Origin of the sequence: Shewanella donghaensis, from assembly GCF_007567505.1 — a bacterium.
In the GTDB taxonomy this organism is placed as follows: domain Bacteria; phylum Pseudomonadota; class Gammaproteobacteria; order Enterobacterales; family Shewanellaceae; genus Shewanella; species Shewanella donghaensis.
This window is the reverse complement of the sequence record NZ_CP041783.1, coordinates 4,671,385-4,729,055: the sequence shown is the minus strand read 5'-3', so window position 1 is coordinate 4,729,055 and position 57,671 is coordinate 4,671,385. Positions and strand designations below refer to the sequence as shown.

40 protein-coding genes (2 of these 40 only partly in view) are annotated in these 57,671 nt (G+C 40.4%); 14 read left to right on the top strand and 26 right to left on the bottom strand.

The annotated features are described in order from the left end of the window. Window positions 1–387, bottom strand: the 5' portion of a protein-coding gene (fusA, locus tag FPK91_RS20105) for an elongation factor G (RefSeq protein ID WP_144213765.1). It extends 1,644 nt beyond the left edge of the window; only the first 387 of its 2,031 coding nucleotides appear in the window; it begins with the start codon at window positions 385–387; its stop codon lies beyond the left edge, outside the window. Between the two features lie 360 nt (window positions 388–747). Here fusA and FPK91_RS20100 point away from each other — a divergent pair, with 360 nt between their 5' ends. Genes FPK91_RS20100 through FPK91_RS20075 form a run of 6 tightly spaced genes read left to right on the top strand, consistent with a single transcriptional unit; the run spans window position 748 to window position 20,312 of the window. After that, entirely contained in the window at window positions 748–1,605 is an 858-nt protein-coding gene (locus FPK91_RS20100; protein WP_227006636.1) for a transcriptional regulator, read from the top strand. Then, a complete protein-coding gene (locus FPK91_RS20095; protein ID WP_144213763.1) occupies window positions 1,602–9,899 on the top strand; it encodes a type I polyketide synthase in 8,298 nt (2,765 codons plus the stop codon). The genes FPK91_RS20100 and FPK91_RS20095 overlap by 4 nt, the downstream gene beginning before the upstream one ends. Then, the gene (locus tag FPK91_RS20090; protein WP_144213761.1) at window positions 9,896–12,259 is read left to right on the top strand and encodes a PfaB family protein; all 2,364 of its coding nucleotides are present in this window, start codon (window positions 9,896–9,898) and stop codon (window positions 12,257–12,259) included. Before FPK91_RS20095 ends, FPK91_RS20090 begins: the two co-directional genes overlap by 4 nt. Further along, the gene (locus FPK91_RS20085) at window positions 12,256–18,369 is read left to right on the top strand and encodes a hotdog fold thioesterase (protein WP_319593226.1); all 6,114 of its coding nucleotides are present in this window, start codon (window positions 12,256–12,258) and stop codon (window positions 18,367–18,369) included. Before FPK91_RS20090 ends, FPK91_RS20085 begins: the two co-directional genes overlap by 4 nt. A gap of 9 nt (window positions 18,370–18,378) precedes the next feature. Beyond that, window positions 18,379–20,007: an eicosapentaenoate synthase subunit PfaD gene (pfaD, locus tag FPK91_RS20080; RefSeq protein WP_144213757.1), complete on the top strand. Its 1,629-nt coding sequence runs from the start codon at window positions 18,379–18,381 to the stop codon at window positions 20,005–20,007. Window positions 20,008–20,054: 47 nt separating this feature from the next. Beyond that, a complete protein-coding gene (locus tag FPK91_RS20075) occupies window positions 20,055–20,312 on the top strand; it encodes a hypothetical protein (RefSeq protein WP_076537243.1) in 258 nt (85 codons plus the stop codon). 354 nt (window positions 20,313–20,666) lie between these two features. Here the strand turns inward: FPK91_RS20075 and FPK91_RS20070 are convergent, their stop codons facing one another. Continuing rightward, entirely contained in the window at window positions 20,667–22,370 is a 1,704-nt protein-coding gene (locus FPK91_RS20070; protein WP_144213755.1) for an FAD-dependent oxidoreductase, read from the bottom strand. A 331-nt stretch (window positions 22,371–22,701) separates the two neighbouring features. On the opposite strand from FPK91_RS20070, the gene FPK91_RS20065 reads away from it, so the two are divergent. The 4 genes from FPK91_RS20065 (at window position 22,702) to FPK91_RS20050 (ending at window position 27,245) form a co-directional block, all read left to right on the top strand. Continuing rightward, complete coding sequence (locus FPK91_RS20065) at window positions 22,702–23,121, top strand: YeeE/YedE family protein (RefSeq protein ID WP_144213753.1); 420 nt, start codon at window positions 22,702–22,704, stop codon at window positions 23,119–23,121. Then, window positions 23,114–23,536 carry a DUF6691 family protein gene (locus tag FPK91_RS20060; protein ID WP_227006635.1) on the top strand — a complete coding sequence of 141 codons (423 nt, stop codon included), beginning with the start codon at window positions 23,114–23,116 and terminating at the stop codon, window positions 23,534–23,536. Before FPK91_RS20065 ends, FPK91_RS20060 begins: the two co-directional genes overlap by 8 nt. A gap of 388 nt (window positions 23,537–23,924) precedes the next feature. Next, window positions 23,925–25,457 carry an ATP-binding response regulator gene (locus FPK91_RS20055; RefSeq protein ID WP_144213749.1) on the top strand — a complete coding sequence of 511 codons (1,533 nt, stop codon included), beginning with the start codon at window positions 23,925–23,927 and terminating at the stop codon, window positions 25,455–25,457. A gap of 297 nt (window positions 25,458–25,754) precedes the next feature. Continuing rightward, window positions 25,755–27,245: a CotH kinase family protein gene (locus FPK91_RS20050; protein ID WP_144213747.1), complete on the top strand. Its 1,491-nt coding sequence runs from the start codon at window positions 25,755–25,757 to the stop codon at window positions 27,243–27,245. Window positions 27,246–27,357: 112 nt separating this feature from the next. On the opposite strand, the gene FPK91_RS20045 is transcribed toward FPK91_RS20050, so the two are convergent. Next, on the bottom strand, window positions 27,358–28,044 hold the full coding sequence (locus FPK91_RS20045; RefSeq protein WP_144213745.1) for a flagellar brake protein: 687 nt from the start codon (window positions 28,042–28,044) through the stop codon (window positions 27,358–27,360). 270 nt (window positions 28,045–28,314) lie between these two features. Here FPK91_RS20045 and FPK91_RS20040 point away from each other — a divergent pair, with 270 nt between their 5' ends. Further along, complete coding sequence (locus FPK91_RS20040; protein WP_144213743.1) at window positions 28,315–28,875, top strand: CBS domain-containing protein; 561 nt, start codon at window positions 28,315–28,317, stop codon at window positions 28,873–28,875. A 116-nt stretch (window positions 28,876–28,991) separates the two neighbouring features. On the opposite strand, the gene FPK91_RS20035 is transcribed toward FPK91_RS20040, so the two are convergent. Together FPK91_RS20035 and FPK91_RS20030 are read right to left on the bottom strand one after the other, a co-directional pair. Then, window positions 28,992–29,951: a diguanylate cyclase gene (locus FPK91_RS20035; protein ID WP_144213741.1), complete on the bottom strand. Its 960-nt coding sequence runs from the start codon at window positions 29,949–29,951 to the stop codon at window positions 28,992–28,994. 171 nt (window positions 29,952–30,122) lie between these two features. Beyond that, window positions 30,123–30,794 (bottom strand): fumarylacetoacetate hydrolase family protein, encoded by a 672-nt coding sequence (locus FPK91_RS20030; RefSeq protein ID WP_144214622.1) that lies wholly within the window; start codon window positions 30,792–30,794, stop codon window positions 30,123–30,125. A 330-nt stretch (window positions 30,795–31,124) separates the two neighbouring features. On the opposite strand from FPK91_RS20030, the gene FPK91_RS20025 reads away from it, so the two are divergent. The 3 genes from FPK91_RS20025 (at window position 31,125) to FPK91_RS20015 (ending at window position 35,154) form a co-directional block, all read left to right on the top strand. Then, entirely contained in the window at window positions 31,125–31,796 is a 672-nt protein-coding gene (locus tag FPK91_RS20025; protein ID WP_144213739.1) for a DUF2461 domain-containing protein, read from the top strand. A 409-nt stretch (window positions 31,797–32,205) separates the two neighbouring features. Continuing rightward, a complete protein-coding gene (locus FPK91_RS20020) occupies window positions 32,206–33,549 on the top strand; it encodes a BamA/TamA family outer membrane protein (RefSeq protein ID WP_227006634.1) in 1,344 nt (447 codons plus the stop codon). A 225-nt stretch (window positions 33,550–33,774) separates the two neighbouring features. Next, the gene (locus FPK91_RS20015; protein ID WP_144213737.1) at window positions 33,775–35,154 is read left to right on the top strand and encodes an RsmB/NOP family class I SAM-dependent RNA methyltransferase; all 1,380 of its coding nucleotides are present in this window, start codon (window positions 33,775–33,777) and stop codon (window positions 35,152–35,154) included. A 104-nt stretch (window positions 35,155–35,258) separates the two neighbouring features. Here FPK91_RS20015 and glmM read toward each other — a convergent pair whose 3' ends face one another. The 21 genes from glmM to FPK91_RS19910 form a co-directional block, all read right to left on the bottom strand. Further along, on the bottom strand, window positions 35,259–36,614 hold the full coding sequence (gene glmM, locus FPK91_RS20010) for a phosphoglucosamine mutase (protein WP_144213736.1): 1,356 nt from the start codon (window positions 36,612–36,614) through the stop codon (window positions 35,259–35,261). A 188-nt stretch (window positions 36,615–36,802) separates the two neighbouring features. Next, window positions 36,803–37,681: a UTP--glucose-1-phosphate uridylyltransferase GalU gene (galU, locus tag FPK91_RS20005; protein WP_144213734.1), complete on the bottom strand. Its 879-nt coding sequence runs from the start codon at window positions 37,679–37,681 to the stop codon at window positions 36,803–36,805. A 64-nt stretch (window positions 37,682–37,745) separates the two neighbouring features. Beyond that, window positions 37,746–39,677: a nucleoside-diphosphate sugar epimerase/dehydratase gene (locus tag FPK91_RS20000; RefSeq protein WP_144213732.1), complete on the bottom strand. Its 1,932-nt coding sequence runs from the start codon at window positions 39,675–39,677 to the stop codon at window positions 37,746–37,748. Between the two features lie 93 nt (window positions 39,678–39,770). Next, entirely contained in the window at window positions 39,771–40,937 is a 1,167-nt protein-coding gene (locus tag FPK91_RS19995) for a nucleotide sugar dehydrogenase (protein ID WP_144213730.1), read from the bottom strand. Between the two features lie 57 nt (window positions 40,938–40,994). Next, the gene (locus tag FPK91_RS19990) at window positions 40,995–42,170 is read right to left on the bottom strand and encodes a DegT/DnrJ/EryC1/StrS family aminotransferase (protein ID WP_144213728.1); all 1,176 of its coding nucleotides are present in this window, start codon (window positions 42,168–42,170) and stop codon (window positions 40,995–40,997) included. A gap of 8 nt (window positions 42,171–42,178) precedes the next feature. Continuing rightward, a complete protein-coding gene (locus tag FPK91_RS19985) occupies window positions 42,179–42,805 on the bottom strand; it encodes an acetyltransferase (RefSeq protein ID WP_144213726.1) in 627 nt (208 codons plus the stop codon). Next, entirely contained in the window at window positions 42,802–43,401 is a 600-nt protein-coding gene (locus FPK91_RS19980) for a sugar transferase (RefSeq protein WP_144213724.1), read from the bottom strand. The genes FPK91_RS19985 and FPK91_RS19980 overlap by 4 nt, the downstream gene beginning before the upstream one ends. After that, window positions 43,388–44,620, bottom strand: a complete 1,233-nt coding sequence (locus FPK91_RS19975; RefSeq protein WP_144213722.1) for a glycosyltransferase family 4 protein — start codon at window positions 44,618–44,620, stop codon at window positions 43,388–43,390. Before FPK91_RS19975 ends, FPK91_RS19980 begins: the two co-directional genes overlap by 14 nt. 51 nt (window positions 44,621–44,671) lie before the next feature. Then, window positions 44,672–45,763, bottom strand: coding sequence for a glycosyltransferase (locus FPK91_RS19970; RefSeq protein ID WP_144213720.1), 1,092 nt, complete (start codon window positions 45,761–45,763; stop codon window positions 44,672–44,674). A gap of 51 nt (window positions 45,764–45,814) precedes the next feature. Beyond that, window positions 45,815–46,681, bottom strand: coding sequence for a glycosyltransferase (locus FPK91_RS19965; protein WP_144213718.1), 867 nt, complete (start codon window positions 46,679–46,681; stop codon window positions 45,815–45,817). Window positions 46,682–46,718: 37 nt separating this feature from the next. Next, window positions 46,719–48,038, bottom strand: a complete 1,320-nt coding sequence (locus tag FPK91_RS19960; RefSeq protein WP_144213716.1) for a hypothetical protein — start codon at window positions 48,036–48,038, stop codon at window positions 46,719–46,721. Between the two features lie 17 nt (window positions 48,039–48,055). Next, window positions 48,056–49,195 carry a polysaccharide pyruvyl transferase family protein gene (locus FPK91_RS19955; RefSeq protein WP_144213714.1) on the bottom strand — a complete coding sequence of 380 codons (1,140 nt, stop codon included), beginning with the start codon at window positions 49,193–49,195 and terminating at the stop codon, window positions 48,056–48,058. Beyond that, complete coding sequence (locus FPK91_RS19950; RefSeq protein ID WP_144213712.1) at window positions 49,196–50,254, bottom strand: nitroreductase family protein; 1,059 nt, start codon at window positions 50,252–50,254, stop codon at window positions 49,196–49,198. Then, window positions 50,251–51,576 carry a flippase gene (locus FPK91_RS19945; RefSeq protein WP_144213710.1) on the bottom strand — a complete coding sequence of 442 codons (1,326 nt, stop codon included), beginning with the start codon at window positions 51,574–51,576 and terminating at the stop codon, window positions 50,251–50,253. Before FPK91_RS19945 ends, FPK91_RS19950 begins: the two co-directional genes overlap by 4 nt. Beyond that, window positions 51,576–52,544, bottom strand: coding sequence for a Wzz/FepE/Etk N-terminal domain-containing protein (locus FPK91_RS19940; RefSeq protein WP_144213708.1), 969 nt, complete (start codon window positions 52,542–52,544; stop codon window positions 51,576–51,578). Before FPK91_RS19940 ends, FPK91_RS19945 begins: the two co-directional genes overlap by 1 nt. Before the next feature lie 162 nt (window positions 52,545–52,706). Further along, window positions 52,707–53,597 carry a glycosyltransferase family 2 protein gene (locus FPK91_RS19935; RefSeq protein ID WP_144213706.1) on the bottom strand — a complete coding sequence of 297 codons (891 nt, stop codon included), beginning with the start codon at window positions 53,595–53,597 and terminating at the stop codon, window positions 52,707–52,709. 5 nt (window positions 53,598–53,602) lie between these two features. Beyond that, window positions 53,603–54,586 (bottom strand): glycosyltransferase family 2 protein, encoded by a 984-nt coding sequence (locus tag FPK91_RS19930; protein ID WP_144213704.1) that lies wholly within the window; start codon window positions 54,584–54,586, stop codon window positions 53,603–53,605. Continuing rightward, window positions 54,583–54,915 carry a hypothetical protein gene (locus FPK91_RS19925; RefSeq protein WP_144213702.1) on the bottom strand — a complete coding sequence of 111 codons (333 nt, stop codon included), beginning with the start codon at window positions 54,913–54,915 and terminating at the stop codon, window positions 54,583–54,585. Before FPK91_RS19925 ends, FPK91_RS19930 begins: the two co-directional genes overlap by 4 nt. 26 nt (window positions 54,916–54,941) lie before the next feature. Beyond that, entirely contained in the window at window positions 54,942–55,904 is a 963-nt protein-coding gene (locus tag FPK91_RS19920) for a DHH family phosphoesterase (protein WP_144213700.1), read from the bottom strand. Window positions 55,905–55,912: 8 nt separating this feature from the next. Next, window positions 55,913–56,557, bottom strand: a complete 645-nt coding sequence (cysC, locus tag FPK91_RS19915) for an adenylyl-sulfate kinase (RefSeq protein WP_144213699.1) — start codon at window positions 56,555–56,557, stop codon at window positions 55,913–55,915. An 18-nt stretch (window positions 56,558–56,575) separates the two neighbouring features. Next, on the bottom strand, window positions 56,576–57,671 hold the 3' portion of the coding sequence (locus tag FPK91_RS19910) for an SLC13 family permease (protein WP_144213697.1). It continues 632 nt past the right edge of the window; 1,096 of the gene's 1,728 nt are visible here — the last part of the coding sequence; its start codon lies beyond the right edge, outside the window; the stop codon is at window positions 56,576–56,578.

Here is a 57,671-nt window from a genome sequence, read left to right as displayed (position 1 = left end):
GACTGCTTTACCTTGCGCCCGAGCGGCTTTGAAAGCTCTTTTAGTCACCGATTCAATACCTGTTGCAGCATTCACCACCAATAATACTGACTCGACTCCTGGCAGCGGTAATAGCGCTCGTCCAATAAAGTCAGGTAAACCAGGGGTATCGATGAGATTGATATGGTGATGTTGGAAATCAAGATTAAGAAATGAAGGCTCTAGACTATGGCGGTGGGATTTTTCTTGGGCAGTGAAATCAGCATGATTTGTGCCCTTATCGACCCTCCCTTTTAAGGTTATTGCATTAGCACTAAATAACAATGCTTCAATTAATGACGATTTACCTGCGTTGGTATGACCCAATACAGCCAAATTGCGGATTTTCTCAGTCGTGAATTCAGCCATAGTGGCCTCCCTTTATCACTTATATCATTCAATCCATACCAGCTCTTAGAGCTATTACATTCAGTATAAAGCTGCAACAAAGTGCAATAATTGACCTAGATCATTCTTTAACTCACCAATTATTTTTTATAACAAATAGCGAACTCAGCTTACAAGTGTTAGCTAAATATGGTCGGAGCTGTGATTATTCAGTCTCGGGTGATTGTATCGACCCGAAACCTCATGTACTCTGCTTGCTCAATTGGGTTTAAACAACGTTTAACAAGATTAACGATTGTTAATCTTTGTAAGTCCCATCAGGTTATACGGCATTAAAAAATCAGATAAAGGTTACACCTTAATGACAGCAGTATTTTCTAAATGACAGTAGAACAAATATCAAAAACGGTGACTAAAAAGTCAGTGACTGCGAACACCAGTACGTCAGTAGTCCGCCACCGTAATGCTACTACCACACCAGAAATGCGTCAGTTCATTCAAACGTCGGATTTCACGGTCAGTCAGTTAGCTAAAATTCTTAATATTTCCGAAGCAACTGTAAGGAAATGGCGTAAGCGCGACTCTATCAGTGACACACCTAATACGCCCCACCACTTAAAAACCACATTATCGCCAATGGAAGAATATGTTGTTGTTGGCCTGCGCTATCAACTCAAAATGCCGTTGGACAGATTGCTAAAAATAACCCAGCAATTTATTAATAAAGATGTTTCTCGCTCGGGACTTGCCCGCTGCTTAAAACGCTATGGCGTATCAAAGCTCGATGAATTTGAAAGTCCTTACGTACCAGAGCGCTATTTTAATCAGCTGCCTATTGTTCAAGGTACAGATGTAGCGACTTACACTTTAAATCCAGAAACATTAGCAAAAACCTTATCACTGCCTGAGGCCACGCAAGAAAATGTGGTGCAAGTGGTATCCCTTACCATTCCGCCTCAGCTCACCAAAGAACACAGCTACTCAATATTACTCGGGGTTGATTTTGCAACCGACTGGGTTTATTTAGATATCTATCAAGACAGCCATACACAAGCGACCAATCGCTATATCGCTTATGTGTTAAAGCACGGCCCGTTTCACTTAAGAAAGTTACTTGTAAAAAATTACCACACCTTTTTAGCTCGCTTCCCTGGCGCAAAAACCATGCACGCATCGGGAGCGGCACACTCTACAAATAATTCAGCTATGGATGAGCTGAACAATGGAGACTCAAAATGAGCCAAGAACCAACCCCACAAGAGTTAGTTGAAGATAAACGACTCAATAAACGTCTTAAAGATATGCCAATCGCTATTGTCGGCATGGCCAGTATCTTTGCTAATTCGCGTTACCTGAATAAGTTTTGGGACTTAATCAGTGAGAAAATCGATGCGATTACCGAAGTACCTGATACACATTGGCGTCCAGAAGATTATTTCGATGCAGATAAATCAACTCCAGATAAAAGCTACTGTAAACGCGGTGGCTTTATCCCAGAAGTTGACTTCAACCCTATGGAATTTGGCTTACCACCAAATATCCTTGAGCTTACTGATACGTCGCAACTACTTTCATTGGTTATCGCTAAAGAAGTGATGGCAGATGCAGGCATCACTGAAGACTACGATACTGACAAAATCGGTATTACGCTGGGTGTGGGTGGCGGTCAAAAAATCAACGCTAGCCTTACTGGTCGCTTACAATACCCTGTACTTAAAAAAGTATTCCAAAGCAGTGGTTTAAGCGATGCTGACACTGATATGTTGATCAAAAAATTCCAAGACCAATATATCCACTGGGAAGAAAATTCATTCCCAGGTTCTTTAGGTAATGTTATCGCAGGTCGTATTGCTAACCGTTTTGACTTAGGTGGAATGAACTGTGTTGTTGATGCAGCATGTGCAGGTTCACTTGCCGCGATGCGTATGGCACTAACAGAACTTGTTGAAGGCCGCAGTGAAATGATGATCACGGGTGGTGTGTGTACTGATAACTCACCATCTATGTATATGAGTTTCTCTAAAACGCCTGCGTTTACCACTAACGAAACCATTCAACCATTTGATATTGATTCAAAAGGTATGATGATCGGTGAAGGTATCGGCATGGTTGCGCTGAAGCGTCTTGAAGATGCTGAGCGTGATGGTGATAGAATCTATTCTGTTATTAAAGGTGTGGGCGCGTCATCAGATGGTAAATTCAAATCTATTTATGCACCTCGCCCAGAAGGCCAAGCAAAAGCATTAAAGCGTGCTTATGATGATGCTGGTTTTGAGCCTCACACTGTTGGCTTAATTGAAGCACATGGTACAGGTACTGCTGCAGGTGATGCTGCTGAATTTAAGGGCTTAAGCTCAGTATTCAGTGAAGGCTCTGACACTAAGCAGCACATTGCATTAGGTTCTGTTAAATCTCAAGTGGGTCACACAAAATCTACTGCAGGTACTGCGGGTGTGATTAAAGCTGCACTGGCATTGCACCATAAAGTGCTGCCACCCAGTATTAATATCTCTAAGCCTAATCCAAAACTGAACGTTGAAGACTCGCCGTTTTTCTTAAATACAGAAACCCGCCCTTGGATGCCTCGTACAGACGGTACACCGCGCCGCGCTGGTATTAGCTCATTTGGTTTTGGTGGAACTAACTTCCATATGGTGCTTGAAGAATACAGCGCTGAACATGCTCGTGATGCTAAATACCGTCAACGCCAAGTTGCCCAAAGTGTGTTAATTAGCGCAGACAGTAAAGCGGCACTTCAAACTGAAGTTAGCGCGTTAATCACAAGCATTGCTAAGCTGACTGATACTGACAACACCAGCATTGCTCAAGCTGAACTAACCCGTATTGCTAAGCAATATGCCGTTAGAACTTTAGATGCAAGTGCGCCACGTTTAGGCCTAGTTGCAGCTAATTTAGTTGAGCTAACGGCTCAATTACAATTAGCATTAAAACAGCTTGAAAGCCAAAACAGTGATGCTTGGCAATTGCCTTCAGGCACTAGCTACCGCTCAGCCGCTTTAATTAATACTGCAGCTAAAGGTAACAAGTCAGCTAAAGTTGCAGCCTTATTTGCAGGCCAAGGTTCTCAATACTTAAACATGGGTATTGAAGTCGCTTGTCATTTCCCTGAAATGCGTCAGCAGCTTAACAAGGCTGATAAAGTCTTCGCTAGCTTTAACAAAACGCCGCTTTCACAAGTATTATTCCCAATCCCTGCATTTGAAAAAGCAGATAAAGAGGCGCAAGCAGCGTTACTGACGAGCACTGACAACGCCCAAAGCGCGATTGGTGTCGTCAGCATGAGTCAATATCAGCTATTCACTCAATCTGGATTTGCTGCCGACATGTTTGCAGGTCACAGCTTTGGTGAGCTTTCTGCATTATGTGCAGCGGGTGTTATCTCTAATGATGACTACTACCAACTATCATTTGCACGCGGTGAATCAATGGCAGCATCTGCGGTTGATAAAGACGGTAATGCACTTGATAAAGGCACCATGTACGCCATTATCTTGCCAGCAAATGATGCTGACGCGGCCAATGCTGACAATATCGCAAAATTAGAAAGCTGTATCAGTGATTTTGATGGCGTAAAAGTGGCTAACTTCAACTCAGCGACTCAGCTTGTTATTGCGGGGCCTACTGAAAGTTGCGCAGCTGCGGCTAAAGCCATTAGCGCATTAGGCTTTAAAGCGATTGCGCTGCCAGTGTCTGGCGCCTTCCATACTCCGCTTGTGGGTCATGCACAAAAGCCCTTTGCTAAAGCGATTGATAAAGCCAAATTTAGTGCAAGTAAAGTGGCCTTGTTCTCAAATGCCACCGGTGAGCAACACCCAACAGATGCTAAATCAATTAAAGCGGCATTCAAGCAACATATGCTGCAATCAGTTCGCTTTACTGATCAGCTAAATAATATGTATGACGCGGGTGCACGTGTATTTGTTGAATTCGGTCCTAAGAACATTCTTCAAAAACTGGTACAAGCCACATTGGGAGATAAAGCTGAGTCAGTATCTGTTGTCAGCATAAACCCGAATCCTAAAGGTAATAGTGATACACAGCTTCGTATTGCAGCAATACAGTTAAGTGTATTGGGCGCACCGTTGACTGAGATTGATCCATACCAAGCTGACATTGCCGCTCCTGCTAAGCCAAAAGGCATGAATGTTAAATTGACTGCCTCTAACCATATTAGTGCCAGTACTCGCGCCAAAATGGAAAAATCATTAGCGACAGGTCAAGTAACATCAAAAGTGGTTGAAACCATCGTTGAGAAGATTGTTGAAAAACCCGTTGAGAAAATAGTAGAAAAGATTGTGGAAAAAGAAGTGATCAAAACAGAATATATTGAAGTTGCTGGAACTCAAGTCGTGCCAGCGCAAGCGGCAACGAATACCCAAGTTCAATCTCAAGCTCAGACATCGACGATGAACAGCCAACCCGTTCAGCAAGTTGCCAGTACTAGTAGCGTAGAAGCATTTTTCAATGCTCAGCAGCAAGCGGCAAACTTACATCAGCAATTCTTAGCCATTCCTCAGCAATATGGTGATACCTTTACTCACCTTATGGCAGAGCAAAGCAAAATGGCTGCTGCAGGACTCGCTATTCCTGAGAGCTTACAACGCTCAATGGAGCTATTCCACCAGCATCAAGCACAAACACTACAAAGCCATACATTGTTCTTAGAGCAGCAAGCACATTCTAGCCAGTCTGCACTTTCAATGTTAACAGGCTCTGCATTACCTGTTCAGAAGCAGGCTGTTCAACAGATAGTCGCAACTCAAGCGCCTACTCAAGTACAAGCTCCTGCAGTGACTCCGGCACCGGTAGCGCCTATTGCTCAAGCAGCTATTCCTCAAGCGCCAGTAACTCAAGTTCCTGTAATTCGAGCTGCTGTAGAAAGCAAAACGGTAACTGCTGCATTAGCGCCAGCAAGAACTGTTACTGCAGAACCTATCTCTGTACCGACGCCTGTTGCGCCTGTTGCCACGCTTCAAGCTGCTCCAGCAGGTTTGTCTGCTGAAAAAGTATTGCAAACCATGCTAGAAGTCGTTGCTGAAAAAACCGGTTACCCAACTGAAATGCTAGAACTTAGCATGGATATGGAAGCGGATTTAGGTATCGATTCAATCAAGCGCGTTGAGATTTTAGGTACAGTACAAGATGAGCTACCAGGTTTACCTGAGCTTAGCCCAGAAGATTTAGCTGAGTGTCGTACCCTTGGCGAAATCGTTGACTATATGAACTCTAAGCTACCAACAGCAGGAGCCGTTACAGCTTCAGCTGCGCCAGTTGCTTCTTCTGTAGCTACAGGTTTATCCGCTGAAACAGTATTGAATACCATGCTAGAAGTGGTTGCTGAAAAAACCGGTTACCCAACTGAAATGCTAGAACTTAGCATGGATATGGAAGCCGATTTAGGTATTGATTCAATCAAGCGTGTTGAGATTTTAGGTACAGTACAAGACGAGCTACCAGGCTTGCCTGAACTTAACCCAGAAGATTTAGCAGAGTGTCGTACCCTTGGCGAAATCGTTGACTACATGAACTCTAAGCTACCCGCTGAAGGCTCTAAACTGCCAGCCGCAGGCGCTATGAACTCTGCACCAGCAGTTTCTGCCGCACCAGTAGCTTCAGGTTTAAGTGCTGAAGAAGTTCAAAATACAATGATGAAGGTTGTTGCTGAAAAAACCGGTTACCCAACAGAAATGCTAGAACTTAGCATGGATATGGAAGCAGACTTAGGCATCGACTCAATCAAACGTGTTGAGATTTTAGGCACAGTACAAGATGAGCTACCAGGCTTACCTGAACTTAACCCTGAAGATTTAGCTGAATGTCGTACCCTTGGCGAAATCGTAGCTTATATGAACTCTAAGCTACCCGCTGAAGGCTCTAAACTGCCAGCTGCAGGCGCTATGAACTCTGCACCAGCAGTTTCTGCCGCACCAGTAGCTTCAGGTTTAAGTGCTGAAGAAGTTCAAAATACAATGATGAAGGTTGTTGCTGAAAAAACCGGTTACCCAACTGAAATGCTAGAACTTAGCATGGATATGGAAGCGGATTTAGGTATTGATTCGATCAAACGTGTTGAGATTTTAGGCACAGTACAAGATGAGCTACCAGGCTTACCTGAACTTAACCCAGAAGATCTAGCTGAGTGTCGTACCCTTGGCGAAATCGTTGATTATATGAACAGCAAGCTACCAGCGGTTAGTGCTGCGCCTACTGTTGTGTCAGCGCCTGCAGCTCAAGTTGCACCAGTAGCTTCAGGTTTAAGTGCTGAGCAAGTTCAAAGCACGATGATGTCAGTTGTTGCAGAGAAGACAGGTTACCCAACAGAAATGCTAGAACTTAGCATGGATATGGAAGCAGACTTAGGCATCGACTCTATAAAACGTGTTGAGATTTTAGGGACTGTTCAAGATGAGCTACCAGGCTTACCTGAGCTTAACCCAGAAGATTTAGCTGAGTGCCGTACCCTTGGTGAAATCGTTTCTTATATGAACTCTAAGTTACCAGTTGGTTCTGCTACTGCGTCAGCAACTGCAACTCAAGTGGCACCTGTCGCTTCAGGTCTAACAGCCGAACAAGTTCAAAGCACCATGATGTCAGTGGTTGCTGAAAAAACCGGTTACCCAACTGAAATGCTAGAACTTAGCATGGACATGGAAGCAGACCTTGGTATCGATTCAATCAAACGTGTAGAAATATTAGGTACAGTTCAAGATGAGCTACCAGGCTTGCCGGAGCTTAACCCAGAAGATTTAGCTGAGTGTCGTACTCTTGGTGAAATCGTCGACTATATGAACAGCAAGCTGTCAGCCGCAGGCGCTATGAACTCTGCTGCAGCTACAAACTCTGCCCCACAAGTAGCGACAACTTCATCTGATTTAGCAACAGACTTACCTCCACATCAGGAAGTCGCGCTAAAAAAGCTACCAGCGGCGGATAAGTTAGTTGATTGTTTTTCTAAAGAAGCGTGTATCGTCATCAATGATGATGGTCATAACGCAGGTGTTCTAGCAGAAAAACTCACCGCAACAGGCCTAACCGTCGCCGTTATTCGTAGTCCAGAATCAGTCACTAGCGCACAATCACCGCTAAGCAGTGATATCAAAAGTTACAACCTAACGGCTGTAAATGATGAAGCGATTAGTGATGTCATTGCCCAAATCAGTAAAGCGCATAAAGTTGCTGGTTTTGTTCACCTACAACCACAACTTGCCACTACGAACAATGTCATGCCGCTAAGTGATGCCGGTTTTGTTGCTGTTGAACAAGCTTTCTTAATGGCTAAACACCTACAGAAAAGCTTTACCGAATTAGCAAAAACTGAACGTGTAAGCTTTATGACAGTAAGTCGTATTGATGGTGGTTTTGGTTACTTAAACACGAATGAACTTGCCACTGCTGAGTTAAATCAAGCAGCGCTTTCAGGTCTAAGTAAAACCCTTAGCCATGAATGGCCAACGGTGTTTTGCCGTGCATTAGATATCGCCCCAAGCTTTGAAGCTGTGGACCTTGCTGATGCCGTTATTGCTGAGTTATTTGATGTTAATGCTGTCAATGAGATTGTTGAGGTAGGTATAAGCAGCGAAGGTCGTCATACATTAACAGCGACCACAACTGCGAAAACGCGCTATCAAACCACGACCCTTGATAGCAATGATACTGTGTTAGTCACAGGCGGTGCTAAGGGCGTCACATTTGAATGTGCTCTTACACTTGCTAAACAGACAAAGTCTCACTTTATCCTTGCAGGTCGTAGTCAACACCTTGCAACTGACCTGCCGACATGGGCTCAAGGCAAGCAAGCTAAAGAGTTAAAAGCAGCTGCAATTGGCTTTATTCAATCTCAAGGTAACAAGCCAACGCCAAAACAAATTGACGCGTTAGTATGGCCAATTACCAGTAGCTTAGAGATTGACCGCGCCTTAGCAGCATTCACTGAAGTGGGCGCAAGTGCTGAATATATCAGTATGGATGTCAGCTCAGATGATGCCATTAAGCAATCGCTTTCAGCTTTCAAATCAATTACCGGCATCATTCATGGCGCAGGTGTATTGGCTGATAAGCATATCCAAGACAAAACCTTAGCTGAATTAGGTCGTGTATACGGCACTAAAGTCACCGGCTTTGCAGGTATCATTAATGCCATTGATGCGAGTAAATTAAAGCTGGTTGCTATGTTCTCATCTGCTGCAGGTTTCTACGGCAACACGGGACAAAGTGACTATTCAATGTCAAATGAGATCCTCAATAAAACCGCATTACAACTTGCCAATAATTATCCGCAAGCCAAAGTAATGAGCTTTAACTGGGGCCCTTGGGATGGCGGAATGGTCAGCTCAGCATTAAAGAAGATGTTTGTTGAACGTGGCGTTTATGTTATTCCGTTAGATAAAGGCGCAAATTTATTTGCCCACAGCCTGTTATCTGAAACCGGTGTTCAAATGCTGATTGGTTCGAGCATGCAAGGTTCAGATTCTTCAGAACAAGCAACAGGTTCAGCTGTAAAAAAGCTTAATGCGGACTCTGCGCTAAATGCTGAGAGTTCGCTGACATTATCTTTTTTAAATACTGTATCTAACAGTGCAACTGCAGCAGATAAGCCTCGCAGCTTATCTATTGTAAGAGTACTTAATCCGGTTGCAATGCCCTTCATTGAAGATCATTGCATCGCGGGTAATCCAGTACTGCCAACAGTGTGCGCCATACAATGGATGCGTGAAACAGCGCAAAAACTGTGTGGTTTACCTGTAAGCACCAAAGATTATAAGTTACTTAAAGGCATTATTTTTGAGTCGGCCCAGCCACAAGAATTAACTCTACAGTTAACTGAAACCGCTGAAGGCTTAAAAGCATTAATTTCTAGCCGAGTACTTGACGGTAACAGTGATGCTAACGCGTTATTAAGACCGCAATACCAAGCGAACTTAATCGTCAACAGTGCATTGCTTAATGAAGTTGCCATTACAGCAACCGATAAAATAGCTCACTTGGCGTCAATCATTGATAACGTTAAAAATAATCAAGCCATTAGTACTGACAGTGAACTTTATTCAAACGGCAGCTTATTTCATGGCCCACGTTTACAAGGGATCAAGCAAGTATTGGTTGCTAATGATAGCCAGCTTATTTGCAAAGTGACCTTACCAAAAGTTGAACAAACTGATTGTTTAGGTTTTGAAGCGCAACTTGAATTCGGTGGTAGTCAGGCATTTGCAGAAGATCTACTGCTACAAGCAATGCTAGTGTGGGCGCGAATAAAGCATGACGCAGCAAGTTTGCCATCAACCATTGGTGAGCTAACCACTTACGCACCATTTACATCGAATGACCAAGGTTATTTAGTGCTTAATGTCGTAAAAAGTACCAGTCGCTCTTTGACTGCAAATATTGCGCTTTACCATGAAGATGGTCGCTTAAGTTGCACCATGACAGCAGCAAAAACAACCATTAGTAAAAGCTTGAATGAGGCTTTTTTAGCCCCAGCTAAAGCAATTGCTGATTTGCAGGAGTCGGTGTGAGCAATCAATCAACTTCTGCGATGTCAAAGTCTGAGCCAACAAACGTTGCATCAGTAAAAGGCATGCGCATCGCCTTAAAACTGATTGCCAATGATGCAGCATCATTGACGCAGGCTGCTAATGGGATTTATGGAACTAATGCTTGCTTGCATGCAAATAACAATGCATTTGCCGCTATCAAACCTTGTTCATTGGCTGAAACATTAGGCGCTACAGCTATCCCGCTTGAAATTGATGTGTCGTCATTAGATGGCACATCAAATACCGCCACAAACTCAAACATGAGTTTTCGCGACTATTTAGCCCAAGCTATTGAACGCATTGAGCATCAACAAACAGTATTGCTAAGCCATCCAGCTTTGCCATACCGCTTGTTAATGATGCCAGCAATTGTTGCAGCAAAACATCGGTGTCATCCCCATGCCTATTTAACCGGTATGGGTGAAGGTCACGAGTTATCTGATGCAGTGCAACAAGCACTAACTCAAGCTAAACGGTCTCATATTAGTCCAACTCAAATCGATGCGACTCATTGCACTAGCTATAAAGATAAGTTTTTTGAACTGATTCAGTTGATTGGCCACCTTGCGACTCGTAGCTTGCCAACTGAAAACAACAGTGAGAATAACAGTGGCAATAACAGTAAGGGTAAACAGTATTGGTTTAGTGAAATGCACCAAAGCCGTGTCGCCAGTTTCAATTTTATTGAAGCCGAAATGCAACACGCTGTTGTATTCGTTCAGGGAACTGAACTTGCGCAGGCAAGCTCATTACTGGATAACACCAGGTTGTTTTTCCCAATATCTGCCAGCACAGTCTCAGGAATACAGCAGCAACTGACGCAGTTACAAAGCCAGCTAAACGCTATTACTGCTGATATGACTAACCCAAGTGCCAGTGTTACAACTAGCCCAACTGCCAATACAAGTGCCGGTTCAGCAACCAATGTGAACCACAGCAAGCTGTTAGCACTGATGTTGAGCAATCTACACGCGTTTGATCACCAAGCAGGTAAAGCTGCGGTGATCATGGCCAATTCAATTGAAAGTGCATGCACCGAAATTGAAGCCATGTTAGCGACAATTAGCTCATCGACAATTAGCTCATCAACAAATAGCTCTACAACCTCAGAAAGTTCTTCATCGGAAGTTGAATACAAGACCCCATCAGGTAGTTGTTTGATGCTTACGGCCAATGTGCCGTTGGGTGCGAATGGTCTTTGTTTCGTCTACCCTGGTGTTGGCACAGTTTACCCACAGATGTTCAGTCAACTGCCGCGCTTCTTCCCTGACTTATATGCTCAGTTAGAGCGTGATGGTGATGTAAAAGCCATGCTTCAGGCGGATAGCATTTATGCTGATAACGCTAAAGTCACTGATATGAGTTTGGGTGAACTGGCAATTGCAGGTGTTGGTGCAAGTTATATCTTAACCAAAGTGCTGACCGAATATTTTAACGTTAAGCCTGACTTTGCCATGGGTTACTCCATGGGCGAAGCGTCTATGTGGGCAAGCCTTGGTATTTGGAAGCAACCCCACAGTATGATTGAGGCAACTCAAACCAGTTCTATTTTCACTACCGATATTTCAGGTCGTTTAGATTGTGTGCGCAAGGCATGGCAGTTGAACCAAGCTGACGATATTGTGTGGAATAGTTTTGTTGTTAGAGCAACCCCTGCCGATATTGAAGCGGTATTATCACAATATCCTCGTTGTTACCTCGCTATCATTCAAGGTGATACTTGCGTGCTGGCAGGATGTGAAGACAGCTGTAAAGCGCTGCTAAAACAAATCGGCAAACGCGGCATCGCAGCAAACCGCGTTACCGCAATGCATACTGCGCCAGCCATGCTAATTCATTGCGAAGTGGCTCAATTTTATCAACAAGCACTTCATGAAAGTCAGCAGCTTGAACAAACTGCACAGATAAAATTTATCAGCGCAGCAAGTTCACAACCGATTAATGTCAGCAGCCTTGATATTGCAACCTCAATCGCTGACACCTTTTGTCAGCCGCTTAACTTTACTGAGTTGGTTAACAACACACGTAAATTAGGGGCGAGACTTTTTGTTGAAATCGGTGCAGATCGTCAAACAACCACCTTGATTGATAAAATTGCTCGCACAAGTCCTACAGTTTCAGAGCCCTGCCAAGCCATTGCTGTCAATGCCAAAGGTGGAGATGATCAAACAGCGCTGCTTAAATGTATTGCCCAGCTTATCAGTCACAAAGCACCAGTTTCGTTTACCTGCCTTACACATGGGTTAGCGAATTTGTTGACTAGCACACTTAAGTTTGAAGCTAACAATCATCAAGCGGATGCTACTTTAGCCCCACAATTAGAAGGAGAACAATCTTGAGTTCTCAATCGAAAACAAACAATAACAGCGTACCCAAAATCGCCGTTGTCGGTTTAGCCACCCAATACCCTGACGCAGACACCCCAGTTAAATTTTGGCAAAACCTGCTGGATAAAAAAGATTCTCGTAGCACCATTAGCAGTCAAAAACTGAATGCTAATCCAGCCGATTATCAGGGTGTACAAGGTGAATCAGACCGCTTTTATTGCGACAAAGGTGGCTACATTCAAAACTTCAGCTTTAATGCTGAAGGTTACCGTATTCCTGCGCAGCAATTTAACGGCTTAGACGACAGCTTTTTATGGGCGACCGATACTGCCCGTAAAGCCCTGGTTGATGCGGGTGTTGATATTAATAACGCTGAGCACAATCTAACGCTTAATCGCACCGGTATTGTCATGGGAACCTTGTCGTTCCCAACAGCAAAATCAAATGAATTATTTGTACCGCTATATCACAGCGCAGTTGAAAAAGCCTTGCAGCATAAATTGCAGCAACCCAACTTCAATTTACAATCATTTGATAGTGAAGGTTTTAATCAACAACCAATCCCAGCGTCACTGTCAAATGGTGCCATTGCTCATAACGCGTCAAAACTGGTTGCTGATGCACTGGGTTTAGGCGCCGCGCAATTAAGCCTTGATGCAGCCTGTGCTAGTTCAGTTTACTCATTAAAACTTGCCTGTGATTACTTGCATACTGGTAAGGCTGACATGATGTTAGCTGGCGCGGTATCAGGTGCTGACCCATTCTTTATTAATATGGGTTTTTCAATATTCCACGCTTACCCAGACCATGGAATTTCAGCGCCTTTTGACAGTAATTCTAAAGGCCTGTTTGCTGGTGAAGGTGCTGGCGTATTAGTACTAAAACGTCTTGAAGATGCTGAACGTGATGGTGACCATATATACGCATTAGTTAGCGGTATTGGATTATCAAATGACGGTAAAGGCCAATTTGTACTCAGCCCAAATAGCGACGGCCAAGTAAAAGCCTTTGAACGTGCTTATGCCGATGCGGCGATGCATGATGAAAGCTTTGGCCCTGCCAATATTGAAGTGATTGAGTGCCATGCAACGGGAACACCACTAGGTGATAAAGTTGAACTGACCTCAATGGAACGCTTCTTTGAAGAAAAGCTTAACGGTACTAATACGCCGTTAATTGGCTCAGCTAAATCAAATCTAGGTCACTTATTAACGGCTGCAGGTATGCCTGGGATCATGAAAATGATTTTTGCCATGCGCCAAGGTGTACTACCTCCGAGTATCAATGTCAGCGCCCCAATCAACTCACCAAACAGTACTTTTGGTAACACTAACTTGCCAAGTGATGTATTGCCTTGGCCAGACAAAGCGGGAAATAATGCCCGTCATGCGGGAGTCTCAGTATTTGGCTTTGGTGGTTGTAACGCGCATTTGTTAATTGAGTCTTATCAAGGTAAAACTCAAGCCGATAATTCGACAACTAATGCTTCTACAGCTCAATCTTCTGCAACTCATGCATCTACAATCAACGCCCAAGAGCCGATGCATATTACCGGTATGGCGGCTCACTTTGGGCCATTATCAAGCATTAATGCCTTTGCTAAAGCGATTGACGCTAAACAATCGGCATTTACAGCCCTGCCAGAAAAACGTTGGAAAGGCTTAGATAAACACCCAGAATTATTATCACAGTTTGGTATCAATCTTGAAGGTGAAGCTGCCCCCAAAGGTGCATATATCAATCAGTTTGATTTTGACTTCTTGCGCTTCAAAGTGCCGCCAAATGAAGATGACCGCTTAATCTCGCAACAATTGCTATTAATGAAAGTCGCAGATGAAGCAATTCATGATGCAAAGCTTGAACCTGGTAGTAAGGTTGCTGTACTTGTAGCAATGGAAACGGAGCTTGAATTACATCAATTCCGTGGCCGCGTTAACTTGCACACACAAATAGCGGCAAGTCTAAAAGCCCATGGCGTCAGCTTGTCAGAGTCTGAATACCAAGCACTTGAAACCATTGCGATGGATAGCGTGTTAGATGCGGCGAAATTGAATCAATATACCAGTTTCATTGGTAATATTATGGCATCGCGCATCTCATCACTATGGGACTTTAATGGCCCTGCTTTCACTATTTCTGCAGGTGAGCAGTCAGTTAACCGCTGTATTGATGTGGCGCAAAATCTACTGGCTATGGAGTCTCGCCAAGAGCCTTTGGATGCGGTGATTATTGCTGCGGTAGACTTATCAGGTAGCATTGAGAATATCGTCCTTAAAACAGCCTCGCTTTCTCAAGCGGGTGCCAGTGCTCACTTAAGTTCAAGTGCTCAGCCAAGTCAGTCGTTATCAATTGGTGAAGGTGCTGGTGCTATCGTATTGCAGGCCACTAAAGCAAACGCTTCCAATGTGGACTTGATTCATCAAGCCCTAGGCGCGCTTTCTGATCAAGATATGACTGATGAAGGTACAAGTGAATCTAGCTTTGCTGGCAGTTACGGCACCATTGAAAGCCTAGAGTTTGGTTACAGCGAACAAGTAGGCTCAATCGCTGATACCTTGCTGACTCAAACTGGATTAAGTAGTACGGATATTCAATTAGTTGAATTAAACCAAGCGCCTGCTTGTTTAAACTCTTCAAGCATAAAGGCTTCGCAAGCCTTATCGCAGTTGTTTAACCAGTCCCGAAGCACTACTGCTCAGTCTTGTATTGGCCATACCTTTGCTGCATCGGGAATAGCCAGTTTATTACATGGCTTGTTCGCTCTGCCTAAGCAAGCAGCTCTTAATAACTCAGCTCTGCCTCATAACGCAGCAGCGCCTCAACATGCCATCGTAGCCACATTAAGTGAAAACCAATGTTCACAGCTCTTACTAAGTCAATCATCAGAGCAACAACTTGCGAGTCAGCAACGTTTAGATATTGATATTCAGCAGCAAACAGCCAAGAAGCTCAGCTTAGTTAAGCAAGTTAGCCTTGGTGGCCGCGATATTTACCAACATATTGTCGATGCGCCACTCGCTGAGATTAATAGCATCCGAGCTAAAACAGCCCAAATAAAACCCGTAGCGTCTACTGCTGTCACAGCAATGGCGAGCCGAGGACATTTTGAAGCACCTCAAATGAGTGAGCGTCAAAATACTTCAACGACTAAACAAGCGATGGTGAATTCACCATCAACAATAATAGAGTCCCCTATGCCGTTTTCAGATCGTTCTACCCAGTTCAGTCCTGCTAAACAGGAATCTGCATCTTCAGTGCAAACACCTTCGCTTGCACAAGCTCAGACTCAAGCACAAGTTCCACCAGCACATTTAACTGCTTTTGAACAAAACCAGTGGTTAGCACATCAAGCTCAACTGGCATTCTTAAAAAGCCGTAATGAAGGCTTGAAAGTAGCTGATGCACTGATGAAGCAACAACTTGCTCAGGCCAATGGGCAGTCGTACGCCTTACCAGTACAAAGCGCCCCGACTCAAGCAGTAAACGTGCTAGCTCAGCCAGTTGCAGTAGCGCCTACACTTCGTCCAAATCACGCCAGTGTGCCACCGTATATCGCGCCTATCCCTGCGGATAAGCCATGTATCTGGAATTATGCCGACTTAGTTGAATACGCTGAAGGCGACATCGCCAAAGTATTTGGCCCTGATTACGCTGTTATTGATAACTACTCACGTCGTGTACGTCTTCCAACCACTGATTATTTATTGGTATCTCGTGTCACTAAATTAGCTGCCACCATGAACCAATACCAACCTTGTTCAATGACCACTGAATATGACATCCCAGTTGATGCGCCATATTTAGTTGATGGCCAAATACCTTGGGCTGTCGCGGTTGAATCAGGTCAATGTGACTTAATGTTGATCAGTTATTTGGGCATTGATTTTGAAAACAAAGGTGAGCGCGTTTATCGTTTACTTGATTGTACGCTGACCTTTTTAGAAGACTTACCTCGCGGTGGCGACACACTTCGTTATGACATTAAGATTAATAATTTTGCCCGTAATGGCGAGACATTATTATTCTTCTTCTCTTACGAGTGTTTTGTTGGCGATAAGATGATCCTGAAAATGGACGGTGGTTGTGCAGGATTCTTTACTGACCAAGAACTTGATGATGGTAAAGGCGTAATTCGCACCGAAGATGAAATTAAACTGCGTGAAGATGCGTTTAACAATCCGAATAAGCCACGTTTTGAGCCATTATTGCATTGCGCTCAAACCCAGTTTGATTATGGTCAAATCCATAACTTACTGCACGCCGATATCGGCGGTTGTTTTGCAGGTGAGCATCAAAACCATCAACTGGCTTCAGGTAAGCAAGATTCACTATGCTTCGCCTCTGAAAAATTCTTAATGATTGAGCAAGTTGGCAATCTGGATGTGCATGGCGGAGCATGGGGCTTAGGCTTCATTGAAGGTCATAAAACACTGGCACCTGATCACTGGTATTTCCCTTGTCACTTCCAAGGCGACCAAGTCATGGCTGGCTCACTAATGGCTGAAGGTTGTGGTCAATTACTGCAGTTCTTCATGCTGCATATTGGTATGCACACCTTAGTTGAAAATGGTCGTTTCCAACCACTTGAAAATGCGTCTCAAAAAGTGCGTTGTCGTGGTCAAGTTCTGCCACAACACGGTGAACTGACTTACCGCATGGAAGTGACTGAGATTGGTATTCACCCTCGCCCATATGCCAAAGCCAACATTGATATTTTGCTTAACGGTAAAGCGGTGGTTGATTTCCAAAATCTTGGGGTGATGCTTAAAGAAGAGAGCGAGTGCGCGCGTTATATTAACGATACTGTTGTTAACGACACAGCGACTGTTTCGAGTACTGAGACGAGTAAAGCTAGCGGCCAAGCATCAAAAAATGCGCCGTTAATGTCACAAATACCTGACCTATCAGCACCAACCAATAAAGGCGTTATTCCACTACAACATGTTGAAGCGCCGCTTATACCAGATTACCCAAATCGTACTCCTGATACGCTACCATTTACGGCGTACCACATGTTCGAATTTGCAACCGGCAACATTGAAAACTGTTTCGGCCCAGACTTCAGTATTTACCGTGGCTTTATCCCACCGCGTACTCCCTGTGGTGATTTACAGCTAACAACCCGTATTGTTGAAATTGAAGGCAAACGTGGCGAACTTAAAAAGCCGTCATCGTGTATCGCTGAATACGAAGTCCCAACAGATGCTTGGTACTTTACTAAAAACAGCCACGCCTCAGTGATGCCTTATTCGGTATTAATGGAAATTTCTCTGCAGCCTAACGGCTTTATCTCGGGCTACATGGGCACCACATTAGGTTTCCCTGGTGAAGAATTATTCTTCCGTAACTTAGATGGTAGCGGAGAGCTATTACGTGATGTCGATTTGCGCGGTAAAACTATCGTCAATGACTCACGCTTACTGTCCACTGTAATTGCAGGTAGCAATATTATTCAAAGTTTTACCTTTGAATTAAGTGTTGATAACGAGCCGTTTTATAAAGGCAGCGCGGTATTTGGTTACTTTAAAGGCGACGCCCTTAAAAACCAACTAGGTATTGATAACGGCCGTATTACCCATCCTTGGCATATTGATAATAATGTCGCCGCTGATATTACTGTCGATTTACTCGATAAGCAGTCTCGGGTATTCCACGCGCCAGCAAATCAGCCACATTATTGCCTTGCAGGCGGTCAGCTTAACTTTATCGACAAAGCTGAAATCGTTGATAAAGGCGGTAAAAATGGTCTAGGTTACCTATCTGGTTCACGTACCATTGACCCAAGCGATTGGTTCTTCCAGTTCCATTTCCATCAAGATCCAGTAATGCCAGGTTCATTAGGCGTTGAAGCTGTTATCGAGTTAATGCAAACTTACGCCATTAGCAAAGACTTAGGCAAAGGCTTTACCAACCCTAAGTTTGGCCAAATTTTGTCAGACATTAAATGGAAGTACCGCGGTCAAATAAACCCGCTGAACAAACAAATGTCATTAGACGTACACATTAGCGCCGTGAAAGATGAAAACGGCAAGCGCATCATCGTAGGTGACGCGAACTTAAGTAAAGATGGCTTAAGAATTTACGAAGTAAAAGATATCGCTATCTGTATCGAAGAGGCATAAGGAATAATAATGACAATTAGCACTCAAAACGAAAAGCTATCGCCATGGCCTTGGCAAGTTGCGCCAAGCGACGCCAGCTTTGACACTGCCGCTATCGGTAATAAATTAAAAGAACTTTCTCAAGCCTGTTACTTGGTGAGCCATGCAGAAAAAGGCTTAGGGGTTTCTCAACATGCTCAAGTCGTCACTGAAAGCATTAGCAGCGGCCAAGACTTACCCGTGAGTGCATTTGCACCCGCACTTGGCACCCAGAGCTTAGGTGATAGTAACTTCCGCCGTGTACACGGTGTTAAATACGCTTACTACGCTGGCGCAATGGCTAATGGTATTTCATCTGAAGAATTAGTTATCGCACTGGGCAAAGCGGGCATCTTATGTTCGTTTGGCGCTGCGGGCTTAATTCCTTCACGGGTAGAGCAAGCCATTAACCGTATTCAAGCGGCGCTGCCAAACGGCCCATACATGTTTAACTTAATTCACAGCCCAAGCGAGCCAGCACTGGAACGTGGTAGCGTTGAGTTATTCTTAAAGCATAAAGTGCGCACCGTTGAAGCATCTGCTTTCCTAGGCTTAACACCGCAAATTGTCTACTACCGCGCAGCAGGTTTAAGCCGTGATGCTAGCGGCAATGTGGTTGTCGCTAACAAAGTTATCGCCAAAGTGAGCCGCACCGAAGTCGCGATTAAATTCATGCAACCTGCACCAGTTAAAATACTGCAAAAATTGGTTGATGAAGGCTTAATCACTGCAGAGCAAATGGAGCTAGCTCAGCTTGTTCCTATGGCTGATGATATTACTGCTGAAGCTGACTCTGGCGGTCATACCGATAACCGACCTTTAGTGACTTTACTGCCGACTATCTTGGCTTTAAAAGACAAAGTACAAGCTGAATATAACTACAACCCACCTATTCGTGTCGGTTGTGGTGGCGGTGTGGGTACACCTGATGCCGCACTAGCAACATTTAATATGGGCGCAGCTTATATTGTTACTGGCTCTATCAACCAAGCCTGTGTTGAAGCAGGCGCCAGTGAACATACTCGTAAACTGCTTGCCACCACAGAAATGGCTGACGTGACCATGGCACCTGCTGCTGACATGTTCGAAATGGGCGTGAAACTGCAAGTGGTTAAACGCGGCACCCTATTCCCAATGCGTGCCAATAAGCTTTATGAGATTTATACGCGTTATGAATCAATCGAAGCGATTCCAGCTGAAGAACGTGAAAAGCTTGAAAAACAAGTGTTCCGTTCAAGCCTTGATGAAATCTGGGCGGGGACAGTGGCGCATTTTAACGAGCGCGACCCTAAGCAAATCGAACGTGCACAAGGTAACCCTAAGCGTAAAATGGCACTTATTTTCCGTTGGTATCTTGGCCTTTCAAGTCGCTGGTCAAACTCTGGCGAAGTTGGCCGTGAAATGGATTACCAAATTTGGGCAGGTCCTGCACTTGGCGCGTTCAATGAATGGGCAAAAGGCAGCTATTTAGATGATTATACCCAGCGAAATGCGGTAGACTTAGCAAAACACTTGATGCACGGCGCAGCTTATCAAGCACGTATTAATCTACTGACCGCCCAAGGCGTAGCAATACCAGTAGCATTACAACGTTGGAGCCCACTTGATCAGGTCAAGTGATTAAGTGCTGTAATCAAGCTAAGACAATTTTCATATAGGTAGCGGTAATGAGCGAAACACAAAAACTGGATTTTTCAGCGGTAAATGGCACCACACAAGAGTCATTTAACCAACAAAAGAACTTGATAAAGCGCATGCTGAAAGGCAACAGCGCAGAATGCAGTGAATGTAAAAAACCGCTCACGCTACAATTGCCGCCTAATACTAAAAAGGCGAAGCCAACAGACAAAGCGCCAGGAATATATTGTGCCAAAGGTTGTACTGATATAGAACTGGATATGGAAGCTGTGGCATTGCTGAAATAATGAGTTGAAATACTTTGTTGAAATAACCTGTTGGCTATTTCAGGTTAGTTTTAAGAAGGCATCGAAAGATGCCTTTTTTATTACTTGAAATTCATGGCTTCATATTTTTTGGGTTAAAGCTTTCCAAACTTCGTTTGGATTTAGATCGCAGGATGCCATCCTGCACTGGCCAAAAGGGGCTCAACAGCAATCCCCTCTTACTTTTGATTTAAACATCATTTTGACTTTGATTGAATACATCACCGCGATAGAGGGAAGCTAACATTGTCGTCAGGACACAAAACAAGAGATCAAACAAAAAAACCAGCAAATAATGCTGGCTTTGGTATTAAATACAAAACATGAAAACAGGTTTTATGCTTTAGCAAACTTATAGGTGCGGTAACCGCCGATAAGGTTACGGGCTTTAAAACCGTTATTCACCAGCTGGCGATAAGCGACGTTGCCACGGAGTCCTACTTGACAATAAATGACGATTTCTTTGTCTTTTGGCAGCTCGTTCATGCGTTGACGTAATTGATCTACTGGGATATTAATCGCGCCAGCGATACAACCACCCGCTTCGAGCTCACCAGGGTTACGTACATCTAGCAACAATTGATCTGCCGATAGGTTATCCATCTCATCAAAATGTATCGCGCAGGTATCCCCTTTGATAAGGTTGTTGGCCACAAATGCCGCTTGGTTGATGACATCTTTAGCGCTGCCATAAGGCGGAGCATAGGTCAGTTCAAGGTCTTGTAGCTGTTCAACGGTCATTCCCGCACGTTGGGCAACCGCCATGACATCAATACGTTTATCGACGCCATCTTTGCCCACGGCTTGAGCGCCAAAAATCTTGCCCGTTTTAGGGTCAAATAACATTTTAAACGAAACAATTTCTGCGCCTGGGTAGTAGCTTGCATGGCTTGCGGTATGCACATACACTTTTTGGTATTCAACGCCATCACGCTTTAATTGCTTTTCATTTTGGCCTGTTGAAGCAACGGCAAGGTCAAAAATCTTACAAATTGCAGTGCCCTGTGTACCCTTATAGGTTTCATTACGGCCAAGCATATTATCTGCTGCCATTCGCCCTTGACGGTTAGCTGGCCCAGCTAGCGGCACTAAGGTTTGTTTACCCGTCACAAAGTCTTTGTCTTCTACTGCATCACCAACGGCATAAATATCTGGATCACTGGTTTGCATGTTTTCATTGGTATAAATACCGCCTAAATCGCCAATTTTTAAACCCGCTTCTTTAGCAAGTTTGGTTTCAGGTCGAACACCAATGGCCATAATAAGAATATCAGTATCTAGGGACTCACCATTATTGAGTGTAAGGCTTAACTTACCTTGCTTGTGTTGGTGGGCTTCATTTTCGCCAGACTCGATACTTAAGATATTATCGCAAGGAGTAAACTCAACAGCTTCTAGTGCTACCCCCAGTTTTAAATTAACACCTTGTTGGCGAATTTCTGCGTGGGCAAATCCTGCCATTTCACGATCAACAGGAGTCATCACCTGCTCGGCCATTTCAATTACAGTGGTTTTTATCCCTAGTTGATGAAATGCTTCCATCATTTCTAAACCAATAAAACCACCACCAACCACTGTTGCGTGCTCGGGTTTGTTGGTTTTGATGGTATTCAGAATGCGATCCATATCTGGGATATTACGTAACGAGTGCGTCAATGGATTATTAATGCCAGGAATAGGCGGAACAATGGGGCCAGCACCAGGGCTAAGTAATAACTTGTCATAAGTTTCAGTGTATTCGCTGCCACTGATTAAATTCTTTACCTTCACCGACTTAGTGACGCTATTGATTGCAGTCACTTCATTCATTACGCGAACATCAACGTTAAAGCGTGCCAAGAAACTTTCAGGCGTTTGCAGCAATAGCTTGCTTCTATCTTTTATGTCACCACCAATATGATAAGGCAAACCACAATTGGCGAACGATACGAACTCGCCACGTTCAAACATGATGATCTCAGCATTTTCACTGAGACGACGAGCACGTGCTGCAGCTGAGCCGCCACCTGCTACGCCACCGATAATTAAAATTTTTGACATGACTATCTCCTATTGCAACCGCTTGCTGAACTGAATCCCTGTGATGGCAACTTGCTGTTATTTTTCATCGGTGTCATCTGCCATACACACTTTATTCATTGTTCTTGTTTACCGAATAATTGAATTACATTCTCCATTAGTTTTTTCTAATGCGCAACTAGTTAAATAAAATTTAATCATATTAGATTTTTTTAATATGCTGATTCTTGTATACTGCAAAAAACCACAATTTAACAATAGTTTGCAGCAACATTATGCTACAAAAAAGTATGACTTGTTAATAAATGCAGACGCTAAATGTTACGGTTATTGAATTATTTTGGAGTGTTAAATGACAGAGTTCACCCCTTGGAGTGCCTTGATTGGCGGTATGCTTTTAGGCCTTTCGGTTACCATGCTGATGCTATTGAGTGGCAAAACAGCTGGAGTAAGTGGCGTTTTAGCCGGCATTTTTGGGGCCAATAACAAAGATAGAGCTTGGCGAGTCGCTTTTGTCATCGCGATGGCAGCAAGCTTGTTATTCGATCCTTTAATGGGTCTTGAAAGCGCAGCTTTACCTGATTACTCATTAACTTGGTTATTAGTTGGTGGGTTAGCGGTGGGTATTGGTACCCAACTAGCAAATGGTTGCACCAGCGGTCATGGGATCTGCGGTATTGGCCGTTTATCGATGCGATCTATTATTGCTACTGCGGTGTTTATGTTGAGTGCAGCGTTAATGGTATGGTTGTCTGGAGGTGTGTATGTTTAAGATATTAGTTGGTTTAATCACTGGGCTGCTATTTGGCCTAGGCATGAATATCTCAGGAATGGTAAACCCGTACAAAGTCCTTAATTTTTTGGATGTCACGGGTAATTGGGATGGCAGTTTAGCTTTGGTTATTGGTGGCGCACTATTGGTATTTTTACCTAGTTACCATTTGTTTATCAAACCTCGCACTCATGCGATTAATGGTGATGAAATACCAGTACCTCAACAGGCGTTAACGCCTAAATTAATTATAGGCTCAATAATTTTTGGTATTGGTTGGGGAATGGTGGGAATTTGTCCAGGTCCCGCAGTCGCAAGCTTATTACGTGGTGAATCGGCGATTTACTGGTTTATGGCCAGTATGCTGCTTGGTCACTATGCAAGCAGAAAAATCCTCTGGCCGGTTAAAGATTAGTACTCTCTGATTTATAAATAGAATAGACGTTTATGATTCAATTTTTCACTCCAAATAACTATGCCGCCAAATAACTATGCCAGTGATGATATCACTGGCATATTTTTAAGTACCTTCCTCAAACATTGGGCTGTTTTTCATATAAACCATAACCACTAACCCCAATAACATAAACGCAGCTAAGTATTTACCCGACGCTCATACTCCAAGCTTAAGCAAATTCAGCTCGCCTTACTTTTACAAGCTCAATCAAATAACGTGAGCCATATACCTGCGTAAAAAAAATAGCCTTAGTAAGGCTATTTTTGACTGAATCACAGATTTACAAAGTGGTTTAACTAAGTCATTGTGTAATAGAATAAAACGCAAATAAGTAAGGGCTAAGCTGATGATGCTTCAGGATGTTAAAACACTAAATGTGTTAGTGGTTGAAGACATTGAAAACATGCGGGTGACAATCGTAAAGATGCTCCTCAGTTTAGGCTTTAAAACTGTTTTTCAAGCTAAAAATGGTATTGAAGCGCTAAGCAACCTGCAAAATCATGACATTCATATGATTATATCGGATATCGGCATGCCTTTAATGGACGGTATGACTATGTTGACTCATATCCGTAAAAATAGAGAGTGGGACACTATTCCGATAATAATTATTTCCAGTGTCGTTAATCAAACAATGGTGACTAAAGCGATAAAGCTTGGGATTTCACAATATATTGTCAAACCTTTTTCGCAAAAAATTCTGTCCAGCAGAATACAAAAAGCACTTACCAACCCCATAAATATTTCACTACAACCAGAAAATGAAGCGACAAAAGTTGAAGAAACTAATGTCGAACAGAGCAAATTATCAATCTTGGTGGTCGATGATGTCCCGGAAAATATCCATATTATTACCAACACCTTAAAAGGTGATTACCTTCTTCGTGCTGCTACCTCAGGTAAACAAGCTCTTGATATTTGTTTTTCTAACACCCCACCAGACTTAGTGTTACTCGATATTATGATGCCTGAAATGGACGGTTTAGAGGTCATGAGAGCACTGAATGAAAATGTTAACTCACCGCTATTAAAGGTCATATTTTTGAGTGCCTTGTCCGAAAATGAAAACATCATTAAGGGACTAGAACTCGGTGCTGTAGATTACATTACCAAACCCATTAGCCCTGCAATATTAAAGGCTAGAGTATCAACTCATGCCAATATTATTCGCGCCCAACAAGCGAGTAATAATCAAATTGATTCAATGCTTGAAAGCATCAGGGTTCGAAATGATTTCGAGCGAATTATGCAGCATGATTTAAAGAATCAATTACTGGTTATCAACTCAACCACCAGCGATATTCGTAAAAACCTACGTAGCCCTGAAACTGTAAGTTATATGCTTAATGTCTTAGACAGTGGCACTCAACTGATTAATCAAATCATTGATAATATGGTTTTTATTCATCGTATTGAAGATGGTAATTATCAGTTTCAGCCCCTTAAAATAACGTTAAGTGAGGTGATTGAAACGGTGATTTCCGCCAATGCCATTACCATAAAAGAAAAACATTTAGAGATAAATACTGACATTGTTGACTCTGCAGTAGTTATGGCCGAATTAGCGTTAACCCACTCAATTATTAATAATCTGGTTCAAAATGCCCTGCAAGCAGCACCTAATGGTTCAGCAGTATCCATTGGTGTTCACCGAGACAAAGAATGGACCATGATTGACATCCATAATGCAGGGGTAGTCCCCATCAGTATTCAAGAAACCTTTTTCGAAAAATACTCTACTTTTGGTAAAAAAGGCGGTTCAGGCATGGGAACATACGCGGTTAAATTAATGACCGAAATACAACAAGGGCAAGTCAGCTTTATTACTAGCTCCGCTGATGGCACTACCTTAACGGTAAAATTACCATCAGCTGTGTAAATAGTAGTTGTTAGTAGTTGAGTCATTAATCAAGCACCAGCTATTTACCTCATCATAATATAGGGCTCTGATAAGGTGCTCTACCTATCATTATCTATAACCACCTAAACCGCTCACTGGATAACGTTTTACATTTAGCCAGTAGCAGCGATTTAACATCAAATAACATCACCATCCGAGTAAATGCTCATTCTACTTTTTTGTTCCACTATTCCTGCACAAGTTCTGCACTTTAAAGGCTTAACATCGAAGCTAATGACTTTCATTGAAACTAAGCATTAACATCAGGAGCTTAATATGTTCAATTTTCCTTATAATCCGTCAACAAGACTAACTAGGGTGCCATTTCGATATTTGCTACTTATTAGCTGCAGCGCGCTATTTTTATTATCGGGCTGTGGCAGTAGTGATGACAGCACAGAAACTGAAATTACTATTCCAGAAACAACAGAGCCTGAAGACGATACCGAAACCCCTACTGAAGATTATAGCGATACAGACTTTGAAGCGACCGATTGGACGGATGAAACTCACAGTAAAAGTGTCGATGCAAATTTTGATGAAGTGTTCAACGACAGCGAAGTCAAACGCCTGGATTTTGTCGTAACCGAAGACCGCTGGCAAATCATGCTAGATGACATGACAGATACCTACGGAACATTGGGTGCGATGACGCCGTCAAACGGTTTAATCGATACTGATGAGAATCCAGTAATGGTGCCCGCTGATGTTTATTATAATGGCAAGCAATGGTATCGCGTTGGCATCCGCTTTAAAGGAAACTCATCACTGCAAACCAGTTGGCAACAAGGCATTCTTAAACTGGCATTTAAACTCGATTTTGACGAATTTGAAGATAACTATCCTCAAATCGATAACCAACGCTTTTATGGATTCAAAAAGTTTAGCCTGAAAAATAACTTTGATGATGCGTCTATGTTACGAGAAAAAGTGGCTGCTGATGTATTTAAAAATGCGGGACTTGCTGTATCACACACTGGTTTTTATACCTTGTATGTTGATCATGGTGATGGCCCTGAATACTTTGGTTTATACACCTTAGTAGAAGAAATTGACGATACTGTCATTGATACACAGTTTTCAGATGATGACGGAAATCTTTACAAACCTGAAGACGATGGCGCAACCTTTGTCGCAGGGTCATTTAGCCAAGATAGCTTCGAGAAAAAAACCAATGAAGATGATGAAGATTGGTCTGATATTCTAGCATTATTCGATGCGTTACATGACGATACAGCAACGAGTAATCCACAAACATGGCGTACTAACCTTGAAGCCATATTTGATGTGGATGTATTCCTAAAATATTTAGCCATCAACGGTGTTATTCAAAACTGGGATACTTACGGTTTAATGCCGCACAATTATTACCTCTACAACAACCCTGAAACCTCAAAACTCACATGGATCCCTTGGGACAATAATGAAGCGTTACAAGATGGTAAAATGTCTGGCGCGTTAGAGCTGGATTTTTCCGATTTGGATACTGCAAGTTGGCCATTAATCGCTAAAATTTATGCTGACGAGACATACCGAACACGTTATAACCTGTATTTATCAGAAGTAATTAATGATGTGTATGAAACCAATACCATACAATCAACTTACAACAGCTACTCTGCGCTAATATCACCTTATGCCACGACAGAATTAGAGGGTTATTCATTCTTAAGTGACTCAGATGATTTCTATCGCGCAATTGATGAGCTCTATGACCATGCAGAAAGTAGAACTGAAGCTGTTGTGGATTATTTAGATGGGCAATAACATCACAAAAGTCTAGATAGAAATAGAAAACAGCGTTAAATTAGGCTCAAAATCAACAGTAATTGAAAAGTAATAAAAAAGGGGAGCCTATGGTTCCCCTTCCTTTCAGGCATTAACTACTTTCAGATAACAACGCCATATGCAGCATTTTTTGAATGGCTATATCTTGCTCAGCTTCAAACTGACAACCAAATTCTACTCCAGCGTCTAAAGATTTAAGGTTACATACTTTGGCATTGACTTCTAAAGGCGCTTCGTCTGTTGTATCAACGGCTAAACTGATAATCATATCTTCTTCTAAATCGCCAAAACCGCCTTCACTGGTTGCGATATGACAACCCGTTAGCGAAATATCGGTCATAACAGCTGAAAAGTCTTCATTATCATTACTGAGTATAGTGACTTTAGTGGCTAACTCAGTTTGAACTCGCTTAGTCGCCCGTAGATTATGAATCACCATACGATCTGGAAATTTGAGCACCATTATTTTAGACGGTGTATTCAATGTCTGCATGATGCTGCTTTGAAATGCAATCACAGATGCCTCATGGCCTTCTACTAACCCTCTAACTGTAATTTGAACATCTTTGACAATGTATTGGGCATAATTACCTAATTTACCAGCATCCGGGAATTGAATAAGTATGTATTGCTCAGGGAGGTAGCCAATGAATACGGTACGAAAGCGCCCTTTCTGACCCGCGGGAGTGACAATGTCAATGTTTATAGGGGTCCCAGCTAACAGAAATTTAAATTCTGACGATAAGCCTTCTTTAGTACTAACTTGTTTAGTTGCCATAGCCTACCGCTTATATTTCATATCCTAGATAAACCAAGCCTAGCAGAAAAACAGTGTGGCTACTGTAATATTTTTAACAACTACAGCAATGAGTTAACCATTATTAATTGTTATTCATCTACTTGATTTATATGTTTCAGCAGGACTATTGTAAATACGAAGTCTTTGGCTTGTTGAAGAGTCAAATCTACCGTTTCAGTTTTTGTAAAAACCTAAATCAGCAGTGTCTATAGTGACATAGCCAATTAGCTTACGCATCGGAGTGAACTCATGAGAAATTTAGAACTATTTAGTACCGCTTCTATCGATCATTTATTATGGTCAAACAAAGCCCAACCAACCCAGCTAGACTCTCCAGCATTAGATATTTTTACAGACTTTGATATCGCCAGACCCATTGTCGTTGATGTTTCAACCAGCGCGCTTGGCACGGCCAAAATAATGGAAAAGACCCATGCCTATATGAGGTTAGTGGTGGATAAAGATGATAAATTTGTTGGTGTCATCACAATGCAAGAGCTGTCACAACATCACTTATTAGTGAAAGCTAAAAAGATGGAAAACACTATTGATGAATTACTCGTCACTGACATGATGGTAAAAAGAGAAGATATACAAGCCTTAGATTATCAGCAAATTGCGACAGCAAAAGTCAGCGATGTGGTACGTATTCTAAAAGAGAATAATTTACACCATATGCTCGTCATCGATCACAAACAGCATCATATTCGCGGTTTAATTGCCGCAAGCGATCTAGCAAGAAAACTAAGTATCCCTATTGAAATCCACCAGCGTCCTTCATTTAGCGAAATATCAAAATCTGCGCATTGATAATCTAGTTAAGCCCATAGGCGACTTAGGATAAATAGCCAAATTTCAAACAAGTGAACGTTAACAATCACGGCAGTTAAGGGGGCACTAATAATAGTGCTATTGCCACATTAGCCTCAAACCACTTGATAATTAAAGTCGACACATAGGTTTCTTCCGCTATCTTTGGCTTTATACAGTGCAGTGTCAGCCTTTTCAATTAGCTCTCTTGCTGTTGTTATTGTTTGAGGAACAATAGTCGCAAACCCAACACTCAAGGTTACCATAGCATCAGATGCCTGGGGGTGTGACATGTTTAGATCAAAGACACTTTGTCTTACATCTTCAGCAAGTTGAGCAGAATCATCAAGCTCGCCATAACAAATTATGGCGAATTCTTCACCACCATAACGACAAACAACATCAGTGGAGCGGTGACAGGTTTGTGCAATACACTTAGCAACCTTAATCAAACATTGATCGCCTTGATAATGGCCTAAAAAATCGTTGTATAGTTTAAAACAATCAATATCACACATTATAAGGGTGACTTTTTGTTGTTCTCTGCGAGCGAGATTAATAATAAAATCGAGATGAGAATCAAACTCTCGGCGATTGTTTAATCCGGTTAAGCAATCTAATTTGGATAACTTAAATAAGGTTGTACTTATTCGCTCATATTCAATAATGCCAAATAGGATAATGGCTTTACCTGAATCATCTCTCAAAATTGCACGCGCCATACTTGTGAAATAAAACACTTCATCTAGTTTTGCATCATAGTAAGGAAAACGATTATGGAACTCTTCAATGTCACCATTCTTCAAGCTATGATATTCATCAAAAATTTGTTGTGATTTTTTAGCATCTTTCAATGCGATATTTTTATTGTAGTCTCCGGCAATAGGAAAGGTTTTTTCTACGCAATGATGGGTAAGCAATTTTTCTAAAGAAAACATTTCGCACATGCTTTGATTACAGTAGAAGGTGTCGCTGTCTTCCGACAAATCAATCAACCACCACGACAAACCGGAGAAGTTGAGTAGATCTTGATATAAGCGATAATATTTTTCGATACAGGTATTAGGAAAATTCATATTAATTAGCCACTCGCTTTAGCTAATTAGTTAGTCAATAAAAAGACTATTTCTCCTTTTAGCAAATTTGAATTTAGTTCTACTTGCAAAGAAGTATAGACCCTAAATATGGAAATCACCTCTTTAGGGCTTTAAGGCTAGCAAAGGATCTAACACATTAACGTAAAACAATTATTTTGCGATCCATTGATGGGTTAAATTGGGTTGATTGCTTAACATGTTGTGTAACAACAAATCGCTGTTGATATACTCAATGCCAGTCCATAAACGGACCTTAAATACATCACCTTCGTTAACAACCCCAACGCCTTTTGGTGTACCCGTCATAATGATATCGCCATCTTCTAAACTGATAAACTCAGCGACAGACTTCTTAATCGTTTCTGCGCTGTACATCATTAAATCACTATGACCAACTTGTATTACTTTGCCATTTATTGATAATTCAAAACACCAATGACTACTGGCTTTTTTATCTAATAAATTAAGCGGAATAAAGTCACTGAATACCGCAGACCCATTGAATGCTTTAGCACGTTCCCAGGGGAGCTGTTGCTGTTTTAGCAAAGATTGCATTGCACGTTTAGTTAAATCGAGTCCAATACCGACCGCTGAATACTCACCATCCTTAATCAAAAAACACAACTCAGTTTCATAATGAATAGGCTCTTGATGAAACGCGATTAGCTCTTCAGCAATTGCAGAGTTAGGTTTTAAAAATACCACCATATCGCTAGGCACTTCATTACCCAACTCTTTAATATGATCAACATAATTGCGACCTATACAGACGACTTTTGAAGGCGTAACTGCCGTTGTTGAGTTTTTTTCTGCAGGAGAGATTAACGAATTAATTTGATTAACGGTATTTAAGGCCACATTGATTCCTTTGGGATAACAAGCTGATTTCCTTTTGATAAAACAAACAGCTCAAATGTTCTAATAATTAAACGCTCAAATAATTAAGCGCTCTAATCATAATGTAAAAAGACACCCTAGCTTAGTCAATTTGTAAAAACTGCTCAAGTCACATGAGATTATGATGTCGTCACTCAAGTTAATGACAGACTATGGTGACCTATTGCTCCAGAAACGGAGTTAACAAATAGCCTAAAGATGGAAAGGTAACTATTTTGTGGCACAATTAGTGATAAATACAAAATAGGCAATGATATGTTTTCTCAACAAAGTTTTGATTTTTTAACCCTATTGGCAGATAACAACGATCGTGAATGGTTTAAACAAAACCAACAAACCTATGAAGATTTAGTTCGAACTCCGACACTTGAATTTATTGAGGCCATGCAAGGCCATATACTCAGCATATCGCCACGTTTAACCGCGGTACCTAAAAAAGTCGGTGGCAGTATGATGCGACCACAAAGAGATAGTCGGTTTAGTAAAGATAAAAGCCCATATAAACTCAATGTAGGTATCCAATTCAGACATTTTCAAGGCAAAGATGTCCATGCCCCAGGGCTTTATCTTCACTTAGCCAATGACGGCTGTTTCCTTGCTGCTGGAATTTGGCACCCAGAATCGAAACCATTGAATGCCATTCGTCATTGTATTGATGAGAACCCGAATGGTTATAAAAAAGCACTCTCCGATTTGGCAAATGCAGGCTTTGAATTATCGGGGGATAGCCTGATTAGACCGCCAAGGGGTTTTGATAAAGAACATCCATTGATTGACGAATTAAAACGCAAAGACTTTATTGCGATTAAACCCATTACGCTTGAACAGGTTTGTAGCGAAGAATTTGTAGAATATTGTGCAGCAGAATTTAAACAGGTCACCAGCCTGATGGGCTATTTATGTTTTGCATTAGACCTGGATTTTTAAGACTATTAAGCATAAACATCAATCATAAACATCAAAGATGACAGCGGCGATAGCAGTTGCAGCCGATGTCACTGTCACTGTCACTGTCACCAAGACTTATACTTTATTAATGAATAGCTATTTGAAGTTCATTCATTGAAAGTATTAGAGAAACTGATTAGAAAAAAGATTAGAAAAATCAGCAAAAATGCTCGTCTCTCATCGCTTTCCTTTTGATGTATTAAAGTTCAACAAACCTCAACAATATTAACCAATTGACTACCTTTATTGTGCTGTTTGGCTATATTTACTCTGTATAGTCATCTATATTAGTCGATATAGAAGATGAACCACAAACTCATATACCTTGCCCAATACCTTTAAATATATAGGTAATTATCTATGTATCTTTGACTTAAAAGGCTCACTGATGATGAAAGAATGCAGTTTTCAAGCGTCAAAAAAGCAATGCCTAACGGCACTTTCTTCAGCAATGCTCCTCGTCATACCATTCTCAGTTCTTAGTGCCCCAGCAAACGTAAAAACCGTAGTGAATAGATCTGAATCACCCAAATTTGGTGCAGAAGAATTATTACTACCTTATATTTTCAGCACTGACTCAATGGGAGTCAATATCGGTGTTGGCACCATGATCAGTGGTTATGGGCAAGAGCAGATGACGATTGGCGGTACCGTCTATGGTGGTGATGTCAGTTATGGTATTGGCGCAGGTGTGTGGAATTATAAACTACCAAAAACTGAGCGATTCTTTTTGAGTGTGCAAGGCTTTTTAGGCTATTACCCAGAGCAAAAAGCCTATGCCGGCGGTGGACTTGATTACATCCCTGCAAATACAGCTCTTCCAGGCAGTAATGACTCATCAAATGAAGACTTTTTACAAGCCGATGGCTCGTCAAACTGGTGGGATATAAAGCTAGAATACACTCTTCCCATAGGAGCAACTCGTGATAGTGGCGAAGTCACCTATGAGTTAACCCGTGGTTTACTGACTTCAGCACCCACAGGCGGAGAAATCTGGAACCCGCTAGAATCTGGGGCGACAGTGGCAATTTTAAGGCAATTTAATCGCTACGAAAGCTATGAGTTTGAAGATTCATTACTAGATGGAACCATTCACGCCGTTGAACTTGGTTTACTTTATGACAATACTGATTTTTCAGTCAACCCCAGTATGGGTAGCTCACAATATCTATCAATTTCCCATGATGCTGGTTGGTTTGATTCAGAAAATGAATGGACATTTATTCAATTCGAAGCCAGTAAGTACTTTTCATTTGGCAGTTCAGATTATGCTTCACAGCGTATCTTAGCACTCAATTTTTGGACTGGCTATTCACCCACTTGGGAGCTTGAATATAATAATCTCGGTGCCAGAAAAGTCGTCAATGGCGCACCTTATAGCGAAGGGGCGACACTCGGTGGGTTTTATCGTATGCGAGGTTATGACAATAAGCGCTTCCATGATAAAGCTTCAATATATGGCACGGCAGAATACCGCTACACCTTTAAAAATAACCCCATTGAAAACATCAACTGGCTTAAGTTTTTACGACTTGATTGGTTTCAACTTGTTGGCTTTGTTGAAGCCGGCAGAGTCGGTGAATCTTATACCGCTGATGAATTATTAACAGATTTAAAATTTGATTACGGTTTATCACTGCGGGCATTAACTGCTGGCATAGTGGTGAGACTTGATGTCGCTCAATCAGAAGAAGGCACAAATGCTTGGGTAATGGTTGACCACCCTTTTTAAAACGTTATTAAACTGATCCGAATTCCAGACTATATTAGAAACTTACTGAGAGTTCATAGCAAAATCACCAATTCGACATCATGGCGAAATACTTTTCATCGTTCTTCAAACAACTGATGATGACACTTGAGTTTATTTAACAGCTATTGATTTAACCGCTATGGCACTCATGGTAAACTGCAGCACAATTATCCCATTGTGCTGCAAAGCCAACCTGAGTGAGTCATGGACACAGTTAATCAACCCCATCTTCAAGCTAATACCCCCGCAGAAAAAAGAGCGTTTAGCTATTCTGCCACCATCAAAAAGTTATTCGATGAAGTATTAGATTCCAAAATGCCTGCTGATAGGATTGTTGCTAACTATTTCCGTGAACATAAAAAACATGGTTCGAAGGATCGCCGAGTGATCCGTGAAACCTTATTTGGATTATTTCGTTGGTGGGGCTGGTTAAAGCAATTAGGTTCTCAACATGAACAGCAAACCTGGTATCAAATGCTGAGCGCTTGTGCCTTGCTTGAGCAGCATCAGTGGCGACCGTTTGCTAATGGCTGGCAACACTTTGGTGACTTTACAGCAGAGCAAAATGAATACGCCAACAAAGTCATTGAAGCTGCGGAGTTACCCTCTTCATCCCCTTTGAGTGTCACTCAAAAAAATGCTCTTATTTGCCAATTATTTAATAGCATTGAATTCCAAGAATCCCAACTCCTGCCGGATTGGTTTTGGGATGTGTGTCCAATAGATAATGAAGCCAACAAAATACAATTAATTGAAGCAATGAGCAGCCGCCCACCAATATGGGCAAGAGCGCAAAGCATTAAAACTGAAACCGCAGTGGCCCAATTGCAAGCTGTCAGTATCGATGCGCAAGCAAGTGACTATTTTGCAGATGCATTAAGTCTGGGTAGTAAAAGTATTAATCTCAATGAGGTCACACTTTACAAGCAAGGCAACCTCGAGATACAAGATTTGGCATCACAAGTTATCGGTAATACGTGTCAGCCTAAAGCCAACGAGCAATGGTGGGATACCTGCAGCGGCGCAGGTGGTAAAACATTACAACTACGTTCACTGATGCTGCAAAATGCCGCTAGTGACACCAACGTAACTGGCAGCATCACTGCCTCAGATATTCGCTCAAAAGCCCTAGAAGAGCTTAAAAAGCGTGCTAGACGCGCAAACTTTGACAATATCACTGTTGCTCGCTGGAAAAGTGATGATTTGCCTGTAACCAAAGAACACTTTGATGGCGTACTCGTTGACGCACCATGTAGCTGCACTGGCACATGGCGAAGAAATCCTGATATGCGCTGGATTGATGATAGAAGCTGTGTTGACAATAAACCTGCACTGCAATTAGATATTCTCACCCGCAGTTCAAAAGCGGTAAAATCTGGCGGAAGACTAGTTTACGCCACTTGTTCATTATCAACACTTGAGAATGAACAAGTCGTTCAGCAGTTTTTACAACAAAATACCGATTTTAAATTAGTGATGAGCGAACATCCATTCACTAAAAAACAGCACCAACATGTCACGGTTTGGCCATATGAAGCGAATAGTGATGGTATGTATGTGGCGAGAATGATCAAGAAAAATTAGTTTGAATTATATATTAACCATTTATAAAAAGGCCTTTGCAATTAATTGCAAAGGCCTTTTTTGAAGCTAGAATGTATGTATTAAGTTACAGAGCAAAAAGATAACTAACTTATGGCTTGTACTGCATCGGCAATAGATTGTGCTTGAGCTTGAGTCATCTCAGTATCAGTAGACTCAACCATTACACGAATCAATGGTTCCGTGCCAGATTTACGCAGAAGTACACGGCCATTATCCCCCATAAGTACCTCAGCCGCTTTGACTGCTTGCTGGACAGCTTCAGAAGCAATGATTTCATCTGCATTATTAGCACTTAGGCGAACATTAATAAGTACTTGAGGAAGTTTGGTCATGCCTGATTTAACTTCTGCTAAACTTTTACCTGACTCAATAATTGCATCAAGCACTTGCAATGACGCCACAATACCATCACCTGTGGTGGTATGTTTTAGGCTTAAGATATGGCCAGAACCTTCACCGCCAAGCATCCAACCGGTTTCTTTTAACTGCTCAACAACATAACGGTCGCCAACTTTAGCGCGTATAAACGGAATACCCATTTCTTTTAATGCCAATTCTAAACCAAGGTTTGACATTAAGGTGCCAACAACGCCGCCGTCTAACTCACCAGCACTTTGAAAAGCTTGCGCTAAAATAAAGATGATTTCATCACCATCAATAACATGGCCATTATGATCAACAAACATCACGCGATCTGCATCACCATCTAAGGCAATGCCTAAGTCAGCTTCATGCACCATAACTGCAGTTTGTAAACTATCAAGGTGTGTTGCACCACAGCGTTCATTAATGTTCAGACCATCAGGTTTATCATTGATACTTATCACTTCTGCACCAAGCTCGGCATAAACTTCTTTAGCGATATGGTAAGCCGCGCCATTTGCTGAATCGACAACGATTTTTAATCCAGCAAGCGATTTATTCTTATCGAAAGTTCCCTTACAAAACTCGATATATCGACCAGCAGCATCGCTAATGCGGCGAACTTTACCAAGCTTAGCGGAATCAACACATTTCATTGCATCATGGTTTATTGCTTGATCAAGTAACTGTTCAATTTCTAATTCTTGGGCATCATTAAGCTTAGTGCCTGAATTTGAAAAAAGCTTTATACCGTTGTCATAAAAAGGATTGTGAGATGCACTAATCACCACACCCGCATCAGCTCTAAAAGTAGAGGTTAAATACGCAATCGCAGGTGTAGGCATAGGGCCGACTAAAGCACAATTAATACCAGCAGCAGAAAATCCTGCTTGCATGGCTGTTTCTAACATGTAGCCACTAATACGAGTATCTTTACCAATAATCACTTCTTTGGTGCCTGCCGACGCTAAAACCGTTCCTGCAGCCCAACCTAATTTCATAGCAAAAGAGGGGTTAATCGGAAACTCACCCACCTTCCCACGCACACCATCGGTGCCAAAATACTTACGAGACATAACTTCTCCGATAAACCAAATATTAATTTGGCAAATAATATAACGCTTTTATGGGGAATAATTATATATGAAAAACAAACAGCATGTTCAAGCAAAGTTGAATACTAATGAAAAACCAGAGTTTCTTTATGTACTATAAAAACAAAAAAACCAACTTTTTAGAAGTTGGTTTTATTGAAAAATAAAAATTAAACTAAATTTTTAATGATCTCAGCAAAATCATTCCCAAGCTTAGCATCACGAAGTCCATACTCCACAAACGCCTTCATATAACCTAGTTTATCTCCACAATCGTGTGATTTACCCGTCATATTGAACGCTTCGACGGTATCTTGTTCAATTAGCATATCAATAGCATCTGTTAACTGAATTTCGTCACCTGCGCCTGGTGGTGTTTTGGCTAACAAAGCCCATATTTTTTCAGATAGCACATAACGACCAACAACGGCTAAATTTGATGGTGCAGCTCCAATGGCTGGTTTTTCTATCATCGCTATAATTTTAGCGGATTCACCAGGTGCGATGTCATCACCATTACAATCGGCGATACCATACTTATTTACTTCTTGATCAGGTACTGGTGAAACCATAATTTGACTTGCAAAGCTAGTACGATAACGAGCTATCATCGCCGCTAAATTGTCATTTTTTTGATCTGCAGTATATTCATCCAAAATAACATCAGGAAGCACCACAGCAAATGGCTCATTCCCTATACAAGACTTAGCACATAGCACTGCATGGCCCAACCCTTTAGCTTCGCCCTGGCGGACACTAATAACCGAAACATCTTTAGGACAAATAGACTGTACTTCTTCTAATAACTGACGTTTTACACGTTTTTCAAGTGTTGACTCAAGCTCATAAGACTTATCAAAATGGTTTTCAATAGCATTTTTACTAGCATGGGTAACGAGTACAATTTCTTTAACGCCAGCAGCAACACATTCATTGACGATATATTGAATAAGTGGCTTGTCGACAATAGGTAACATCTCTTTTGGAATCGCTTTGGTCGCGGGTAACATCCTAGTGCCAAGCCCTGCGACAGGAATCACTACTTTCATAAAAATCCTTGTTTTAATTTTTATCACTAAACTCAACAAAAATTAACATTACACTAAATTAACATTATACTAAATTAATAATATTTCGAGCTGTAGAAATATTGGCTTCTGTTTGTTTATAAAGCAAATCACAAATACCATCTGTAGGAGCAAAGCCTGTTGGTGTATTTAATAATATATGCCTAATTGTCTCATGGTCAAAAGCATGGCAAGCAGAATCCAAACGTTCAAGTATTTTAGAATATTCCTCCCAAGTGAGACAAAGCTCATTCGCTGTCATGATTCTTTCATGCTCTGTACCGGTAACATCATCACCGATCAACAACTCTTCATACAGTTTCTCACCAGGACGCAATCCCGTAAATTCAATACCTATATCACCATCAGGATTAAACTCGTCACGTACTTCATAACCACTCAATCGAATCATTTTACTGGCTAAATCTACTATTTTAACCGATTTCCCCATGTCTAAAACAAACACATCACCGCCTTTCCCCATAGCACCAGCTTGAATCACAAGTTGTGAAGCTTCAGGAATAGTCATGAAGAAACGTGTTATTTCTCGATGAGTAACTGTTACAGGTCCGCCACTTGCTATTTGCTTTCTAAAAAGCGGGACTACTGAGCCAGAAGAACCAAGTACATTGCCAAATCGAACCATACAAAAACGTGTATTATTCCTTTCCTTAGCAAAGGCTTGTAAAACAAGTTCAGCCATTCTTTTAGTTGTGCCCATAACATTTGTAGGGCGAACAGCTTTATCTGTTGAGACTAAAACAAATGTTTCTACTTTAGCTGAAATTGCAGCCCTTGCAGTGTACAGAGTACCAAATACATTATTCCGAATACCTTCTACGACATTACTCTCAACTAAAGGTACATGTTTATATGCCGCGGCATGGTAGACAGTTTGAACCCCGAAAGACTCCATAATCGCTTGAACACGATTCTCTCGTTGAACCGACCCTATTAAAGGTAAAATTGAAACATCTAAACTTAGCTCTTTGGCTGTTGCACTTAACTCTCTTTCAATGGCATATAATGAAAACTCAGACACCTCAAAAAGAATGAGCTTTTTAGGTGTTTGCTTTAAGATTTGTCTACAAAGTTCAGATCCTATCGACCCACCAGCACCAGTCACCATAACAACTTTGTTTTTAATGTTCGCAACTAATAGATCTTGATGTGGAGAAACTGAATCTCGGCCTAAGAGGTCTTCGATTTCTACTTCTTTAATATCACTAAACAGTTTATCTCCGCTAACCAAATCAGCCATTGCCGGTATGGTCAACACTTGCGTTGATAGAGACTCCAAACCATTAAGTATTTCTCTGCGTTGCGAGCGACTAGCACTTGGCATAGCCAACAACACTTTGGTTGCTGATTTTTGTTTAATTAACTTCCGAATGATAGAAGGAGAATGAACATGCACCCCTTGAATAACAGTGCCGTGTAATGTTTTATCATCATCTACAAAAGCAAATGGATAATATTCATGACTTAGTACTAAAGATGTAAGCAACTGCCGCCCACTAACGCCGGCACCATAAATAATGACGGGTTCACCAACTCGTTTAATGCCGGTACCGACAAGAGAGCGAACTAAAGCACGAGAGCCACCAATTAACACTAATGAAAATGCAATATAAATGACTGGAACAGTTCTAGGAATATCAACAGAAAATGAAAATGAGACAATGATGAGGGCAAGTGTAGACACCAACATTCCAGAGATAATAGCCACAAGAGCTTGCAGCCCCATGTATCTTAAAATAGCGCGATAAAGGCCTAACTTAGTAAATACAAATAAGCTAATGGGTATTGCAAGTAAGATAACACCCCATAAAGAGCTATCTGTAATGACAGAAAAATTTTCCAAGCGAACAAACATTGCAGACCAAAAAGCAAAAATTAAAAATATTGAGTCAACTAATAGGCTCACCATTCTTTTTTGCCCACGAGGTAACAAAAATAGCTTATGCAAAAAATCCATTTTTCGCTCCTTAAAATTTATAAAAAACATAGACGACCAATTAACTATGTGACTTTAATGATTACAGTTTAAAACAAATAAATTTTTTGAAAATTAATCTGAACCAAAGAGATCCCGAGTATAGACTTTATCTTCGACATCGCGTATTTCATCAACCATACGATTAGAAACGATGACATCGCAGGTTTGTTTAAACTCAACCAGTGACTTAATAACTTTAGAATGAAAAAACTCTTCTTCATTTAATACTGGCTCGTAAACGACAACTTCAATACCTTTGGCTTTTAATCTTTTCATAATGCCTTGCACTGAAGACGCTCGAAAGTTATCAGAACCAGACTTCATAATTAATCGGTATATCCCTACTCGTTGAGGGTTACGCTTAAGAATAGAATCTGCGATGAAATCTTTCCGTGTTGTATTAGACTCAACAATTGCACTAATAATATTATTAGGAACATCAGCATAATTAGCACGTAACTGCTTGGTGTCTTTAGGTAAACAGTACCCACCATATCCAAATGAAGGGTTATTATAATGTGAACCAATACGAGGGTCTAAGCCTACTCCCTCAATAATCTGGCGCGCGTTCAAATTGTGAGTTTGAGCGTAAGTATCTAACTCATTAAAATAAGCGACGCGTAACGCAAGGTAAGTATTTGAGAATAATTTAACCGCTTCAGCTTCAGTAGAATCAGTAAATAATATTTCTATATTCTTTTTAACTGCGCCTTGGGCCAATAAATTAGCAAAGACTTCAGCGCGTTCTGAACGTTCCCCAACAATAATACGAGATGGATGAAGATTATCGTATAGTGCACGGCCTTCTCGTAAAAATTCTGGTGAAAACATTAAGTTATCACAGCCAAGTTCTTCCTTAATACGATCGGTATAACCCACTGGGACAGTAGATTTGATAACCATAACCGCTTCTGGATTGATAGCTAAAACATCTTTTATCACTGACTCAACTGAAGATGTATTAAAGTTGTTCGTATCGGCATCATAATCTGTCGGAGTCGCAATAATGATATAATCAGCATCTTTGTAAGCTGACTTATAATCCATTGTAGCAACTAAATCTAAATCTTTATTGGTAAGAAAGTCTTCAATTTCATTATCTACAATCGGTGAAATTCTTTGATTAATCTGATCAATTTTTTCAGCAACGATATCAACCGCAACGACTTTATTATACTGCGACAGTAAAACAGCATTAGACAGACCTACGTACCCAGTACCCACAACAGCAATTTTCATATTTCACTCTTAAATAAATTCAATTTAAACTTGTTCAGTCACATATTTTAATGAGAATTATAGAGAAGCTTCTTTTAATACATCTCTAACAACTGAACACATTTTATCGATCTCGGCAGACTTTAATGTCGGATGAACAAGGAACATTAAACTTGTTTCCCCTAGCTTAACTGCATTAGCTAATCTTACTTTCGGGCGCCATGGGGTATTATCAAACGCTTTTTCTAAATACACTTCAGAACAGCTTCCTTGAAATGCTGGCACACCTTGCTCGTTAATTTTATTAACAATAAGGTCGCGGCTCCAGCCATCAGCTAAAAACGCTTCATTGATAAAAATATAATGTTTATATTCCGCATGTTCTAACTGTGGATCTAATTCTACCAACCTAACAAGTGGGATATTAGACAAAGCTGAATCAAGTGCCAATCCATTTTGACGACGCTTAGACGACCACTCAGCCATTTGTGTGAGTTGGTAACGTCCAATGGCGGACTGCATTTCAGTCATTCTCCAGTTGGTACCAAATGATTCATGTAACCAACGAAAACCTGGTGGGTGCTGCTTATTATAGATGGCATCGTAACTCTTACCATGATCTTTGTAAGACCACATTGCCGACCACAACGCCTTATCGTTGGTTGTGACCATCCCACCCTCACCTCCAGTGCTCATGATCTTATCCTGACAAAAAGACCAGGCACCAATGTGACCTATGCTACCCACGGGTTGGCCTTTATAGCTTGCACCATGTGCTTGAGCACAATCCTCAATCACATAAAACCCATGTTGCTTAGACAGCGCCATAATACTATCCATATCAGCAGGCATTCCAGCTAAATGCACAACGATAACCGCTTTAGTTTCAGGCGTAAGCACTGCACTAATCGATTCAGCAGTAATATTTTGACTATTAAGATCAACATCTGCAAATATAGGAGATGCACCCGCTGTGACAATAGACGATGCCGACGCTAGGAATGTACGAGGCGTAGTAATAACATCGTCACCAGCACCAATACCAAGTGCTTTGAGGGCTAAATCTAACGCTAATGTCCCATTGCTTAATGCAACCGCATATTTGGTACCAGCAAATTCAGCAAACTCTTGTTCAAACTTGCGTCCTTCTTGACCTGTCCAATAATTAACTTTGTTAGATAGTAATACATCATGAACAATTTTAGCTTCGTTTTCAGAAAAACAAGGCCATGGAGAAAATGGGGTATTGAGCACAAAAACCTCTATTTAGAAATAACACTTTTGGCCGGAGAGCCAACAACGGTGTCATTTGCAATAATATTACGTATAACTGTAGAACCTGCGCCTATAATAACATGGCTACCGATATGGATCTGCTGAATTACTGAAGCGCCCATTCCAACCCATGAACAGCGTTCAATCGTCACTTGACCAGCAAGTCTAGCGCCTGGGCTAATATGCACACCGTTTGAAATGTCACAGTCATGATCAATAGAACACGCTGTATTGCAAATAACAGCATGACCAACACGAGCAAATGAACCAACAACCGCATTCGCCATAATGACGGTTCCAGTTCCAATATTACTGTACTGGCTTATCACTGCAGTTGGATGTATTAACGTGATAGCCTTTCCACCTGCACGCAATAGACACTCTTGCTTTTGCCATCTCACTTTATTATTGCCAATAGCGATAATAAAGCCGTCAAAATCCGATACTGATGTGATTAAATCATCGCCATTGCCACTAATGGGCCAATGTTCAACTGTCGATATACTTGGCCAAGCATCATCGAAAAAAGAGATATCCCAAAGACCTGTTAACTCAGCAATCTCGGCAATTACTTTTCCATGACCACTAGCACCTAAAATGGCGAGTTTTTTCACTTTACCTTTGTTCCTTTGAAACGCTCAATCGTTACGTGACCTTCAGCTGAAACACCTTCTTTAATGAACACTTTTTTAATCGTCATAACCAGTATTTTAAAATCGAGTAAAAAGGATGCGTTATCAACATACCAAACGTCAAGATCAAATTTGTCTTCCCAGCTTATGGCATTCCGGCCATTCACTTGAGCCCAGCCAGTAATACCAGGCCTTACATTGTGTCGCTTCGCTTGAGTATCATTATAAAGCGGTAAATATTCCACTAATAAAGGCCTCGGCCCCACCAGACTCATATCACCCTTTAACACATTCCATAATCCCGGTAATTCATCGATACTTGATGAGCGTAACTTTTCACCAAATGGCGTTAAACGTTCATCATCAGGCAAGCTATTCCCTTCGGAATCACACGCATCGCGCATGCTTCTAAATTTGAACATTTTAAATACTTTTCCATCTTTACCAGGTCGGTTTTGTGAAAATAATACTGGAGAGCCTAAATTCGACTTAACTTTAAAATAAACGATTACAATGATTGGCGAGAACACAATCAGCGCGATTAACGACAGTATAAAATCGACACTACGTTTTATCATTAACAGCCCCTAATAAAGCACTTTCAATACGTGTGGCCATAATATCTCTAGAATAGACATTTTGAGCCAAATAACTGCACTTAAGTTTTGCCTGTTCAACCGTTTCGCTATTATTTAAAAAATCTGATATTTGATTAGCAGACTGTTGATGCTGACGAGGGTCTAAAACTAAACCACAATGATGTTCATTAATAAATTCACTTTGCCAACCACCATAATTAATCGCCACTGGTGTAGAAGAAGCAAGCGCATCAAACAATTTATTAGCCGAGTTGTGCCACATCGCTTCAACATCGCCAAACAGAGACATCGACAAATCAGCTGCTGATAATAAAGATACGATTTCAGTTTTAGGCACAGGATCTAAAAAATACAAATTATCATCTAAAACACCAGCATCTTTCGCTTTCTGAATAATCGATGTTTTTTCCATACCGTCGCCAATCGCGACAAAACAGATATTCTGATTCGTTGTTTTCATTGCTAAAGCGAGATCAACTAAATAACCCACATTATTTATCAATCCAAAAGTACCTGTATAAACAACGAGTTTTCTGCCATTAAGGAAAGGAAGGCTTTTTTGAATATATTGAATACCAACATCAGCATCAACGTTAAATAATTCGACATCGCAGCTGTTAGTCGCCAGCACCACATTTTCAGGGTTAATACCGTGGCGGGTAACACCATCGCACATCCCAGGAGATAGACCGACTATCTTCGTTGAATTGCGATAGGTATATTTTTCAAGCCATTGAGCCATTTTAATAATAACAGGATTTTTTATCGCGCCAACAGCAATAGGCAGTTCAGGCCATAAGTCTCTGACTTCAAAAACCATCGGTGTTTTTTTAATTTTTGAATAAAATAAGCCAGGAATTGCAATGGTCAGTGGCGTACTCGTCGCAAATACAACATCAGCTTTTACACTCAGTGCTTTTATTGTTGATAAAGCAGAGAATTGTAAGAATTTGAAAATACGTTTTACAAAAGAGTCTCGGTTAGAGTAAGACAAATGCAACACATTAAGTTTTATGCCTTCAATCTCGATGTCATTCCAACCAGTAGTGAAATCGTACTCTTCAGACAAATATGCAGAAGAAGTCACAAAGGTCACTTCGTTACCTTGATTAACTAATCTTTTTGCCATCTCATACGAACGTGTTCCAGCATTGGAATTAGGCGTTGCGAAATACTGATGTAGATACAAAACTTTCAAAATACAACCTTAAATAAAAGACTTAATACATTTTATGGGAAACTACATTGGTTAGTGGTTGGCCTTGATGACCTGCTTGTAAGCACTCATCATAATATCAATACATGCAGTTTCTGAAAAAGACAATTTTACACTTTTTCTGCCCTCTTCACCTAATTCATACCGTGCTTTAGGGTTAACTATTAAGCTTTCAAGTGCTTTATGAGCGGCAACCGGATCATTTTTTGGAACAATCAAGCCTGTTACCCCGTCAGAAACCACTTCTAAAAAGCCTTCAGCGTCAGAAACGACAACAGGTACCCCACAAGCAGAAGCTTCTAACACAGCGACCCCGAAACTCTCAGAGCGACTTAAAGCAGCATAAACATCAAATTTGTTAAGCACTTCTGGTACTTTTTTATTATCAATGAAACCGCCAAAAATCACTTTATCAGCTACGCCATGCATTTCAGCTAATTGTTGTAATGATTCTAGCTCTATACCTTCGCCATAGATCTGTAATTCCGCCTTAAGCACAGGGTCTTTTTTTACTAGCATACTGAAAGCTTCTATCAATACATCAATACCATAAACCGCTTTCAATGACTTTACCGTGCCGACAATCACTTTATCTGATGCGGAGCGATTTTTCAGAGCATTAGCGTTAGGAGAAAACAAATCAACATCGACACCAAAAGGCGTTTTAAAAACGGGAACATTAGGTGCAAATGAATGCTTTATCAACTCTTGTTTCATACATTCACTGGTTGAAAATATCGCATTAGCACTAGAAAGAATTTTCTTTAAAACCCAAAAATGAAACTTGCTACGCTTAGGGAACAGAAAGATATCGCTACCCCAAAGTGAAATAATATTAGGGTATCGTCCTGTCGATAAGACAGAAAGTAAGCCGTAACCCGTTGCGTAATGTGCATTAACTAGATCTGGAGAAATCTTCTTAAGTAAGCAGCGTAACTTTACGACATTGGAAAAATAACCAAACGGTGCCTTAAAGGATAAAATGTGCATATGGACAGCGGAATTAAAATTCTGTGTCATTGGGTGCAAAGAAATAACATGCACTTCAACACCTTGCAATGCAAGACCGTTAGCCCATTTGACAGTATGTACATTATTGGCGGCTGATAATAAAGCGACTTTCATCTTAAGTATGGTTACCTTGGATCTAAAACTGCAAATAGATTTGTTAATTTATTATTTAGCAAACCTTAAACGATCAATGACCTTTTTAAACGCTGTTAAATTGCGGTTTAAATAGAGCGCAATGGATGCTTTTAAATTGCCTGAGTTAACAAGCTTAAAAAACGAGTAAAGCGAAAACGGCTCACTTGCCATTCTAATGCGCATCACTTCTAAAGAGTTTTTATGCTTAGCTGACATCAATTTATCATGCTTAGTAATGAACATATTTAATGCTGCGAGGCGTTTAGTAGGAAAATTACTAATACGAGCCTGCTCATGTGACGTATGCCAAACGTAGCTTGCTTGTTTAATCTTAATCCCTGCACCAAATTTTTCTACCAGTCGAACCCAAGTGTCATAATCTTGAAATGCTGGAAATGACTCATCAAAGCCACCAATAGCTTTTAACCGAGACGTTAAAGTAAACACTTGATTTCCGACTTTATTATAATGCAACAAACTATCAAGCTTGATCACACCACAATCTAAGACTCGTTCAATTTTATTGCTGCCAGAATCTTCAATGAGGCACGCAGCAACAAATGAGTATTGTGCATCAAAACCTTTAAGTAACCCAGCAACATGATGTGGCAAAAATTCATCATCATCATCAAGACCGGTAATGTACTCACCCTGTGCAATTGATAATGCATAGTTTCTAGCCGCACACGCACCTTTAGCTTGCTCATGCTTTAAATAAATAATATTCGTATTATGTTGTATATATCCTTGAACAACCTCATAGGTATCATCCAAAGATCCATCATCGACGATAATAATCTCAATCTGTTGATGTGTTTGTCTTAAGACAGACTCTAAAGCACGAATCAGTAGATCTGAACGATTATGTGTGGGTATGTAAACACTGACTAGCGACATAAAAAAACCTAAAATAATTAAACTGGGTATTGATAACTTAAATTGAAGCTGAGTTCGGTAAAGAAAGCGGTTTTATCGTGTTGGCTGTTATCGATTCGGTTTTTAATTTTTTAAGAATAATAAAATAAAAAGTAATCAAAAAGAAAATTTTCATATAAGCCACACCAAAAAAAACGACCTCACCTTTATACTGAAAAACAAAAGACATAAAGACAAAGGTAAGAAAGAATATCCCGCTGTATTTCATCACGTCTCTCACTTGAGTATATGCCTCAAAAGATATCAAGATAAAAGCGCAATACATGAAGAAACTGATTATTCCGCCAAAAAATAACATAAACCTCATATAGCCAGAATCAGTATGCATATAGTGTGTTCCATAAGTCGTCACATACTGACCAGAACCAAGAAGGGTTTCTTGTATCGGAGGAATAAAATACATTTTATCTAAAGCGGTTAGAGAGTTGACTTCGAAAGATCCTGACTCCATGTAATTCCAGACGAACCGAAATACATATCGAGAATATAAGAAAGCAATTTCCATCAAAAATTCATTACTCATAATATAGAGCCCTACAGCCGTCACAATCGCTAAAAATATAACCAATTGCTTTAAACTACTACTGAATAGGGTTTTTAATGACATGGAGAATAGGTAAAAAACAAAACCGATAACAAAACCTAACACAGCAGTTCGCCCCGCAGAAAGCGCGGCAAGAACACAAAAAATGAATATGGTAAAAGTAAACAGTGAACTTAAATTTTCTTTATAAACAGCCACCCAATAATGTAATAAAAAAATCAGGAACCCCATGGTAATAGCTAAACCAAACGCAACGGAACCTGATATACCTAAGCCCCGCACATTATTATAGGTTGCCATTCTCTCCATTTGACTATCCGTTCTAATAAGCGATTGGATTACGTCACGAATTTCAGGTGAGATAAGCATGATAAGAATAAAGAATGTCTGAAGAAATAGAATGTGCACCATCAAATCTATGATGTTTTTTCTGCTGCCCCATACATAAACCAAACAAGAGAGCGCCGCAGCACCTAGCAAAGAAAAGATATTGTTAGCCATCGTGCGTAAAATCACATAATCATATTCATTATGCAGCGTCGTAGTGATAAACGAGACTAAAAAAAGCGACACTAAAAGGGATAAGGATAATAATAAAAAACGATTACGTAAAAGGCCGGTGAGTAGATTCACCGCCTCTTGAGAACATAAAAGTAGAATTAACGTGATGACAAGTGCGATATAAGCTGAGTTACCAAATATCGGGATCGGAAAAGCAAAAACAAAGAAAAATGCCAACAAAACTAGTGAAAACCACCTAGCTTTGTTGGCCATGATATTAACAATATTGATTAGCATTTTTCTTGAACTTGTTCCCACATAGTTTTCGATAATGCTTTAAATTTCTCACGAACTTGAACTTGCTCTTCACCTTTAGATAAGTCTTTTGCTAAAAGAAAGGCCGACTTCAATTCTGATGAGGTTATTTCAGGCTTAATCAAACACTCAGTTTGTAAATATTCTTCATATAAACGCTCGTATTTATGACTCCAGCTAGTTCCTAAACAAGGTACGCCCTGGGACAATGCACTCACACAGCCATGAAAACGAGAACAAATCACACCATGACTAGCACCGATAATGCCTTTCACTTTTAATGGGTCTGTTTCGTGGATCATTTCTAGATTGCCACCGCAAGCTTCATTCACTTGCGTACAAATTGCACCGTCACCAGCACCTTCATGGTTAAGCAGAACAGGCTGCAGATCAAGCTCTTTGATCATTGCTACTGCATCCTGTAAAACACGTAAATAATTTGCCATCCATGCAGACTGATTGTTACGGCTACCCACCATATTGCTATTAGGAATAATTAATACCTTTTTAGCACCATCAATAAAGTATTCAGGTAAAACACCTGTCACGATATTGGTGAAATCAGGGAACTGGAATAAATTAGAGGTATCACCAATCACATCTTTAACGTGTTTTAGGCTGCTTTCTTCGCGAGCACAAATCAAATCAGCTTTAGGTAAAGCTTCAACAAGATATTTAGCATCTTTTTCACGAGTAAAAGGACCAAGCGCTTGAGGAAGAAAAATGTAATTCTGTCCATTTGCTTTAGAGCGATTAATCTCACCTGCTAACGCTTTAATGGTTAAACTTCCCCATTGATCGCCATAAGCAAAGCCAGATGCATCAAACACATGAGTGATATCAGCTTCGGTGATTATTCCCCACTTATGCTTTAGCCATTGCCTAAACTTCACCGGCAGTTTGTAACTTAAAAAATTAGCATCGATAATGTTTTTACGAATTGATAATTTCTGGTAAGCACCTAATTTTGCTCGTTCTTTGTAAGGCGAGTTAGGGTTAGCAGCCATGACAAGTTCAGCATCAGGCCAGCGTTGTTCAATTTGCTGAATAACAGCATGTACCATAAGTTCAGCGCCTTTATTGACGAACTGAGACCCCTTAATTTCGATCATCATCTACTTAACTTCCTTAACTAACAAACTACTGTTTTTCTTTTGTGAAAATGGAATACCACCATCAGGATCAGCAAAGCCAACAGCCATTAACATGACAACGCGTTGGTGATAAGCTAAACCCAGTTTTTTCATCAGCATTTTTTCACGTAATTCAATATCAGGCCAATTGATAGAGCACGTTGACAAACCTAACGTCTCGCATGCCAACATTAATTGCATACTGGCTAAAGCACCATCAATATATATAATATGTCTATCACGCTCAGCAGGATATGCGTCAAGATTACCGACAATCGCAATCATACAAGGTAAGTTATCCGCGAAACCGACGGTACCCATGGCACAATTAGCAATATCAGTGGCCTTATCAGTATCACTTATCACATGGAACTCAAAAGGCTGACGGTTACAGGCTGAAGGCGCAAGTGTGGCTGCATCTACAGCCTTATTGATTAAAGATATATCAACGGCCTTATCTTGAAACCACCTAACCGACCTGCGCCTTTTGAACAAAGTGAGTAACTCATCATAGTCAACCGGGCAGGCTGGCAAATCAGCATGTGGATAAGGAATACTTCCAGATTCAGAGTTTAAGCATACTGCTTCAAATCGTTTTTTTGCTTCATCAATGACCTGATCCTGCCCAACAATAGAAAAATACTTTTGTAACACATCAGAAGCCCATTTCTTTTCGTCAGCGCAAAGATCAACACTTGCGATTGCCATGCAATAACAATCAACCGTTTCACTAATATATCCGCCAGCAAAGATGTCGCGTCTAGGGCGCATAATTAGCCCTTTTTCTATACGGTGTATATTACGTCGTAACAAAATAGAAGATTCTGTTATTTGTTTCAGCGAATCTTCGTAAGCTAAACGACCTTGTAAAACCGCTTTGTGCTCACGATAAAACTGTTGGCTAAAAAAGGCATAATAAACCGATGCTAAAAAGCCATTACGTGAAAATAACTGTATCAAAATGACATCAAATTGTTCGTAGGTCGACTTTATTTGCCCTAATAAATTACGAGGAAGGAGTTTTTTTATCACTTGTTTCATATTTTTCTCTTAACAAGGTAAGGCCAATAGCGATAGCCTAAGGTAAAAGGTAGACATAAAGAACGGGACATAACCATCGCTATTTCTCGGGTTTTAGGACTGATTAAAAATGCAACATATGATGCAATAAAATAAGAAAAAACCGTCGCTATAGCTGCGCCTTTGCCACCATATAGAGGAATTAGCCAAAAGTTTAACAGTACGTTGATTACAGCACCTAGGCCATGGCTTAATAATGAAAACTGCAACAAATGTTCGCTAAGCAACCACTTACTAACTAAAGCTCTCATAAATATGAATAAACCAGCCCAAATATGTAACTGTAATATAACAACCGAGCCTAAATATTGCTCACCAAACAAAATAGTAACGACGGGTTCAGCGATAAATGATATCAAGATTGCCAGTATTAACGCAGTCACTAATAACAAATCTGAAATTTGTTGTAGCTTTTGCTTATAAAACTGCGCTTTACCCTGTTTTCTTGCCGATAATAATGCAGGAAATAGGCTTATCACTACGGCATCAGCAAAAAAGTACCACACTTCAGACAATCTAGCGGCTACGGCATACTCACCGACGGCTGCTGAACCGATAAAGTGTTCAAGCATCACTTGATCCACTTTTAAATAAACAACCGCCGCAATGCCTGATAGAATCAGCCAATAAGATTGCTTTAGCAAGCTCTGTCCATAACTGAAATTAAAATATCTAAAGCGTATTGGTGAAGAGTAATAGTAATAAATACCGATAAAACCAACACCTAAAGCCACTACTTCTAAAGCAAAAATTAACACAATGCTTAACAGTGACGCACTATATACGACTGCGATTAATTTTATTAACGCAAAACTGACAATCACCCCCATTCTCATACGGGCAACTTTTTTGGCAGCCACTTTAGCTTGAAACCAAAACTCTAAAACATTAAAAGCGTAAAAAAGATTGGCACACGCTAACAACACCAAACCGACTTTGGCAGTTGTGCCTTCAACTCCAATTTCAAAATAGGCTAAAGACGCACAAATGACCATGCCACAAAAAGCCCCCATAAAACGGAAGGCTGTCGCTGTAGCAATAATTTCACTTTCTTTATCAGGTGTGTTAATTAGCTCACGGGTCACAATGGCATTCAAGCCAAGAGCTGCCAGCGGAGCGACCAAGGCGACCAAAGCCAGTAAATAACTTAACTGACCGAAGCCTTCTGGCCCTAAGCTTCTGGCTAGCGCTAGACTCACCAATAGATTGGCTGACATGGAAATCACTTTCTCAGACAACATCCAAGACGTATTTGCAACGATTTTTTTAACCCATGGTGACATTAGTTATGTTTACACCAAAAAAAACGTAACACAACAACACCTGTGGCTAATAACCCACCTAAAAGGGTAATAGCGATACAAATAAAAGCGCGTTTGGGTTTAATTTTTTCTTCTGGTGCAATTGCTGGATCAATTGTTTTAAATACATATTCATCGCGCACTTCAGCAAACATAATTGTTTTCATTTGCTCTTCAATAAGCTGATATAAAATAGTCCGAATTCCAGCAACGTCAGTTGCAGCAATTTGCTGTTGTAAAAAGTCTCTACTTCTTTCAGCTTCTTCAACATCTCTTTTTTTCATTTCTGCATTTATGTCGACAATTAATAGTTCGACCCATGACTTAGCCACAGTGGGAGATATATGCTCAACAGCAACACGTATTAAGCCGCTATCTTTATCCAGATGAATAGAAATAATATTATTAAAGACTTTATGAGCTTCTTGAGTCGAAGGTTGGGGAAGTCTTGGTAGATCGACATCACGAACCCACTTATTAGTCGCAGCATCAAAAATATCCTCATCGAAGATCAAAGAATTAGAATTTGGGTTCCATTCTTTCACTGCCATTAACTCTGGAAGAATATCATGCTTATTGATAAAATTTTCTACAAATTGACGTGATTTTAAGACGGACATGGCTAACTGAGTATTATCAATAGTGCTTCCACCACCCAGGTTCAAGCCAGCCATACTTGCAATGCCGCCAAACTGAGAAGCTAAGCCTCCAAGTCCTCCCTGCTGCTCCGGACTTGCTGGAGCTAGTAAGGCTTCAGATCTATAAATATTTGGTAAACTGATAGCGACAAAGACAGAAGCAATAGCAAATAATCCTGTAATGACAATAATTTTAATTTTCTGAGACCAAATTGCATTAAATAGTTCTTTTAAATCAACATCATTTTGGCTTTTTTCTGGGGGAATGAAATCTGCTAAATTTTCATTATTAAGTCTATTTGAGTTTGTCATCAATAAGTACACTAAATTTTCAGGCGAAAAAAATTGAAACTAAACGAACAAATTTATATTTTGTTCAATTATAGAGACGGCTTAATAAAAATGTAATTTTACTACAAACTATAATTGTAATGATAGAGTCAATGTCATTATTTTAGGTTGAAAGCTGTGTTGTTAAAAGCATTGATATAATACTTTACAAAAACGTTTAACCTGACCGAAGTCCAATTTTAGCAGAGATAATAGAGCAGAAAAAATGATATGCAGTTTTAGCATCTTTTTTGACTTACTTTCACGAAAGCTTTTAGGCCACATTGATCTATCTAATTTTAGAGTATGGGCATCATAAAGCGAAATTTCTTCGATAAATCGTTCAGTAGATATTGTTAATTTACTCGTCTGATTTTCAGAATGTCTACGGTAACTGTAATGAGGTTCTGAAATGCCAATGAAGACCCCACCATTAAGCATCGCTCTAGAGTAAAAATCTAAGTCTGCTACCATTTTTAAATGCTTCTTAAAGGGTAAGTGTCGTATTTTATTTACTTGATAACAGAGTGTGGGACAAAATAAATAGTTTACAGCCAGAATTGAAGCAAGCCCGTCATCACCTTTGAGGATAATTTCATCAGTATTAGGTTGATAATAACCTTTAACTCTATCGGCCATAGTTAAGCATGGTAATCCATTTTCATCTATGGTTTTTACACCAGTAAAGTATGCTGTCGCATTTGGACTATGACTATGAAGTTTGATTATATTTTCAATATAATTCGGTAAAAGAAGGTCATCATCATGTAACAATACTACTAGTTCTGATTCAGCAACTTCTATGCAGTGATTCCAATTACCAGCCATTGACTTATCAAAGTCATTAATTGTATAGGTGATTTTAGAATCGTTTAATGAGGAAACATATTCACGAACTTCTATACAAGGCTCATTAGAACCATCAACTAAAGTTAGAGTCCAATCTTTGCAAGTTTGCGATTGTACACTTTCTACAGCCTGCTTTAGGTATGATAGGTTAGGATGATAAACGGGTATACAAATAGAAATTTTCATCAAAACTATTGTTCTCTGAAAAATGGTAGTAAAAACATAACTACATAGAAATAAAGTTTTTCTTCGATAGGCTTTTGTTTTCCCAATACTTTGTTCACATATTTACATCGCTGTAGTAAATTAACTTCTTTGAGTTTACAAAAAGTTCTAAGACCTTTACCTGATGCTTCTGTTATGTATGTTTTTGGTAATAACTCTAATGCCTTGGCTTGATATATAGAATCAGACAAATGACGTGGATATCGAAGTAATGCTCGGTAAATATGTGAACTAAAAAAGTTCCGTTGTTCATCACTCGATAAAGCACCTATTGAATTTCCCCCATGTTGCCTGTAATCGATCAAGGGCTTGTCAAGATATTCAATGACTCCATAATATTTCGCGACTAATGCAAACCACCAGTCATGTATAACAACGGTTTTGGGAATTGGTGAAGCTAACTCAAGTAAGGCTCTATTAAAGACAAAAGTACAGCCTGTTGCTACATTTTGATGAAGAAAGGATTCGCCAGACTGACTTTGTGGAGCTGGTATGCCTTGATATTTTATAAATGAAGGCGCGATTTCAACGAGGTTTTTATCAACAACCTTAAGGTCTGAATGAATTAGAATAGGAGTATTTGAAGACTGTTCATCTTCAATGTCTACTAACCGTTCAATACAAGTTTTTAATTTATTCGCATGCCATATATCATCTTGATCACTGAAAGCGAAATACTCAGCATCTCCTTTCAAAGCAAATTCACATAGGGCTCCAAAATTGCTCAAATGCCCATGAATTGAACCTTCATTTCTTAAAATGGTAAAATCTTCAGTCTTTAAATTTATTTTTGTAATTTTTTCAATAGAATTGTCAGTAGATCCATCATCTCGAATGACAAGAGATACTTTCACATCTTTTTGCGAAAAAATGCTTTCTATTTGTTCCTCGATGAAACATCCGCCATTGTATGACGCTAATAACACTTGTACTTTACTATTTAAATTCATCTATGTTTCTTTATAATATTTTGCATTCCACTAACCGAAGATATTTCAAGAATAACGCCAGCTCTACTGCATAATTTTATCGTAAAGTTAAGATTAATGAACAAGTTATCATCGTAACTAACTCGCCAGAAATTACCCCACCTAGCTTTCTCTTGAATAGGGATATTTTTAGTCTCAATTGGGTACTCATATGATAGTTGTTCTAACTGCTCAATGACTTTCTCTGTAAAATATGTTTCAAATTCAACAGAACAATAACCTTTATCAACTAACATTTTTAGATCATTTACAATAATGTTTACAGCATTTTCAAGTTCTGCGATTAACATGAAAAACTACCAATCATTTATCCCCCTCAGGGCTTATAATGAGACTCAACTTCTAGAATAAAGCGTTGAACTTCATCAAAAGGCAAGGCATTAACTCCTGCTGCAGCAGCTCTTCCACCTCCTGAAATGAACTTAGCGCAAATGTCGCCTGCACCTTGCTTATTTGACATTGGGGCTCTTAAAGAAACTGTATAAGTATCTTCGTTTGGATTTTTTGTCAACACAGCATGGGCCTTTTGAGGCGACTCATTAGCTAACATATTACCAAACACTCCACTCACTCTTCGTGACCAAGCTTCATTCGGTAGCTCTATAAGCATTAGACTATCAGAATTGTATTTGGCATTCTCTGATCTTGCTCTCGCTATATCTTTTGAATATGCGCTTTTCAAGACTGAAAAAGGTGAGTTTGTGCTCGATATGACGTCAAATGGCGTTTCAAATTCTATCAAACTTTTATAAAGTTCTGCAGGATGATAATGCAAGTCCTCTACAGTCGCTCCATACCCATTATAATTTATTAACACGCCCAGTTCTTGAAGCTGCTTAGCCTGTTCAGTGCTCAAACCGTGTTGCTCAGATAATGAAAATGCTCTTTCATTAAGGTTATCACCAAAAGCCGCAGCAATTGCCCACTGGTGATATTTCCCTCTTAACATATCGTTTATAATTAATGCGGTACAAGTGTTCGGGTGAGTATCTATTAAGGCAGTGAGCAACGGAGATTCAACGATATTCCCCGCTCTATGGTGGTCAGCATAAAAAACAGAAATATTTTCGTTTAATACCGCTTTAACTGCAGATTCATTTTTTTCATAAGATACATCTAACACATTGACATGAGTTGCTATATTTTTATCAACCTTACAAACCAAAGCTATATCACGTTTAACACCCGTAACTAGCATACTGTTCTTTGGGTTATCTTTTCTTAATTGAAGTAATGAAAAAATTCCATCAGCATCACCATTAAATACGTCAAATATCATTCAAGAGCCTATTTTTTATTTATGTAACCATTGCTAAGAAGATAAGATACGATTTGTTTTGCACAATCCTCTATCGATTGATCAGATGTTTTAACATGAATATCTGCTACTTTGGGGGCTTCATAAACTGAATCAATTCCTGTGAAATGCTTAATTTCACCTGCTCTGGCTTTTTTATATAGGCCTTTAGGGTCTCTACTTTCACAAACTTCAATAGGCGTATCAATAAACACTTCGATGAATTGCCCTTCACAGAGCAAGTTTTTTACTAACTCTCGATCAGCATTAAATGGTGATATAAAAGCGGTCGAAACAATGATGCCTGCATCAACAAATAATTTAGCAACTTCACCAATACGGCGAATATTTTCTACACGTTCGGTATCACTAAAGCCTAAATCACCATTTAAGCCATGGCGAACGTTATCACCATCAAGCACATATGTATGACAAGACTTGTCAAAAAGCATTCTATCGACTGCATTAGCCACTGTCGACTTTCCTGAACCACTCAGTCCTGTATACCAAAGTACAACCGGTTTTTGACTATTTAGAAGCTGCCTATCTGAAGAGCAAACATCGGCTTTATGCCATATAACATCAGATGATTTCGTATCTATATCTGTAACTTCTTCGTAAGGTGTATCTGTCATACCTATCCTTAAATTAGACTAAAAGGGAAATAATAATGGAATGCCGATAATGACAATAACTGCATAAACGATACTTACTGGAGCACCCACTTTGATAAAATCAGTAAGTCGATACTGACCAGCATTGAAAACCATTAAATTGGTTTGATAGCCATACGGACTTATAAAGCTTCCACTAGCCGCAAATGCGACAGTCATAACAAATGGCATAATATCAACTCCAAAGCCTAGTGCAATACTATATGCAATAGGAAACATCAGTGCAGCAGCGGCATTGTTAGTCACTAGCTCAGTGAGTAACCACGTTAATATATAAATACAAACTAATGCTATATAGACATGCCCCATACTAGTAAATCCTGAAACCCACTGCGCAATTGTACTATCAACACCAGCATTAACGAGTGCTTGAGACATTAAAATGGCAGAGGTTACAACTACCCATATGTCAACAGGGAATCGCCTGATGATTTCATTGGTATTCAAGCTTCCAGTGAAGATCAATGCACCTAGCAATGCTAATAAACCAAGGAGCATATCAATAAAACCAAGAGCGCTTAAGCTTACAACGGTAATAAAACCTAATGTAGCCAGCCATGCTCGCATACCACTGATTCGAGTTTCAGGAGCAACCCCACTAAGCAAAATAAAGTTTTTAGTTAAGTTTCTTCTTGTACTGAAATCGTCGCCTATCGCAAGTACTAGAAAGTCTCCTGCTTTGATAGAAACTTCCCCTAACTTACCCGACACTTGCGACCCGTCACGACTAATAGCAACTACCGCAGCATCAAATAAAGCTCGAAAGCCAGATGATTTAAGGTTTTTCCCAACTAACACACTCTCTTCTTTAACAACCACTTCTGTCAGGTTAGTACCCAATAAGCCATTTTTGTCAGCAAACAGTTCTAGTCCTGAGAACTGACTAATTTGCATCACTTTAGTGATATCACCACTAAAAACTAATCGGTCTCCTTCTTGCAAAATTTCAGAAGGGCTAACGGGAGTAATTAACCTCCCCTTTCTAACTACTTCAACTAAAAATAAAGACTCTAAATGGCGAAGGCCATTTACTTCGACTGAACGTCCAATCAATTCAGAGCCAGCTTTAACTTTG

Bases quoted from the DNA above. Each gene is read 5' to 3' on its own strand.
- FPK91_RS20100 (WP_227006636.1), top strand. From the start codon at position 748: ATGACAGTAGAACAAATATCAAAAACGGTGACTAAAAAGTCAGTGACT.
- FPK91_RS20095 (WP_144213763.1), top strand. From the start codon at position 1,602: ATGAGCCAAGAACCAACCCCACAAGAGTTAGTTGAAGATAAACGACTC.
- pfaD (WP_144213757.1), top strand. From the start codon at position 18,379: ATGACAATTAGCACTCAAAACGAAAAGCTATCGCCATGGCCTTGGCAA.
- FPK91_RS20075 (WP_076537243.1), top strand. From the start codon at position 20,055: ATGAGCGAAACACAAAAACTGGATTTTTCAGCGGTAAATGGCACCACA.
- FPK91_RS20070 (WP_144213755.1), bottom strand. From the start codon at position 22,370: ATGTCAAAAATTTTAATTATCGGTGGCGTAGCAGGTGGCGGCTCAGCT.
- FPK91_RS20065 (WP_144213753.1), top strand. From the start codon at position 22,702: ATGACAGAGTTCACCCCTTGGAGTGCCTTGATTGGCGGTATGCTTTTA.
- FPK91_RS20060 (WP_227006635.1), top strand. From the start codon at position 23,114: ATGTTTAAGATATTAGTTGGTTTAATCACTGGGCTGCTATTTGGCCTA.
- FPK91_RS20055 (WP_144213749.1), top strand. From the start codon at position 23,925: ATGATGCTTCAGGATGTTAAAACACTAAATGTGTTAGTGGTTGAAGAC.
- FPK91_RS20050 (WP_144213747.1), top strand. From the start codon at position 25,755: ATGTTCAATTTTCCTTATAATCCGTCAACAAGACTAACTAGGGTGCCA.
- FPK91_RS20045 (WP_144213745.1), bottom strand. From the start codon at position 28,044: ATGGCAACTAAACAAGTTAGTACTAAAGAAGGCTTATCGTCAGAATTT.
- FPK91_RS20040 (WP_144213743.1), top strand. From the start codon at position 28,315: ATGAGAAATTTAGAACTATTTAGTACCGCTTCTATCGATCATTTATTA.
- FPK91_RS20035 (WP_144213741.1), bottom strand. From the start codon at position 29,951: ATGAATTTTCCTAATACCTGTATCGAAAAATATTATCGCTTATATCAA.
- FPK91_RS20025 (WP_144213739.1), top strand. From the start codon at position 31,125: ATGTTTTCTCAACAAAGTTTTGATTTTTTAACCCTATTGGCAGATAAC.
- FPK91_RS20020 (WP_227006634.1), top strand. From the start codon at position 32,206: ATGATGAAAGAATGCAGTTTTCAAGCGTCAAAAAAGCAATGCCTAACG.
- FPK91_RS20015 (WP_144213737.1), top strand. From the start codon at position 33,775: ATGGACACAGTTAATCAACCCCATCTTCAAGCTAATACCCCCGCAGAA.
- glmM (WP_144213736.1), bottom strand. From the start codon at position 36,614: ATGTCTCGTAAGTATTTTGGCACCGATGGTGTGCGTGGGAAGGTGGGT.
- galU (WP_144213734.1), bottom strand. From the start codon at position 37,681: ATGAAAGTAGTGATTCCTGTCGCAGGGCTTGGCACTAGGATGTTACCC.
- FPK91_RS20000 (WP_144213732.1), bottom strand. From the start codon at position 39,677: ATGGATTTTTTGCATAAGCTATTTTTGTTACCTCGTGGGCAAAAAAGA.
- FPK91_RS19995 (WP_144213730.1), bottom strand. From the start codon at position 40,937: ATGAAAATTGCTGTTGTGGGTACTGGGTACGTAGGTCTGTCTAATGCT.
- FPK91_RS19980 (WP_144213724.1), bottom strand. From the start codon at position 43,401: ATGATAAAACGTAGTGTCGATTTTATACTGTCGTTAATCGCGCTGATT.
- FPK91_RS19970 (WP_144213720.1), bottom strand. From the start codon at position 45,763: ATGAAAGTCGCTTTATTATCAGCCGCCAATAATGTACATACTGTCAAA.
- FPK91_RS19965 (WP_144213718.1), bottom strand. From the start codon at position 46,681: ATGTCGCTAGTCAGTGTTTACATACCCACACATAATCGTTCAGATCTA.
- FPK91_RS19960 (WP_144213716.1), bottom strand. From the start codon at position 48,038: ATGGCCAACAAAGCTAGGTGGTTTTCACTAGTTTTGTTGGCATTTTTC.
- FPK91_RS19955 (WP_144213714.1), bottom strand. From the start codon at position 49,195: ATGATGATCGAAATTAAGGGGTCTCAGTTCGTCAATAAAGGCGCTGAA.
- FPK91_RS19950 (WP_144213712.1), bottom strand. From the start codon at position 50,254: ATGAAACAAGTGATAAAAAAACTCCTTCCTCGTAATTTATTAGGGCAA.
- FPK91_RS19945 (WP_144213710.1), bottom strand. From the start codon at position 51,576: ATGTCACCATGGGTTAAAAAAATCGTTGCAAATACGTCTTGGATGTTG.
- FPK91_RS19940 (WP_144213708.1), bottom strand. From the start codon at position 52,544: ATGACAAACTCAAATAGACTTAATAATGAAAATTTAGCAGATTTCATT.
- FPK91_RS19935 (WP_144213706.1), bottom strand. From the start codon at position 53,597: ATGAAAATTTCTATTTGTATACCCGTTTATCATCCTAACCTATCATAC.
- FPK91_RS19930 (WP_144213704.1), bottom strand. From the start codon at position 54,586: ATGAATTTAAATAGTAAAGTACAAGTGTTATTAGCGTCATACAATGGC.
- FPK91_RS19925 (WP_144213702.1), bottom strand. From the start codon at position 54,915: ATGTTAATCGCAGAACTTGAAAATGCTGTAAACATTATTGTAAATGAT.
- FPK91_RS19920 (WP_144213700.1), bottom strand. From the start codon at position 55,904: ATGATATTTGACGTATTTAATGGTGATGCTGATGGAATTTTTTCATTA.
- cysC (WP_144213699.1), bottom strand. From the start codon at position 56,557: ATGACAGATACACCTTACGAAGAAGTTACAGATATAGATACGAAATCA.